Annotated in this window: 45 protein-coding genes and 1 rRNA gene (1 of these 46 cut by a window edge); 34 read left to right on the top strand and 12 right to left on the bottom strand. The window is 44.0% G+C overall.

All coding sequences use genetic code 11. From position 1 onward, the window contains the following. Positions 1 to 47: 47 nt before the first annotated feature. The 3 genes from AB1S55_RS15845 to AB1S55_RS15835 all read left to right on the top strand — a co-directional run bounded on the left by AB1S55_RS15845 (position 48) and on the right by AB1S55_RS15835 (position 2,579). Positions 48 to 773 (top strand): glutathione S-transferase family protein, encoded by a 726-nt coding sequence (locus tag AB1S55_RS15845; RefSeq protein WP_370979152.1) that lies wholly within the window; start codon positions 48 to 50, stop codon positions 771 to 773. Between the two features lie 137 nt (positions 774 to 910). After that, positions 911 to 1,912, top strand: coding sequence for an aspartate carbamoyltransferase (locus AB1S55_RS15840; RefSeq protein WP_370979151.1), 1,002 nt, complete (start codon positions 911 to 913; stop codon positions 1,910 to 1,912). A gap of 199 nt (positions 1,913 to 2,111) precedes the next feature. Beyond that, complete coding sequence (locus AB1S55_RS15835; protein WP_370979150.1) at positions 2,112 to 2,579, top strand: EF-hand domain-containing protein; 468 nt, start codon at positions 2,112 to 2,114, stop codon at positions 2,577 to 2,579. Between the two features lie 13 nt (positions 2,580 to 2,592). Here AB1S55_RS15835 and AB1S55_RS15830 read toward each other — a convergent pair whose 3' ends face one another. Beyond that, entirely contained in the window at positions 2,593 to 3,885 is a 1,293-nt protein-coding gene (locus AB1S55_RS15830) for a diguanylate cyclase (RefSeq protein WP_370979149.1), read from the bottom strand. 203 nt (positions 3,886 to 4,088) lie between these two features. On the opposite strand from AB1S55_RS15830, the gene AB1S55_RS15825 reads away from it, so the two are divergent. Together AB1S55_RS15825 and dinG are read left to right on the top strand one after the other, a co-directional pair. Further along, positions 4,089 to 5,240, top strand: coding sequence for a 1-acyl-sn-glycerol-3-phosphate acyltransferase (locus AB1S55_RS15825; RefSeq protein ID WP_370979148.1), 1,152 nt, complete (start codon positions 4,089 to 4,091; stop codon positions 5,238 to 5,240). A gap of 2 nt (positions 5,241 to 5,242) precedes the next feature. Continuing rightward, positions 5,243 to 7,354 (top strand): ATP-dependent DNA helicase DinG, encoded by a 2,112-nt coding sequence (gene dinG, locus AB1S55_RS15820; protein ID WP_370979147.1) that lies wholly within the window; start codon positions 5,243 to 5,245, stop codon positions 7,352 to 7,354. Between the two features lie 114 nt (positions 7,355 to 7,468). Here dinG and argS read toward each other — a convergent pair whose 3' ends face one another. Then, positions 7,469 to 9,205, bottom strand: a complete 1,737-nt coding sequence (gene argS, locus AB1S55_RS15815) for an arginine--tRNA ligase (protein WP_370979146.1) — start codon at positions 9,203 to 9,205, stop codon at positions 7,469 to 7,471. Between the two features lie 346 nt (positions 9,206 to 9,551). Here argS and AB1S55_RS15810 point away from each other — a divergent pair, with 346 nt between their 5' ends. The 8 genes from AB1S55_RS15810 to AB1S55_RS15775 all read left to right on the top strand — a co-directional run bounded on the left by AB1S55_RS15810 (position 9,552) and on the right by AB1S55_RS15775 (position 16,701). Further along, positions 9,552 to 10,346: an enoyl-CoA hydratase-related protein gene (locus tag AB1S55_RS15810; protein ID WP_370979145.1), complete on the top strand. Its 795-nt coding sequence runs from the start codon at positions 9,552 to 9,554 to the stop codon at positions 10,344 to 10,346. A 38-nt stretch (positions 10,347 to 10,384) separates the two neighbouring features. Further along, positions 10,385 to 11,182 (top strand): SDR family oxidoreductase, encoded by a 798-nt coding sequence (locus AB1S55_RS15805; RefSeq protein WP_370979144.1) that lies wholly within the window; start codon positions 10,385 to 10,387, stop codon positions 11,180 to 11,182. Positions 11,183 to 11,343: 161 nt separating this feature from the next. Then, the gene (purU, locus tag AB1S55_RS15800) at positions 11,344 to 12,216 is read left to right on the top strand and encodes a formyltetrahydrofolate deformylase (RefSeq protein ID WP_370979143.1); all 873 of its coding nucleotides are present in this window, start codon (positions 11,344 to 11,346) and stop codon (positions 12,214 to 12,216) included. A 279-nt stretch (positions 12,217 to 12,495) separates the two neighbouring features. Further along, positions 12,496 to 13,701 carry a PleD family two-component system response regulator gene (locus AB1S55_RS15795; RefSeq protein WP_370979142.1) on the top strand — a complete coding sequence of 402 codons (1,206 nt, stop codon included), beginning with the start codon at positions 12,496 to 12,498 and terminating at the stop codon, positions 13,699 to 13,701. Between the two features lie 120 nt (positions 13,702 to 13,821). Next, positions 13,822 to 14,772 carry a class I SAM-dependent methyltransferase gene (locus tag AB1S55_RS15790; protein WP_370979141.1) on the top strand — a complete coding sequence of 317 codons (951 nt, stop codon included), beginning with the start codon at positions 13,822 to 13,824 and terminating at the stop codon, positions 14,770 to 14,772. Positions 14,773 to 14,912: 140 nt separating this feature from the next. After that, positions 14,913 to 15,917 carry a LacI family DNA-binding transcriptional regulator gene (locus tag AB1S55_RS15785; RefSeq protein ID WP_370979140.1) on the top strand — a complete coding sequence of 335 codons (1,005 nt, stop codon included), beginning with the start codon at positions 14,913 to 14,915 and terminating at the stop codon, positions 15,915 to 15,917. Positions 15,918 to 15,985: 68 nt separating this feature from the next. Continuing rightward, positions 15,986 to 16,258: a hypothetical protein gene (locus tag AB1S55_RS15780; RefSeq protein ID WP_370979139.1), complete on the top strand. Its 273-nt coding sequence runs from the start codon at positions 15,986 to 15,988 to the stop codon at positions 16,256 to 16,258. 128 nt (positions 16,259 to 16,386) lie between these two features. Beyond that, complete coding sequence (locus tag AB1S55_RS15775) at positions 16,387 to 16,701, top strand: hypothetical protein (protein WP_370979138.1); 315 nt, start codon at positions 16,387 to 16,389, stop codon at positions 16,699 to 16,701. 77 nt (positions 16,702 to 16,778) lie between these two features. On the opposite strand, the gene AB1S55_RS15770 is transcribed toward AB1S55_RS15775, so the two are convergent. Further along, positions 16,779 to 17,159, bottom strand: a complete 381-nt coding sequence (locus AB1S55_RS15770; protein WP_370979137.1) for a glutaredoxin family protein — start codon at positions 17,157 to 17,159, stop codon at positions 16,779 to 16,781. A gap of 355 nt (positions 17,160 to 17,514) precedes the next feature. On the opposite strand from AB1S55_RS15770, the gene AB1S55_RS15765 reads away from it, so the two are divergent. Further along, the gene (locus tag AB1S55_RS15765; RefSeq protein WP_370979136.1) at positions 17,515 to 18,183 is read left to right on the top strand and encodes a hypothetical protein; all 669 of its coding nucleotides are present in this window, start codon (positions 17,515 to 17,517) and stop codon (positions 18,181 to 18,183) included. Here the strand turns inward: AB1S55_RS15765 and AB1S55_RS15760 are convergent. Next, positions 18,180 to 19,334, bottom strand: coding sequence for a helix-turn-helix domain-containing protein (locus AB1S55_RS15760; RefSeq protein ID WP_370979135.1), 1,155 nt, complete (start codon positions 19,332 to 19,334; stop codon positions 18,180 to 18,182). The two genes, AB1S55_RS15765 and AB1S55_RS15760, sit on opposite strands and share 4 nt — an antisense overlap. 545 nt (positions 19,335 to 19,879) lie before the next feature. Between AB1S55_RS15760 and AB1S55_RS15755 the strand changes: the two genes are divergently transcribed. From AB1S55_RS15755 to AB1S55_RS15745, 3 genes are all read left to right on the top strand, one after another. Then, positions 19,880 to 20,551, top strand: a complete 672-nt coding sequence (locus tag AB1S55_RS15755; protein WP_370979134.1) for a hypothetical protein — start codon at positions 19,880 to 19,882, stop codon at positions 20,549 to 20,551. Positions 20,552 to 20,806: 255 nt separating this feature from the next. Beyond that, complete coding sequence (locus AB1S55_RS15750; RefSeq protein ID WP_370979133.1) at positions 20,807 to 22,861, top strand: carbohydrate-binding protein; 2,055 nt, start codon at positions 20,807 to 20,809, stop codon at positions 22,859 to 22,861. 192 nt (positions 22,862 to 23,053) lie between these two features. Beyond that, positions 23,054 to 25,909 carry a sugar-binding domain-containing protein gene (locus AB1S55_RS15745; RefSeq protein WP_370979132.1) on the top strand — a complete coding sequence of 952 codons (2,856 nt, stop codon included), beginning with the start codon at positions 23,054 to 23,056 and terminating at the stop codon, positions 25,907 to 25,909. A gap of 585 nt (positions 25,910 to 26,494) precedes the next feature. Here the strand turns inward: AB1S55_RS15745 and AB1S55_RS15740 are convergent. After that, positions 26,495 to 26,800, bottom strand: coding sequence for a hypothetical protein (locus tag AB1S55_RS15740; protein WP_370979131.1), 306 nt, complete (start codon positions 26,798 to 26,800; stop codon positions 26,495 to 26,497). A 331-nt stretch (positions 26,801 to 27,131) separates the two neighbouring features. On the opposite strand from AB1S55_RS15740, the gene AB1S55_RS15735 reads away from it, so the two are divergent. The 7 genes from AB1S55_RS15735 to AB1S55_RS15705 all read left to right on the top strand — a co-directional run bounded on the left by AB1S55_RS15735 (position 27,132) and on the right by AB1S55_RS15705 (position 31,446). Beyond that, positions 27,132 to 27,257, top strand: coding sequence for a hypothetical protein (locus AB1S55_RS15735; RefSeq protein WP_370979130.1), 126 nt, complete (start codon positions 27,132 to 27,134; stop codon positions 27,255 to 27,257). Positions 27,258 to 27,739: 482 nt separating this feature from the next. Then, complete coding sequence (locus AB1S55_RS15730) at positions 27,740 to 27,937, top strand: hypothetical protein (RefSeq protein WP_370979129.1); 198 nt, start codon at positions 27,740 to 27,742, stop codon at positions 27,935 to 27,937. Between the two features lie 148 nt (positions 27,938 to 28,085). Next, positions 28,086 to 28,199, top strand: coding sequence for a helix-turn-helix domain-containing protein (locus AB1S55_RS15725; RefSeq protein WP_370979128.1), 114 nt, complete (start codon positions 28,086 to 28,088; stop codon positions 28,197 to 28,199). A gap of 677 nt (positions 28,200 to 28,876) precedes the next feature. After that, positions 28,877 to 29,632: a helix-turn-helix domain-containing protein gene (locus tag AB1S55_RS15720; protein WP_370979127.1), complete on the top strand. Its 756-nt coding sequence runs from the start codon at positions 28,877 to 28,879 to the stop codon at positions 29,630 to 29,632. Between the two features lie 26 nt (positions 29,633 to 29,658). Beyond that, positions 29,659 to 30,054 (top strand): helix-turn-helix domain-containing protein, encoded by a 396-nt coding sequence (locus AB1S55_RS15715; RefSeq protein ID WP_370979126.1) that lies wholly within the window; start codon positions 29,659 to 29,661, stop codon positions 30,052 to 30,054. Between the two features lie 114 nt (positions 30,055 to 30,168). Continuing rightward, positions 30,169 to 30,822: a hypothetical protein gene (locus AB1S55_RS15710; RefSeq protein ID WP_370979125.1), complete on the top strand. Its 654-nt coding sequence runs from the start codon at positions 30,169 to 30,171 to the stop codon at positions 30,820 to 30,822. 87 nt (positions 30,823 to 30,909) lie between these two features. Continuing rightward, positions 30,910 to 31,446 (top strand): hypothetical protein, encoded by a 537-nt coding sequence (locus AB1S55_RS15705; RefSeq protein ID WP_370979124.1) that lies wholly within the window; start codon positions 30,910 to 30,912, stop codon positions 31,444 to 31,446. Between the two features lie 144 nt (positions 31,447 to 31,590). On the opposite strand, the gene AB1S55_RS15700 is transcribed toward AB1S55_RS15705, so the two are convergent. The 6 genes from AB1S55_RS15700 to AB1S55_RS15675 all read right to left on the bottom strand — a co-directional run bounded on the left by AB1S55_RS15700 (position 31,591) and on the right by AB1S55_RS15675 (position 38,564). Beyond that, positions 31,591 to 32,397: a hypothetical protein gene (locus tag AB1S55_RS15700; RefSeq protein WP_370979123.1), complete on the bottom strand. Its 807-nt coding sequence runs from the start codon at positions 32,395 to 32,397 to the stop codon at positions 31,591 to 31,593. 588 nt (positions 32,398 to 32,985) lie between these two features. Further along, positions 32,986 to 33,987 (bottom strand): ABC transporter permease, encoded by a 1,002-nt coding sequence (locus AB1S55_RS15695; RefSeq protein WP_370979122.1) that lies wholly within the window; start codon positions 33,985 to 33,987, stop codon positions 32,986 to 32,988. A gap of 5 nt (positions 33,988 to 33,992) precedes the next feature. Continuing rightward, a complete protein-coding gene (locus AB1S55_RS15690; RefSeq protein WP_370979121.1) occupies positions 33,993 to 35,000 on the bottom strand; it encodes an ABC transporter permease in 1,008 nt (335 codons plus the stop codon). 10 nt (positions 35,001 to 35,010) lie between these two features. Beyond that, positions 35,011 to 36,543, bottom strand: a complete 1,533-nt coding sequence (locus AB1S55_RS15685) for a sugar ABC transporter ATP-binding protein (protein ID WP_370979120.1) — start codon at positions 36,541 to 36,543, stop codon at positions 35,011 to 35,013. Positions 36,544 to 36,605: 62 nt separating this feature from the next. Beyond that, entirely contained in the window at positions 36,606 to 37,559 is a 954-nt protein-coding gene (locus AB1S55_RS15680) for an ABC transporter substrate-binding protein (protein WP_370979119.1), read from the bottom strand. A 273-nt stretch (positions 37,560 to 37,832) separates the two neighbouring features. After that, the gene (locus tag AB1S55_RS15675; RefSeq protein ID WP_370979118.1) at positions 37,833 to 38,564 is read right to left on the bottom strand and encodes a DUF1287 domain-containing protein; all 732 of its coding nucleotides are present in this window, start codon (positions 38,562 to 38,564) and stop codon (positions 37,833 to 37,835) included. A 1,224-nt stretch (positions 38,565 to 39,788) separates the two neighbouring features. On the opposite strand from AB1S55_RS15675, the gene AB1S55_RS15670 reads away from it, so the two are divergent. The 7 genes from AB1S55_RS15670 to AB1S55_RS15640 all read left to right on the top strand — a co-directional run bounded on the left by AB1S55_RS15670 (position 39,789) and on the right by AB1S55_RS15640 (position 51,072). Further along, complete coding sequence (locus AB1S55_RS15670; RefSeq protein WP_370979117.1) at positions 39,789 to 43,280, top strand: DEAD/DEAH box helicase; 3,492 nt, start codon at positions 39,789 to 39,791, stop codon at positions 43,278 to 43,280. Positions 43,281 to 43,555: 275 nt separating this feature from the next. Next, positions 43,556 to 45,418 carry a P-loop NTPase fold protein gene (locus tag AB1S55_RS15665; protein ID WP_370979116.1) on the top strand — a complete coding sequence of 621 codons (1,863 nt, stop codon included), beginning with the start codon at positions 43,556 to 43,558 and terminating at the stop codon, positions 45,416 to 45,418. Positions 45,419 to 45,669: 251 nt separating this feature from the next. After that, positions 45,670 to 46,269: a Qat anti-phage system associated protein QatB gene (qatB, locus tag AB1S55_RS15660; RefSeq protein WP_370979115.1), complete on the top strand. Its 600-nt coding sequence runs from the start codon at positions 45,670 to 45,672 to the stop codon at positions 46,267 to 46,269. Next, positions 46,266 to 47,540, top strand: coding sequence for a Qat anti-phage system QueC-like protein QatC (gene qatC, locus AB1S55_RS15655; RefSeq protein ID WP_370979114.1), 1,275 nt, complete (start codon positions 46,266 to 46,268; stop codon positions 47,538 to 47,540). Before qatB ends, qatC begins: the two co-directional genes overlap by 4 nt. After that, positions 47,540 to 48,286 (top strand): Qat anti-phage system TatD family nuclease QatD, encoded by a 747-nt coding sequence (qatD, locus tag AB1S55_RS15650; protein ID WP_370979113.1) that lies wholly within the window; start codon positions 47,540 to 47,542, stop codon positions 48,284 to 48,286. Before qatC ends, qatD begins: the two co-directional genes overlap by 1 nt. A gap of 229 nt (positions 48,287 to 48,515) precedes the next feature. Next, positions 48,516 to 49,718: a hypothetical protein gene (locus tag AB1S55_RS15645; RefSeq protein ID WP_370979112.1), complete on the top strand. Its 1,203-nt coding sequence runs from the start codon at positions 48,516 to 48,518 to the stop codon at positions 49,716 to 49,718. A gap of 133 nt (positions 49,719 to 49,851) precedes the next feature. Then, a complete protein-coding gene (locus AB1S55_RS15640) occupies positions 49,852 to 51,072 on the top strand; it encodes a hypothetical protein (RefSeq protein WP_370979111.1) in 1,221 nt (406 codons plus the stop codon). Between the two features lie 110 nt (positions 51,073 to 51,182). On the opposite strand, the gene gcvP is transcribed toward AB1S55_RS15640, so the two are convergent. Then, positions 51,183 to 54,083: an aminomethyl-transferring glycine dehydrogenase gene (gene gcvP, locus AB1S55_RS15635; protein ID WP_370979110.1), complete on the bottom strand. Its 2,901-nt coding sequence runs from the start codon at positions 54,081 to 54,083 to the stop codon at positions 51,183 to 51,185. Between the two features lie 286 nt (positions 54,084 to 54,369). Here gcvP and AB1S55_RS15630 point away from each other — a divergent pair, with 286 nt between their 5' ends. From AB1S55_RS15630 to AB1S55_RS15620, 3 genes are all read left to right on the top strand, one after another. Further along, positions 54,370 to 55,542 (top strand): CvpA family protein, encoded by a 1,173-nt coding sequence (locus AB1S55_RS15630; RefSeq protein WP_370979109.1) that lies wholly within the window; start codon positions 54,370 to 54,372, stop codon positions 55,540 to 55,542. Between the two features lie 21 nt (positions 55,543 to 55,563). Then, positions 55,564 to 56,151 carry an NUDIX domain-containing protein gene (locus AB1S55_RS15625; RefSeq protein ID WP_370979108.1) on the top strand — a complete coding sequence of 196 codons (588 nt, stop codon included), beginning with the start codon at positions 55,564 to 55,566 and terminating at the stop codon, positions 56,149 to 56,151. A gap of 498 nt (positions 56,152 to 56,649) precedes the next feature. After that, positions 56,650 to 57,671, top strand: a 23S ribosomal RNA gene (locus tag AB1S55_RS15620); it runs 1,851 nt beyond the window's last position.

Here is a 57,671-nt window from a genome sequence, read left to right as displayed (position 1 = left end):
TATGTATAAAAATTTTGCGTGAACCTAGTAAATAGGAATACAAGTTTATGATCACTTTATACCAAATGCCGGTGTCACATTACTGTGAGAAAGTACGCTGGGCGCTGGCTTATAAGCGGCTACCCTATCGCACTAAAAATCTATTGCCGGGCTTACATGCGCGCCCGGTTAAGAAGATGACGGGGCAAACAGCGGTGCCTGTGTTAAAAGATGGCTGCCAAATCTTGGCCAACTCATCAGATATTATTAGCTTTCTTGATGATGAATACCCTCGCTTTTCATTAACCCCAGATGATTCAGACCTCGCCTTACAGGCAAAAGAGTGGGAAGCATGGGCGGATGCAGAGATAGCCGTTAATGTCCGTATTTTGGCTTATTATCATTTGTTAGATAGGCCTGATTTACTCAAGCCTATGTTTTGCGATAGAGGGCCGTGGTATGGCCGTTTTTATATCGATTTGACCTATGAGAAAGTAGCTGCCGCTTTACGTCAGGGCTTACAACTCAATGAGCAGCGAGTAGAAAAAGCAAAAGAGGCGCTTAAGCTGGCGATAATAAAGCTTAAGCCTTATGTCGAATCGAATAGCCGATTGCTTGGTTCTGACTTTAGTCGAGCGGATTTGGCTGTGGCCGCGTTGTTGGCCCCTTTGTTTCAGCCAAACAAATATGACCTTATGTGGCCTGAATCTATGCCGGTCGACTTTCAACGCGACGTGGCAGAGTTTGAGTCCGTTAAGGCTTGGGTGCTCGATACCTATCAGCGCTATCGTTAGGTATTTAGTTATGCCTTAATCATTGCAGGTTTTGGCTTGCCTGTTGAGAAATTGAGCTGTAAATAGTGCAGCGGATGAAGGCGCGCAAGGCTACAATAGCCGCCTAGTTAAGTAGAGTTAAATTGAGGAGAGTTAAGGTGAATTTTGCCGGTGCAAGTATTTTATCTGTGGATCAGTTTGAGCGCGCAGATATTGAAAAGATTTTTGCGGTTGCTGACAAAATGGAGCCTTATGCCAAGCGGCAGCTGGTTACACGCGTTCTTGAGGGCGCCATTCTTGGAAATATGTTCTTTGAACCCAGCACTCGAACGCGCGTGAGTTTTGGTTGTGCGTTTAACTTACTTGGTGGTGAAGTGCGCGAGACGACGGGCTTTAAGAGCTCAGCTATTGCCAAAGGTGAAAGCCTTTATGATACGGCTCGGGTTTTGAGTGGTTATAGTGATGTGATATGCATGCGCCACCCCGAGTCAGGCTCTGTTGGTGAATTTGCTGCGGCAAGCCGTGTTCCTGTGGTAAACGGTGGTGATGGTGCTAATGAGCATCCAAGCCAAGCGCTGCTCGATCTTTACACCATTCAAAAAGAAGTTGGCCGCAGTCTTGATGGCTTGCGAATTGCCATGATTGGCGATCTTAAATTTGGTCGCACTGTACACAGCCTCATTCGACTACTCAAACTTTATCGTAACATTCATGTTGTGTTGGTATCGCCGGCTGAGCTGAGCATGCCTGAATCCTACATTGAAGAGATGCGTTTGGCGGGCCATAGTGTGGAGGTGAGCAATGAGCTTACCGATGGTATTGGCAGCGTTGATATTGTCTATTCAACCCGTATTCAAGAAGAGCGCTTTGAGAGCCAAGAAGAGGCCGATTTGTATCGAGGGCGTTTTCGCTTAAACCAGCAGATTTATACAAAGTACTGCCAGCCTAATACCGTTATCATGCACCCACTTCCTAGAGACTCACGCTCTGGTGCTAATGAGCTAGACAACGATTTAAACCAAAACCCCAACTTAGCCATTTTCCGTCAAGCGGATAATGGTGTACTTGTCCGTATGGCCTTATTTGCTTTAATTTTAGATGTTGCAGATCAGGTTGATAAGAGTGCACGTGAGGTGAATTGGTATCATCGAAGAACCTAGTTTGAGACCAAAATTGTTGCTATCTGCCGCTAATTGTAACTATATAGCTGCTTTATTGCCTGCTTAGCGATTCTAGAGGTTTTTAGTCTAAATTAGAGTGGTTAATTGTGATTTAGCTATGTCACTTGAGTTGCTCTAGGGGGTATGATTGGAGGATACAATCTGACAATAATTAAAATGTGCTCTCAGGAGGCGCTTTATGAAGATAGCGTGTTCTATGCTCCTTGGCTGTTTTGCTCTAAGCAGTCAGATATGGGCAGAGGGATTAAGTGCTGAGGATCAGCGGTTGTTGGCTCGTTATGATGCCAATGGTGATAGAGCAATTAGTACAAGTGAAGTAGAGATGAAGCGCAAGCAAGTCTTTACTCGTCTCGATAGTAATCTCGATGGGCAAGTGAGTTTTGATGAATATGAGCTGGTAGACCAGCAAAAACGTCTGCCTTTGCTTAAAGCGCGTTTTGATACCCTAGACTCTAATCAGGATGGCCAAGTAACAGCGGAAGAATATGCCAGTTATCTTGGTAGCTTCTCTCGCTTAGATCAAAATAAAGATGGTCAAATAAGCGGCTCAGAAATTGGTGGTGTTGATGACAAAGCCGATAAGTCATCTAAAAATCAGGCCGATTTATGTTTGCTTTGGTTGTGTGTACGTAAAAGCATCAACTAGTCGTTGTTAGCTCCTATGTGTAAGCAGGCTTAAGTAGAATCTCGTCTATACGCGCGATTAATTGGTGTTGATCTAAGGGCGTACTTAAGTAGCTTTTTGCTCCGAGTGAAAGGCTAAGGCGCTTGAGTCTATCGGCTCCCAGTGGTGATAGAACTAATAGTGGAGCCTCTGCTACCATCGTACTTTCTTTAAGCTTCTTGTAGAGCACGATGCTGACATCCAGCTCGTTCTCGATAGTCAAAATAACCAGTTCCGGTTTATTATTAATTGCCTCAGCGTCTGGGCTATTGGCATGTTTTTGCTCTGTGATTTCACAGTGCCCTTGTAGCAATGGAATAATCTCATCCTTCATATCCATATCATGCTCAATCATGAGCGCGCTATGCAGGTTGTTATAATCTGTTACATGTGCGCAATTACGGCCGTTGTATTTACTCTCGCGCAGCGACTTCTGTGCCGAGTTGATCAATGTCGATACCTGACAGCCCGTGGTGTAGTGCAAGCTAGCGCCGCCAATACTGACTGTGAGGGCTCGAGTGCTTGAGATGCCGTGGCGAATATCTAAGCGTTCTACCGACTCCCTCAATGTTTCAGCAAGGTGCTCAGCGCCATCAAAGTCGGTTTCTGGTAATAAGATAATAAATTGCTCGCTACTGTAGCGTGCGCTAATGTCGTCACTGCGATTGGTGAGTTCAGACACACATTTGGCTACAGCCTTGAGGCATTCATCGCCAGCAAGGTGGCCATAGCGTTGGTTGTATTGCTTAAAGTGATCAATATCGATAAGAAGAATACTCGCCGCTTTTTTGTGTCTAGCTGCGTGACGCCACGCTTCAGCAGCTTTTTGATCGAAGCTTCGGCGGTTAAACAGGCCCGTTAAACCGTCTCTATCACCCAGTTCACGTAGCTTTTTGTTCATTTTATGCATTTGGTCGCGCATATTGACCAAACGCTGCATCGCTTTAATTTTGGCTTGTAGAATAACCGGGCTTATGGGTTTAATCAGATAATCATCACCGCCCACTTCGATGCCTTTCTTAAAGCTTTGCTCGTCGCTGTCTCCGGTAACAAAAATTATCGGAATCCAGAGTTCTGCGAATTGCTCACGAATTAAACGTGTGGTTTCAAAGCCATCTAAGCCAGGCATCTGCACATCAATAATGATCATGTCGATAAGATCGGGATCAAGTATTTGCATCGCTTGCTCACCACTTTCGACAGTTACGCATTGGTGCCCTGCAACAGTGATGTGGCTTTGCATGGCCCTACGTACCGTGGCGCTGTCTTCTACTAGTAAGATATTCATATATCTCTATATAGCTTCTCGTGATGTGCTTTCTTAGAACTTATTACGATTTCGCTTTTATTTCTTGCTGCGAACATCGCAATGTGTCGTTTTTACTGAGCCTTAGCCTTATAATGCGCGGCTTTGCTTAACTTAGGTTGATGGGTGGCTTAGCTCATTGTTTACCTTTATTGCTGTATTTTTGTGCTGAGGTCACACCGTTCATGTCCAATTTTGATGAAATTCGTCCTTACAACGATGATGAAGTTGCTGAAGTCATTGCTCGGCTATTACAGGATCGCGAATTTCTAGATGCTATTCTACGCGTCAAATTAGGCCCTGTGGCACTTAAATTTGCATCAATATTGCGCCCTTTAGTTCGTTATAAGCTAAAGCAGGCGGCAAGTAAGATTCACAGTGTGAGTGATTTACAAGCCGAAATTGAAGGTTATTTAGTTAAAGCACTCGATGAAAGCAGCAGCAGTTTGACTGTTTCAGGCTTAGAGCTACTCGATAATAAACAAAGCTATTTGTTTATTAGTAACCATCGCGATATCGCGATGGACCCAGCCGTTGTAAATCTTGCCCTATATCGCGCAGGCTTTGGCACTTTGCGTATTGCGATTGGCGATAACCTGCTAACTAAACCGTTTGCTAGTGATTTAATGCGACTTAATAAAAGTTTTATCGTTAATCGTTCAGCGACTAAGCCTCGTGAAAAACTAAAAGCGGCTAAGTTGCTCTCTGCCTATATTCAACATTCCGTTGCCAATGATGGTGAGAATGTATGGATCGCTCAACGTGAAGGTCGAGCAAAGGATGGTAAAGACAGAACCAACTCAGCCATTATTAGCATGTTGTCTTTAAGCAAAAGTAAAGGCCAAGCCTTAGCTGAGTTTATTGAGCAAAGCCGTATCGTACCGGTTACCATCAGTTATGAATACGACCCTTGTGATGCGGATAAGGCGCGTGAGCTGTATTTAAAAGATGCCCAAGGAGCTTATGAAAAAGGTGAGCAAGAAGACGTACAAAGTATTGCCCGCGGTATTACTGGTTTTAAAGGGCATATTCACGTTGCTTTTGGTCAGCCTTTAGCTGGTGATTATGAAGACTCTGAAGCGGTGACCGCCGAGCTCGATAAACAAATCCTAAGCAACTATCGTTTGCAGGCAAGCAATGCAATTGCTTACGAATTACTTGAATCTGAAGCGCCAAAGGTCAAGGTGGGTGCAGGCTCCAAGACCTTTTCGGAGCAAGACTTAAGCCGTGAAAGACAAGTATTTAATGCTCGTTTAGCAACCATTCCCACTGAACAGCAAGCTACTTTTTTGGCCAGTTATGCTAACCCTGTTCGCGATAGACTCGCGGCGGAATAGCTATGCTCGGTGATGACGTAAAGCGCACGATACAAAAAGCCTATACCCAGTTTTTAGAAGCTAAAGAACTTAAGCCCCGCTATGGGCAAAAGCTTATGGTGGCCGAGATTGCTCGCACGCTTGGCAATATCGACCTAGATGACGAAGGTCATAACATCACCGAAAAAAACATCTCGGTTGTTGAAGCTGGTACTGGTACTGGTAAAACCGTTGCGTATTTATTAGCGTCTATCCCTCTTGCTGCGCACTACGATAAAACCCTGGTACTTTCTACGGCAACGATTGCTCTGCAAGAGCAAGTTTTGCACAAAGATCTTCCCGATTTATTAAGACAAAGCGGCTTAAAGTTTAGTTTTTGCTTAGCGAAAGGCCGTGGCCGTTATTTATGTTTAAATAAATTAGAGCGAGTTGTTAGCGATATTGAAGACAGCGCAGCAGCGATGTACGAAGATGAAATCATCGCCGTCAGTTCGAGTGACAAAGTACTTTATCAAAAAATGATGGATAAATGTGCCGATGGTCACTGGGATGGTGATAGGGACAGTTGGGAAACTGAACTTGATGCCACAACATGGTCTCGTGTCACCACCGATCATCGTCAATGTCTAGGTCGTAAATGCCCCAATATCCGCGATTGTGCTTTTTATAATGCTCGGGCTGCCATGGATGAGGCCGATGTTATTGTGGCTAATCACGATCTTGTATTAGCTGATTTGGCCCTAGGCGGTGGTGCAATTTTACCAGCACCGGAAAACAGTATTTATGTGTTTGATGAAGGCCACCATTTACCCGATAAAGCCCTGAGCCATTTTGCGAGCCACAGCCGTTATCGCGGTACGATACGTTGGTTGGGGCAAAGTGAGGGGCAATGGCCAAAACAAATAAAAGCGGTAGAAGAGTTAAGCCATTTTGTTCAACTTGCTCAGCCTTTAGAATCACGTTTTAAAGAATGCCGAACTATTTTTGAAGAAGCTTTACCTTTAGTGCGTGATATTTGTGAAGATATTGATGTTGACCAATACAGCCCACGCCTGCGTTTTGAAAAAGGCGAGGTAAGAGAAGAGCTACAAGAGTTCGCTCGTAAAGCTAGCCGAGCATTAGCGGCTTTACATGAGTTGCTTGAGAAGCTGCATAAAGAAATCGATACGCTTATTAATGAAGAAAGTCGTGCGGTTCCTGCTCAAGCAATGGAGACGATGTTAAATATACTTGGCAGCTCCGTATCTAGAGCCGAAGCGAGTTTATCTTTGTGGCAAAGTTACAAAGAAACAAGCTTTGATGAAAAAGCCCCTTGGGCGCGTTGGGTAACCTTGCATACAGACAGTGAACCGCTTGATTATGAATTTGTTTCAAGCCCAGTATTGGCATCGGGCTTGTTAAATAAAGGCTTGTGGTCACGTTGCTGTGGTGCTGTAGTGACCTCGGCGACAATACGTGCACTTAATAAATTTGATCGCTTTAAACTGCGTGCGGGCTTGTTTGATAATGCCTCTTTTGAGGCCGTTCCTAGCCCGTTTGATTTTTCTCGTGGCGAATTAATTATTCCTAATGAGGCTGTTGAGGCCAATCGCAGTTTTGAACATACACAGAGTTTAGTTGAGCTATTACCCGAGATTATTGATAAGAAAGAGGGCACCTTAGTCCTGTTTTCATCACATGCTCAAATGTCACAAGTTTATGATTCTATGCCGGCTGATATAAACGAGCTTATCCATTGTCAGGGCCATGAAAGCAAGCAGCGTATGATCGAAAGCCATAAAAAGCGTATCGATCGTGGTCTGGGCAGTATTATTTGGGGGCTTTCGTCGTTTGCAGAGGGTGTTGATTTACCGGGAGATTATTGCAAGCACGTTATTATTGCCAAACTGCCTTTTTCAGTTCCGGATGAGCCTTTAGATGCTGCTTATTCTGAATGGATTGAAGCGCGTGGTGGCAATGCGTTTATGGAAGTGACGGTGCCGGATGCCTCTATACGCTTGGTGCAAGCTTGCGGTCGTTTATTGCGAACGGAAGCCGATAGCGGCCGTATTTCTATTTTAGATAAGCGCTTAATTAGTAAGCGTTATGGCTCGGCGATTACAAATTCCCTGCCGCCTTTTAGTCGCCACTTTTAATCTGGTTATTACTGGTAAGTCTTTTGAGCAACACAACATAGTGGCATGCTTGGCCCTATGTTGTGTGTTGTTTATCGCTCATCTTTTCTTGAGCTGTTAAATTAAAGCAGATTGTTACATCTGCTCCATCACTTCAATACCCAATAAATCCAAACCTTGGCTTAGGGTGCGAGCTGTGGCTTTACTTAGCATCAGGCGCGAGTTGCGCTCAGTGTCGCTGACCTCATCTTTTAGAATAGGGCAGGCTTCGTAAAAGCTTGAAAACAAGCTAGCTAATTCATATAAGTAGGTACATAAGACATGGGGGTAGGCGTCTTCTACGATCTGTTCAAGTACTTCAGAAAAGCGCATGAGTTTTAAGGCTAAGGCCTTTTCTTGCTCGGCGCCCAATACAATTTCAGATGAGAAACTATTAATGTCTAATTCTGCTTTGCGAAAAACACTGGCGATACGTGTATAAGCGTATTGTAAATAAGGCCCAGTATTGCCTTCAAAACTCAGCATACTGTCCCAGTCAAATACATAGTCATTCGTGCGTGTTTTACTTAAGTCTGCGTATTTAACCGCACCAATACCGACCTTACGACTCACCTCTGCCATTTGCTCTGCACTGAGCTTAGGGTTTTTGCTCTTTACTACTTCAGCTGCTTTTTCGATGGCCTCGTCTAGTAACTCAGCAAGTTTAACGGTGCCGCCGGTGCGTGTTTTAAAAGGCTTGCCATCTTTGCCTAGCATTTTACCAAAAGCGCGGTGCTCTAACTTGCAAGGCTCTTGGATAAACTTAGCTTTGCGAGCCAGAGTGAAAACCTGTTTTAAATGCAGGCTTTGGCGGTCGTCAGTAAAAATTTGAATACGCTCTGCTTTAAGCTTATGAGTGCGATAGCGAAGGGCGGCTAAGTCCGTGGTGGCATATAAAAAACCACCGTCTTTTTTCTGGACAATAACAGGGCTAGGGTTGCCTTCTTTATCAGCTAACTCCTCTAAGAAACACACTTGTGCGCCTTGGTCTTCAACAGCTAAACCAAGTTCTTGTAACTCTTTAACTAAGACCGCTAAATCCTCGTTAAAAGCACTTTCACCGTGAATGTCTTTATCATTTAAGGTGACGTTTAATTTTTTATAAATAGCGGCGCTGTGAGAGAGGGATACGTCGCGAAATAGTTGCCATAGCTTTAAGACACGCTCGTTGCCACTTTGTAATTGCACAACATAGTCGCGTGCACGATCGGCAAACTCGGCTTCGGCATCAAAGCGCTTTTTGGCCGCTTGGTAGAATAGTTCTAAGTCTTGTAGCGCCAAGCTCGCTTCAGCGCCTTCTTCAAGTTTGTCTTCTAATTCAGCGATAAGCATGCCGAACTGAGTGCCCCAGTCACCAACGTGATTCTGCCTAACGACATCCGCGCCTACAAACTCTAAGGTGCGGGCAATGGCATCACCAATAATGGTTGAGCGAAGGTGGCCTACGTGCATCTCTTTCGCTAGATTTGGTGAGCTGTAGTCGAGAACAACACGCTCGTTAGCAGCGATAGCGACATCAAGCTTGTTATCGTCGCCCGCTTTTTGTAAAGAATTGGCAAGCCAGCTTGCTTTTAAATGAATATTGATAAAACCTGGACCTGCGATCTCGATATGCTCGGCAATGTCATCAAGATCGAGTTGTTCACAGATCTTCTCGGCGAGCTCACGAGGCTTGCTTTTCATCGCCTTGGCAGCAGCCATGGCACCATTGGCTTGGTAGTCACCAAACTTAGCGTTCTTGCTGGGTGCTATAGGTGCACTGCATTCTTCGGGAACGCCTGCGGCGGTCATGGCGGCGCGAACACGTTGTTGCAGTAGAGTGCGAATATTCATGGCTAATCCTGTCGGTCTATCGAGCCGAGGATTGTAGCGGCACAGGCCGTCGATGCAAGGTTTGAGCGGCGAATACGCCTATTCTTTGTGATTAGCTTAGGCTTACTTCGTTATATCACATTGACGGGTGCTGTTTGAGCACGCTTTGCTCTTAACCTTGGCGCCTTCATACGGATCTCTAGGTATCTAGGTCGAGGTATCAAGGTATCAAGGTGTCGAGGGTTGTATTTTGCTTGGTGGCGTTTTTAAAACAGCTTTCGTCTAAGCTATGAACAAGGTTTTGGCTTATTTAATAGAAGGCCTGCTGAACGGGCTTGAGCCTGTGTTAAAGGGTAAAGGAACTGAAATGAAAGACAGCGCCGTCATTGAAACTAAGAGCAAACCCTTACTCATCACCCGGCAGCAAGGTGCATGTCTTGTTGTGTCTTTAAATCGTCCTGATAAGAAAAATGCCTTAAATCAAGCCATGTATGAGCAATTGATTCAGGCAATGGACAGGGCTGAAGCCGAAGTCTCTATTTGTTGCATGTTATTAACGACAAGCAGTGAACACTTTTGTTCTGGCAATGACCTTAGTGATTTTCTCGCTGTTGAATTTAAAACCGCAGATGTGCTCTTAGGGCCAAAGTCTAGTAATGCCTTAATTCGCTTCCTTTACCGCTATCGAGACTTCCCTAAAACAAAACTTGTAGCCGTGCAGGGGCTTGTTATTGGGATAGGGGCAACGTTGTTATTACACAGCGATCTTATTTTTGCTGATTATTCAGCGACCTTTTCTATGCCTTTTGTAAAGCTTGGGCTCTGCCCTGAATACGCATCCTCTTATTTATTGCCCAAATTAGTTGGCCAGCAAAGAGCCTACGCACTGTTAATACTTGGGCAGTGTTTTAGTGCCGAGCAAGCCTTAAGGTGGGGGCTGGTTAATGATCTATCCGGCAGCGCTCAGACAGCTGCTTTGAACGCAGCTAAACAGATAGAAAACCTAAGCTTCACGGCGTTATATGGCTCAAATAAATTGTTGAGAGCGGCCAATGCAAGTGCCATTGATCAAGCCATGGGCTTGGAAATAAATCAGTTTGTTGAGCTGCTAGCAAGTAAGGGCTTTAAGGATAAAGCCGCCGAGTTTTTAGCTAAACACTAAAAGTGGAACAGCAAGAGTTAATGAAATAAGAGTGGGCTATGTTTGATTTTACAGAGCAAGTGGTGGTGATTGCGGGTGGAAGGAGTGGTATCAATCGTGGTATTGCAGAGGCTTTTGCAACGGCGGGGGCAAGGGTGGCGGTTTTCAGTCGGGATCAAAGCAAGGTTGACGCTACCGTAAAAGCTTTACAAGAGCTAGGTGCAAAGGCCTGTGGTTTTAGTGCGGATGTTAGAGATAGTGAAGCGGTTCAGAGTGGCCTACAGAACATTGCCGCGCAGTGGGGCGCTTTTGATGTGCTGGTTAGTGGGGCTGCGGGTAATTTTCCAGCACTGGCTGGAGACATGTCGAGCAATGCCTTTAAGTCGGTGGTCGATATTGACTTAAACGGCAGTTTTAATGTGCTTCATCATGCCTACCCATTGCTTAACAAACCCGGTGCCAGTGTTATTAATATCAGTGCACCACAAGCGTTTGTGGCCATGCTGGGCCAAAGCCATGTGTGCGCAGCTAAAGCTGGAGTTGATATGTTAACGCGCAGCTTGGCTTTGGAGTGGGGTGGCGAAGGCATTCGCGTAAACAGCATAGTGCCTGGCCCTATTGAAAATACAGAGGGCATGAAACGCTTGGCCACCAATGAAAAAATGAAGGAGCTCACTCGACAAAGTGTGCCGCTAAAGCGTTTAGGTCGCGCCCAAGATATTGCCAATGCCTGTCTGTTTTTAAGCTCTGAATGGGCGACTTATATTAGCGGCGTTGTTTTGCCTGTTGATGGAGCTTGGTCGTTAGCTGGGGCCTCTGGTTTGAATGCTGTGATGGAGACCACCTTACGCTCGTAACAGTTTTATCCAAAGAGTGAGGCACTTTGGCAGAAAACATGTGAACAATAACACGATTCCTCTATGTGGCTTTATGTGCACCAAGCTTGATGCATCAGGTACAATGCTTGGCTTTGAGATTTTCAATCTCTATTTACTTTGAATTAAGTGTAGGAATAGTTGTGAGCGAACGCGTTGAAGAGCTGGTACTCAAGTTCAGCTGTAAGGACCAACCAGGCATTGTGGCCTCAGTAGCCAATTTGTTTACCCTGCAAGGGTTTAACATTCGCGAGGCATCTCAGTTTGAAGATGTCACCAACAAATGCTTTTTTATGCGTACCGTACTGGAATCGGTAGAGGGCCCTAAAGACCTCGCTTCTGTTGAGTCCGCCTTTCGCTCTCTTGCTGAGCGTTATGATATGTGTTGGGAGATGCATAACGGTCAAAAACGTATGAAGGTCTTATTGGCGGTCAGCCAGTGGGGGCATTGCCTAAATCATCTGCTTAATAATTGGAAAAATGGCACTTTACCGGTTGATATCGTTGGTGTGGTGAGTAATCACGATAGCCTAAGAGATATTACCGAGTGGTATGGTTTGCCTTTTCACTACTTACCTATAACAGCGGATACCAAAGCTGATCAAGAAGCTCAAATACTGGAGCTTATGCAAAATACCGATGCTGAGTTACTTGTGCTTGCGCGTTATATGCAAATTCTATCTGATGACTTATGTCGTAAATTAGAAGGTCGTGCAATTAATATTCACCACAGTTTCTTACCCGGCTTTAAAGGCGCTAAACCTTATCACCAAGCGTATGAACGCGGTGTCAAACTTATTGGCGCCACAGCTCACTATGTCACTGCCGAGCTTGATGAAGGCCCGATTATTGAGCAGAGTGTTGAGCGTGTTAATCATGCGCAAACCCCAGAAGAGCTGGTGGAAATTGGCCGTGATATTGAGGCTGTCACCTTATTGCGAGCCGTGCGCTGGCATGCCGAACAGCGTATTTTGCTTAACGGCAGTAAAACCGTGGTCTTTAATCGCGGTCAATAAATAGCCAAGATATAGGGCGAATGCTTAGCCCTATATTTTGTTCTCAGCAAATCTGTTCTTATCCAGCCCACTTTTATTTTGTGCCTTAAGGCTCTGTTCATCCTTACTGGGTCTATCTCTTGAGCGCGAGCTAATCGAGTTGCCTTGCCGACGATTTGTTGATTTTAAACATCTAAAAATGGATGCGCATCGCGCTAACAAGCAAGCCTAAATGCCTTGGTCTAGACTCAAAGAGCCCGTTGTACTTGGCTTTTTGGTGTTAGAGAGTGTGAGAGACTGATGGAATCTGTCCTTGTTATTGATGATGACCGCCTCATTCAGCGTTTGTTGGGGCGCTTGTTGGGTGAGCATTACGACTTAAGCTTTGCCAGTAGTGGTGAAGAGGGCGTTAAGATAGCCGCCTCTCTTGAGCCGAGTGTTATCTTGCTTGATATTGAAATGCCTGGTTTAAATGGTTATCAAACTTGTGCTCGCTTGCGAGATCTAGAGCACTGTATGGATACCCCCGTGGTTTTTCTCTCATCGCACTCGTCCATTAAAGAGCGTCTGCATGGATATGAAGTCGGAGGGGATGATTACATTGTTAAACCCTTTGATGCGAAAGAGCTCTTTGCCAAAATTTCTTTATTGGTTACTCAGAGTGTGCAGCGCAGACAGCTTGTTGATTCTGCCGATAGCGCGCAGGCCACTGCTGTTGAAGCAATGGCGACTAGTTTTGAGCTTGGCAAGGCGGTTCGTTTTGTCGAGTTAAGTTACTTAGCTAAAGATTACGATGAGCTGGCTTTGCAGTTATTGCGCTTTTGCAATGAACTCGATTTACACGTGGCCTTGATGTTTATCACCCGTCGGGGTTCGTTATTTTATTCATCAAGCCAAGAAACGGTGCCTCCTTTAGAGGCCGATGTGCTTACTTTATTGCATAGCCAGCAACGTTTTTCCGATTTTGGCCAGCGTACACAAGTTAACTACAAACATTCGGCTCTATTAGTAAAAAACATGCCGGCCGTAGGCAGTGCAAAATATGGCCGTGTTAAAGATGTTATTCCTTTTGTACTGGGGGCGGCAGATACAAAGGTACGAATATTAGATGCTGAGCGAGGTTTAAGTGTACAAAGGGCTGAGCTATCGGCCTCGATTGCGACGGTGAACATGAGTTTAGATACCCTCAATGAGTCGTTTAGCCGTAATTTAAATACTGTTACTTCAACCATGAGTGATTTGGTTTCAACCTTAAGCCTAGAGCTAAGAAATATGGGCATGGAACAAGATCAAGAAGATTGGGTGCTTGATAAAGTTGAAAATGCATCAGAAAAAATCGCCGCTTGTATAGAGAATAACGTTAACACTAAAAAAGTCTTAGTAGATGTTTTAGATTTATTACAAAAGATTACCAGCGAACAAGATAAGATCCTGCAAGAGAGCCTTAATGTCGAGCAGCCTTGCAGTAAATCTCAGCTTAGTGGTGATGATATTGAGCTGTTTTAACTTATGTAGCCTAGTTAAGTAGCCTTTATTTAAGTCCTCAAGGGATCCTTATCGGCTTGTTGAGCCCAGTGACTTATGCGCGTATGCTCCATGCTTGTCTTCACTAGCATGGACGTGTACATGAATACGCCAATTTCTCTTTTTTGCTCTTTTTTTAAACTCAAGTCTCTAACATTTGGCTTGTCTCTCATAAGTGTGCTTGTTGTATCTGCCTGCTCCAAAGAGCCAGAAGAAAAAACGCGCACGCATAATGAACCAATTGAGAAAGCGCAAATAATAGAAAGCCAAGAACAGCGCTTAGATCGTATTTTAAGCGAACAGAGCGATGAGCTAAAAGCACGTTATTCATGGCGCCATCCCAAAGAAACCATTGATTTTTTTGGCTTGCAGCCAGGTATGAGTGTGGTGGAAGTTTTACCCGGTGGGGGCTGGTACAGCCAAATACTTGCTCCTTATTTAGGCCAAGAAGGTCGCTTAATTGGTGCTGATTATTCGGCCGCTATTTGGCCTTTTTTTGATTGGGCCAGCGAGGAGTTTATCGCTAAGCGTAAAGAGTGGCCCCAGAAATGGTCATCTGATGTAAGCACTTGGGCTGTATCCGATGCTCCCCAAGCTATTGGCACTAACCTAGGTGCAATGGGCCCTTATTACGACGGCCAAATAGACGCTGTACTGTTTATCCGTGCTTTGCACAATATGCACAAATTAAAGCCAGAGCAGAGCTTTTATGATGATGCCTTGGCGTTGAGTTTTCGCCTGTTAAAACCAGGTGGTGTAGTGGGGGTGGTACAACACCAAGCACCGGCGGATAAAAGCTTAGCGTGGGCAAATGGTTCTCGTGGTTATATGAATAAAGAGCAGCTTATTCAAGACTTCGAAAAAGCGGGGTTTGTGAAGCTGGCTGAGAGTAAGATCAATGAAAACCCTGCAGATCAGCCTGAAGATGATGACAATGTTTGGCGCTTGCCGCCTTCCTTTTATAGCTCAGCTAACGATGAGGCCTTAAAGCAAGCTTACAGCGATATTGGCGAAAGTAATCGCATGACCTTACTTTTTAAAAAGCCTAAATAGCAACGATAGATTGTTGGCTGTATTCTTGTTCGATTTCGTTTGATGAGTTTGATTTAGGTCGCTTAGCGTTAAGCCTGCTATTGTGCCTAGATGTGAGCCTGCCTAAGCTAGGCTCTTTATTAATTTGGTAAACCTGCCCAATGGTAACGATTAAAGATGTTGCACGTGTTGCTGGTGTTTCAACAGCAACGGTTTCAAGAGTGGTTCACGACGCAGGCAAAGTGGGAGATGCTTGCCGAGCTAAAGTAAAAACAGTGATCGATGAGCTTGGTTACAGACCCAATACCAATGCTCGTGCGCTCGTCAGTAAAAAAAGCAATACCGTAGGCGTGGTTATGCCACATATGAGCCCTGCGTTCTTTGGTCGTTTAACAAGTGGTGCCGAAAAAGCAGCTCGGGCCCAAAAATTTCGTTTGTTGGTCAGTAACTCCATGGGTTTGAGTCAAGAAGAGGGTGAAGCCATTGCCTCTTTTGAAGAGCATGCCTGTACAGCGATGGTTTTGCACAGTAAAGAAAGTGATGAAAAATCCTTGTGTGAATTGGTTGCTAAACACCCCGCCTTGATTCTTATTAACCGTTTTGTGGCTGATATTGCCGAGCGTTGTGTTTGGCTAGATAGCTTGGCGGGGGCTCGCCAGATTACCGAGTTTTTACTTGAAAAAGGCCATAGAAAGTTTGCAATAGCCAGTTCTGATGCTCCAGAAGAGGATGCCGTGGCTCGCGTAACAGGTGCTAGGCAGATTCTTGCCGAAGCTGGAATTGAGCTTGATGAGAGCGATGTTGTGCGTACTGCCACCGATTTAGATGGCGGCGCAGACGCAGGGCGAGCCTTATTAAAGCGAGGCATTGATTTTACCGCGCTTATCTGTCACAACGACATGCAGGCAGTAGGGGCTATGAATGTCTTGCAAGATGCAGGAATCCGAGTACCTGAAGATGTCAGCGTTGTAGGTTTTGATAATCTCTATGTGAGTCGCGCCTGTCGGCCCAGGCTGACAACCATGACTTACCCGATTGAAGAGATGGCGGCCTATGCTATTGAATTGGCTATCAAGTTAGCCGATGGTAGTGAAGCACCACCTAGTCGCACCCATCTCTTTTTACCTAGAATTGAAGAACGTGATTCCGTTGCTGACTTAAACTAGTTCACACGTTAAGCTCGGCATCCGTATCGGTACTTTATTATCGATACCACCAATTTAACGGAGCGACTATGAACTTAATTGAGCTAGGTGAGAACACCGACAGCGAGTACGATCACGAACATCGTTGCTCTGCCAACAAGCACCCTAAGGCCGATCGCCTCGTGCACTGTGTGACAGCCCATGATGAGCCTTTTGATAGCTGGCAGTTGCATAACATCCATTATGCTGATGAAACAGAGGTCAACTTGGGAGAGGCCGACTATGTGGGTGAGATTACTTATCACAGTATGATTCTTGTAAATTATTGTCCTTTTTGTGGCGCGCAACTTAAGCAGTCTTAAAGACTGTAATCCTAATTATTGCGGTCCTGATTTTAGTTTACATGTATTGATGCATCTGCGGCGCTTACAGCAGGTGCTATTCACCCAAGTCTCGATAAAACATTAACAGAGTAAGATGGTTCATCATTATGAAATGTCTGATTATTCAAGTGCAGCCAGAGCGTCATACACTGTGTGATGTTGAGTGCATTATACGCTTGTGCAAAGGCGCTGGGCGTTATCCAGAGGTTGATAAGGAAGAGGGCAGCAGCGCTTTATACCTAAACTTCTTTACCGAAGATCTTAGCCTTTTATGGTCTGAGTTACGCAAAGCGTTATTTGAAGACGATGCTAACAGTGCTTGGATTAAAGCATCAACGGTGATTGTTTGTGATGGCGAAGAGCTAGGTAGCGAACTGTTGCTGCATCATTTCGACGCCAATGAGGCCTTAGATTCACTTTGATATAAACCGACAAGAACCGTGTGGGGCGTTTAGCTTCGGCCTTGAATCAGTGGCCGAAGCTAAGGTGTTGCATTGCGCTATAGAACAAATTCTTGACTCAAATACGCTTTAATGGCTTTGGAGTCATAGAGCCAGCGAGTGTCGCCGTGCTCATCACTAATACGCAAGCAAGGTACTTTGCGCTTGCCACCTTCTTCTTCTAACTCTTTGTGCCAAGCTTGGTTTTTTAAGACATTGCGTGTCTCAAGTTTTAAGCCTAGACGCTTGGCGTGGCGGCGAACTTTGATACAAAAAGGGCACGAGGCAAATTGGTAAAGAGTCAAAGAACCCGCTTTTTGTTCTAACGCTGTTTGATTCAGGCTATTACTAGCTAACTTCTTTGGGGGAAGAAGCTTGTCTGCCAAGAGTAATAGGGGGCCAAGAATGGCGCGAAGCGCTTTAAAAAAGAGTTTAACCATCGTATTCGCGTATTGTTGATTGAGGCTGCGCATCCTAACAGGAGCGACTCGGCTTTTCACCACCCTTTATCTGAATTCGCTACGTGGTCATCTAAAGGCTATCTAAGGCTTTAGATGGTGTCCGTCTCCCTAGGCCTGTCTAACTCTATAGGGAGGGGCTAACGTAGGACAGTGTTGGCGTAAGTACTAGCGTAAGTGGCGTATATATAGGGGATATAGCTGAAGCATAAAGCTCGCTTGTCCGGGCCTATCAGAACAGGCGCTTTGGCTGGGTTGGTCAGACTATGATGCAGGCTCATTAAGTGTATTAGAAACACAAACCTGTACTCGAAGAATCAATAGGAAGTCTGTAATCATGAATAGTCGAATATTCCAAAGTATCGCCGCTAAAGCATGTATCGCCTTAGGGCTTATTTATATCGTCGCCTTTATGTATTACGGCCTTTTTTGGTCTTTCCCTCATGAGCACAGTGCTGAGTTGGTGATGGTTTTTTATCAAGAGCAAGCCCTTAGCTTTACTTTGATTAGTTTACTTATGTATACCTTTTTTGCCTGTGTTTTGGTGCTGACGGCTTTAGGTCTATACCAGCGTTTGTATCAGGGTGCTGAAGCTTTGACCTGTGTTGCGACCGTTTTTGCATTGATATGGGCTGCGCTGTTGATAGCGACAGGTTTTATTGCTCAGATAGGATTAAGAACCGTTTTAGATATCAGTCATACCGATGCCGAGCAAGCCTTAGACCTATGGCGAATACTAAGTACCTTGATTGAAAGCCTAGGTGGTGGCAACGAATTAGTTGGTGGGCTATGGGGCGTTTTGATAAGCCTTGCGGCTCTGCGAGCTAAGCTATTCACAAAAGCCTTAAACTATTTAGGCCTGTTTGTCGGTGTAGCCGGAATAGCAACGCTTTACCCCGCCCAAGTGCTAACAGAAATTTTTGGCATATCTCAGATTATTTGGTTTATCTGGCTGGGCTTGGCGATGCATAAGCCGATGCCGACCATAGTACAAGGCGAGCGTTAGGCGGCATTGCCAATATCTTCTGTATTTGCTTGCTTACGAAACTGGCTTGGGGTCAAGCCGGTTTCTTTTTTAAATGCTGTATAAAAGGAGGATCGCGCGTTAAAGCCCACTTCCATAGCGACATCCAGTACGGATAGTTCGGCTTGAGCAATAAGAGGTTTGGCGGCACGGATACGCCACTTATTGATGTAATCAAAAAAACTTAAGCCGATTGTTTCATTCAGTGTTTGGCTGACATAGTTACTGGAACTGTTGAGGTGCTGGCAAAGCTTCTGCAAAGAAATAGAATTGTCTAAATAGAGTTTGTGCTCACTCATAGCTAGCTCAATTTTTTGAGCCAAGCGTTGAGAGTGTTCATGCCCCAGTGCTGAGCGTTCATACTTGTTTTTATGGGCCTCTTTTGGGGAGTTTGCTTTGTTTGTGTTTGGGTTTTTCTTGCTTAGCCCTTCCTGATTTGAGGCCTGAGGGCTGGAAGGCTTATCTGCCACATTGCCCCCTGACCTTCGTGCTTGTTTGCTTGTTAGCTTGCGACTATCGGCTTCTTCCTGATTGATATCCGGCGTCTGAGTTAGTTCTATTGAATCATGTTGAGTGAGCTCGTCTTCATGCAAATAGCGGCCTTCAAATCCTGGCTGTTGTCGTGATCCCCATAGTGCCAATACCCAGACCATCAGCCAAATGATGCCGTAGCTTGCGCTGTTACTTAAAGGCTTAAAGCCAAAAAAGTTACCCGCAATAATAGTGCTGATACTTAACAACCACGTCAGCGCCAATGCCAGTATCAGCACACTAAGCCAACCAAGCTCGCGTTGTTCATTACTGGAAAATAGATCTTTTAAGCGTTGTTGGTAACGTTTCAAACTTAAAAACGAGTAAGCAAGGTAGCAAGCACTTTGTAGTATCCAAAATAGAATCAGACCAAAAGCCAAAATCAATGCGGCCACTGCACTTATATGTTGAATACCAGAGCTTGTATCTAATACGTCATCTTGGCCCTTAAGAAGTAAAGGGTCTCTCAGTTCTGCTGGTAAGCTCAATAGGCTTATGGAGCATGCTAGGCCAATGAAACTCGGTACAAAATGCCAAAGATGTTTCTTTTGAAAAGACCAGCGTTGTTCACACGTTAAGCCCAATACGTATAACCAGAGCAAAGGGCCAAGTCCGATAAATAATGGTAGGGATAAACTAAGATGTGTGGATAACAAAGTAGGTAGAAACTCAGCCACGAGTGGCCCACTACACAGCCAAGCAATCGAAATTAGGAATAAAATCAGCGGTAAGTGAGCCAAGCTTTGTTGTAGCCTCAGGCTTAAGATACTGCTGGCGAGTAAAATTTTCCCCAGGCTTAAGGTGCATAAGAGGGGGATAAGGCTTTGGCTCATTTCTAGGTGTATTCCTTTTTAAAACAGTGCTTATTGTTGTTTTTTTAATATATCGCTAGTTTGTTTTAAGACTCTGGCTTGTCCTAGCCGATAGGCTCATTCTCATTACTGTCCGTACATAAGTGCACAGACGAGCTTATTTTGTAAATCCATATTATGGGGGTTTAGCCAGATAATATGGAATATTAATGTATGTACAAGTCATATGCACAAGCTCCTAAGAAAAATCAGAAGTCAAAGTCTCACTATACAAGCCATCGCTTACCCGCACGTTTTAAGGTTTTGTTAAGCATATATGTATATGGAGTCGAGCTATGAGTGAGTGGCCTTTTATTGCACAGCTTCATCTTTTTGTTGGTACTGCTTGTTTATTTGCCGGTAGCTTGGCCATGCTGAGTAAAAAAGGGCGGGCGTTGCACAGGTGTTCAGGTTTCGTGTTTGTATGTTTAATGAGCTTGTTGTGCTTAAGCTCCTTCTATTTGAGCGTCACTAGACACCTTCAGCTTACTTTTGTATTGGGGGCGTTGTCTTGGTACTTGGTATTAACTGGCTGGTTTGCTATCAAACGAAAAGATAGTCAGCAAGGTTGGTTTGAATATACGGCATTTGCTTTTATTTTTATTTTGAGTTCTTTAGTGATTATTCTGGCCGTATTGGCGATCATCTTTTCTTGGCCTCATCCAGAAACCGAGCCACCGTATTCGGTGTATTTAGGTTTTGGCTTGTTTGGACTCTTTTTTGCGTATTTAGACTTTAGGCTTTTGCGCCAAGGCGGTGCATTAAAGCATCAGCGTATTAAGCGTCATATTTGGCGTATGACATTCTCGATGTTTATTGCAACGTTTATCTTTTTTACTGGTAATACGCATGTTTTACCTGAGTTCTTACGTCTTCCATTATTGTTGGCGTTGCCCCCGCTGTTAGTGATTGCTAGTTTGTGCTGGTTCTTGTGGCGGGCGCGTAGAGTTAAAACTCATAAAGCCTAGTTTTCTTTGGATAAAAGAGTGCGTGGGCTCTGCTAATGCCGAGTTCATCACTTAGCGGCAAGGTCTGACAGGTTTATTATTGAATATATGTCACCCCTCATGCCTTTGTGTCATTTACTGTTGCCCATGTGCAATATCTCTGATTGTCAGTTTCTATTTGGCGTGCATAATTACCTTTGCTGTGGGAGTAGAAGGACAGTTACAGCAGCAAATAATTAAATTGTAAGTACATGGAATAACCAGTGAAGGTGAAGTATGAGAAAGAAGCTTTTAGGCGCATTTGTGTCTTTTTCTGTAGCGACTATTTCCACTGCTGCTTTAGCAGCTGATTGGGATAGTTTTCATGAAGTTCCTGCTGACCCCGGCGAAGGTTATAGCTGGCAGTTGCATTCAATGTCGGATGACTTTAATTATGAGGCTCCCGCTGTTGGAAAGAGTGATCTTTTCTATCAGCGCTGGGATGAAGGTTTTATTAATGGCTGGTTAGGCCCAGGCCCTACGGAATACTACGCACCAAATTCCAGTGTGACCGATGGCAAGCTTGTGATCAAAGCAACCCGTAAGCCAGGCACAACAGATAAATATAATGCGGGCATTGTCCATTCTCAGCAAAGTTTTCAGTTCCCGGTATATTTAGAAGCGCGTATCAAAGGCATGAACCTTAATTTAACCAATGGTTTTTGGTTGTTAAGTGCCGACTCCACTCAAGAAATTGATATTGCTGAACTCTATGGCAGCGATGACCCTAACGAGGTTTGGTTTGATGAGCGTGCTCATATTAGCCATCACGTTTTTATTCGTGAGCCTTTTCAAGACTATCAGCCCTTGGATCTGGGCAGTTGGTATGCTGATGAAGAAGGCACCCGCTGGCGTGAGGATTACCATACATTTGGTATTTATTGGCGCGACCCGTGGACGCTTGAATACTATATCGATGGTGAATTAGTACGCACAGTTCAAGGTGTCGATATTATTGATCCTGTTGGTTATACCGGTGGCCAAGGTTTAAATAAACCAATGGAATTGATGATCAATGTTGAGTATCAAGAGTGGCGTGAAGAGCAGGGCACTGTGCCTCCTAGCGATGAGCAGTTGCAAGATCCAAATCGCAACCTTTACCATGTTGATTGGTTCCGTGCTTATAAGCCGGTTGATGCGGATGGCTTTGGTCCTTATTACGCTGTTACAACCGAGTTTGCTGATTTTCAGCAAACGGGTAAAAACGGCGAAGCGATAGAGGGTGATAGTGTTGTCGGCTTTAATCCAGCCTATGGCAATATTAATTACAATACCTTGGGTGATTACGCTGATTATGAGCTTGTTATTGAGCGCGATGGTTTATATCGCGTTGATTTAACAACAGCAACAACCGTGACCGAGCCTATTGGAGCCGATATTAGTATTAATGGTGCTTTTGTTGGTCATGTTGAAATGGCTGAAACTGGCGGTTGGGAAACGTACAAAGTCTTTAGTTTAGATGAGACGCTAGAGTTAGCAGCAGGTACTTATACGGTTCGTATTGAAAGTGCCGGTACGGCCGCTTGGCAGTGGAACGGTAATAACTTTACCTTTGTGAAAGTGACTGGTGAAGCTTCTCCAAGCCCATCTCCGAGCCCAAGCCCGTCTCCGAGTCCAAGTCCATCACCGGTCCCAAGCCCATCTCCGAGCCCAAGCCCGTCTCCGGTCCCAAGCCCGTCTCCGGTCCCAAGCCCGTCTCCGGTCCCAAGCCCGTCTCCGAGCCCAAGCCCGTCTCCGAGCCCAAGCCCATCTCCGAGCCCAAGCCCGTCTCCGAGCCCAAGCCCATCTCCGAGCCCAAGCCCGTCTCCGAGCCCAAGCCCATCTCCGAGCCCAAGCCCATCTCCGAGCCCAAGTCCGACTCCGAGCCCATCGGCAAGCCCTGCACCTAGTGAGCCTGTGCTTATTGAGGGGGAAGACTTTATCAATACCGGCGGGACCCAAAATGGGTTTACTACTCGTTCATGGTGGGGCAATAGCATCACCTTTGCCGACCATATCCTTACTGGTGGTTGGGCAGATTACAGTGTGAGTATTCCTGCTAATGGAACCTATAGCTTAAAGTTCACTGCCTCGACTAAAGAGCAAAGTGATTCGAATGCTAAGGTGTATATCGATGGTGTTGCTGTGGCAGAAGTGCCCATCTATGCCAATAACCTAAACAACTTCATTGATTTTCCTATAGCTTCCGGTTTAAACCTGAATGCGGGCGAGCATACCGTTCGTATCGAGGCTACTGGTTCTAATTTGAAGTGGCACTTCTTTTTAGATAGCTTTACCTTCACCGCGCAATAAGCGCTGCAAGCTAGCGCCTTTAGGCGCTAGCTTGTTATTTTAAGCCTGTATTTGGGCCTTTCCTTAAGATCTATAAACGCATTTTTATTAGTATCTGTGCAAAGCCAAGCTTCACTTGGCGATAGCTAAGTGTCATTTAGGCGTGTTGCCACACTCTTATTAATAAGATCATAATTTTTATAGGGAATAAGCATGCTTAAGTTGATGTGTAGAACACCTTTTAGGGTTTTACTATCCATTGTATTTCTTCATATTTGTAGTTTAAGTTATGGGGCTGCAAAATATCAGAGCACGGAGTCAGAACTGGCTTCCACACAAGTTTCTTTAGCAGGGGACTGGCAGTTTCAAATAGACCCATATAAGCGAGCCGACACTGAAAAATGGTGGAAGCTTAAAACCGATACCAGTAATTGGGATCGTATTGCTGTGCCAGGTGTTTGGGATACTTACGATCGTTACAGTACTTATATGGGCGATGCTTGGTATCGAACAGAGTTCAAAAGTGATTCAGATTGGCGTTCGCAGCAAGTACGTTTGGTCTTTGATAGCGTCTACCACGATTCGCAAGTTTGGTTAAATGGCCAATACCTTGGAGAAAACAAACTGGGCTTTATGGCTTTTGATTTTGATGTCTCTAAGGTGCTCAAGAAAAGAGGCCTGAATACCTTAGTGGTTAAAGTAAACAACCGCTTTAGACGGGGTGCGGTATGGAACTGGGGGGGTATTCGTCGGCCCGTTTATCTTGATATACGACCTAAAACACATATTGAAAAAGTATATGTGACAGCCGAGCCGAATCTGGAAAATGGCAGTGCCAATATTAAAATGCAGGCCTTTTTATCCAACCTAGCTAAAAAAGACATCACAGTGAGTGCTGATTTTAGCTTGTTGCGTGAAGGAGAGTTGGTGGCTCAGTACCCCAGCGAACAAACGCATCAACTTAAAGCCGGTGAAAGTCTAACCCTTGTTCAATCACAAGTGCTTGCTGCCAAAGATGTTGCGCTTTGGCATTTCAACGATCCTAATCTCTACCATATTAAAACCACACTGCGTGTTAACGGTAAGCCTGTTCATACACATCAAGACCGTTTTGGTATTCGCAAAGTAGAGGTAAGAGGTCGTGAGTTTTATCTTAACGGCGAGCAAGTTCGTTTAGTCGGCTTGAATATGGTGCCCGAAGATCGCTTTGATGGAAATTCACTGCCGCTGTCTCGCATTAAAGAAGATGTCGATTTACTGAAATCACTCAATGCTAACTTTGCACGTTTGTCGGGCCCTGCATTACCCAAAGAATATTTAGATTATCTTGATGAAGCCGGTTTCTTAGTTGTTGAAGAAGTCGCCCTTTGGGGTAAGGATGCATTAGTTGACCCTGATCACCCTCTACCTAAGCAATGGTTAGAGCGCCTTGTCTCTGATAACTACAATCACCCCTCGGTGGTTGCACGCAGCGTCGGTAACGAAATTGGCGATTTAAATAAAAACCCTAAGGTGATGGAATATGTTAAGGGCGCTATCGAACATGCTAAAGCCTTAGATCCTACTCGTCTTGCTGTTTATATATCTTATTCAGCAGATTACCAAGAGAATGACCCCTCTCGTTTTTCAGACATTATTATGTTTAATAAATACGGTGATCATGAAGAACGCTTAAAAGTGGTTGATTCATACCACCCAAATAAACCTATTTTCTTTTCGGAAATAGGTACAGCGCTGGATGGCGTAGATCCTAATGAATCTGTGCTTGATGTGGAAAAATTAATGGGGCCTTTACGAAAATACCCTTATTTAATGGGCACATCTCACTTTGCCTTTAGTGACTATCGCAGTACTTGGTACGATGAAAAACCGAGTTGGACAACCGACTTCTCACAAAATCGTGCTTGGGGGGTATTAACGTCTTACCGCAATCCTAAGCGCTCTTTTAACAAGCTTCAAAATTTCTATTCGCCACTTGAAACCTTTGATTTAAATACCAAAGGCGATAAGCCTGAAATTAAGCTTAGCTCTCGCTCTTTAGATAGCTTCCCAGCTTATACAATGAAAGGTTACCGCTTGTTGTGGCAGGTGCTTGATAGCGCGGGTGAAACTAAGGCCGTTGGCCAGTTTGCATTGCCGACATTAAAACCGGGTGATAGTGCGCCTGTCTATACCGTGCCTTACGAAGGTGAGTACGCAAGTTTAAAAGCCACACTGTTGGCACCTGATGGCTATGTTGCTCAAGTTGTTAGCCATGATGCTAAAACACCGCCAGTGCCAGAAATAAGCGCTACTCATATATCACTGGATACCATTCGAGTGCACTTTAAACGTTCACCTTTGGCGACGGAGTACCAATTAATTGCTGTTGATGAACAAGGCAAGGTCTTTGAAGGAAAGCCGACTATTAACGACTTTGCAGAAGTTACAGGTTTGCAGCCTCAACAAGAATATAGCCTTCGTTTAATTGCACTGAATCAGGCGGGAAAAAGTAAAGCGGGTGACTCCCCCAAGGTGAGTACCGCCCCCAATGAACTACCTCCCATTATTTGGGCGACAGAAGGCAAGCGTGATGCTTTTCATATAGGCTTTTCTGTTGGTCGTAACGACTTTGCTTTTGAGCTTCGTTATGGCTTAGAGCCGGGTGTTTATAGCCATAGCCATATTGTGCAAACTAAGGGTGCAACACGGGCGCCAGCTATTAGCCCTGGTAAAACACATTACTTTCAATTTAGGCGCCTTATTACAGGCACCATTGATAGTGATTGGAGCCAAGAGTACAAGGTTGTATTACAGGGGCTAGAGGGGCTTGAGCCTCCTCATGATGCACAAGCGATACAGACCGAATCTGGCATGATTATTCAGCTCACACCAGTGCGCGGCTCTGTAGCTTATCGCATAGTTGCTCACGCCGCTGATGGCATTAAGCTAAGCATGGATACTCATCAGTCTTATTCTGAGTTTATTACAATCAATGATCGTGCTTGGTTAAACGCCAAAAACCTTCGTATTGCGACCTTAAACGATAAAGGTGAAGTAGGCGGCTTTGCTCCTGTAAATTTTAAATAAGCAAATATAGATGTGGCCGGTAAGTTAGTTTGTACCGGCCGCATTTACTCGCTCTCTTTAGTCGCTTTCTGCTGTTTAAGCAACGATGTAAGGAAGCCAAGCAAACAGGCTTATACCAATAACCCCACTGCCATGATGGTTGTCATTAAAAATACAATACACGCAACTGTATAGTTAAAAGAGCTAGAGTGACTTTTTTACGCCCTTAGGTAAAGCTCTAGTATGGCAAGTGGTAGAAGGTATTGTACAAAGAGCGCGATGTTAAGAAGGGGGGCAGAAAAGGTTTGCATATTCATACCCATGCTGCCGGTTACGATCATACAGCTAAAGACGATTAGCCGTAAAAACCAAACAGCACTATTGTCATAAATAACGTAATACCCTGCGTTTATGTCGGGAAAAGTCTCATCTTAGTGCGTAATATAAAGCAAGGGGCATAAATGCGAGTACCAATAGCTCTCCCACAGTAATGCCAATACCCTATACAGAAGAGCCAATTGCCCGCTCACGAGACCAAACTAGGTGGATGCCTGCAATACTCACCGCAATTGACGAGAGCATATAAAACCAATGTAGACGGGGTTATTACTGCCGAATGATAGGGGTGAGCTGAATTTGGCCGACAGCGATAATCATACTGGCTACGAGAATATGAATGGCTAGTGCTATATTGCCTAGTGCGTCACCCTCAATAAACCCGTTTGCGAGATGGGTTCCTTTAAAGCCCGCTATACTTAAAGAGCCAAATCGTAAACCGTAATAGGCAAGGATGTACAGTACAAATAACCACTGGCCAATGGCGGTTACAACAAACCAAGTGATAGGGATCGGTTTAACCAGTTTTTCTTGTTGAGTAGTGCTTGAGGAAAGCGGTGTGGATGTTCTAGTCATGTTTTTTTCCTAGTATTAACACTTGTAACGAAACTAGGTGTTATTTCTGCGTTAAAAAGTGTCTTGTTTGAGACTTAAACCGTTGTACTACTTAAGGTTTACTAAGGGCTTACTTAAGGTTTTTAGCTTTCGTTTGCTTTGCTTATTTCTATACCCCCTCAAACATGGGCGAGCTCTATCTTTAGTTTTTTAGCACTAGGGGTCGCATCGATTTCAGAATTATTGGCTATTTATCTTTAAGCTTCTGCCAAGAACCCATCACTGACGAATGAGCTGATTCATTGATTGATATACTCAATTCTCTATTATTGTTGTGAGCCTAAGTGCGTTATTGGCTCAGCTTGTCGTTAAAGAAAAGTGGACTATTCATATCCTCTTTGCTTTATTTAGTGGCTCTATAGCTATGGGGGCTGCTAAGCAGCTTACCGGTGCGAGTCTTGGCCCATTCCGCATCTAATTGGGATGGGGGCCTGTATGACCTGTAATGGCTATTGGTTACTTTCACGATCTTTGTTTCGTGGAGAGGGCCCTATAGCTTGGCCGCATGTGTTGGTCACGATTGTTGCCGCTATATCAATGGTGGGTATGGAAGGGCTCAGTTTCTATAGTCAATGGGCGCAAACTAATCCTTCCAGCCTCCAAGCCAGCAGCTACCTGTTTTTTTTATTGAAACCATTGGTTTGTTATCGCCCTGTTTTCTCTTGTTAGCATTGAGGGAAGGTTGTCGTAACTTCTCTGCAAAGCAACACAAAGATGAACGTTTACAGCGTTTCATGTTTTTAGGGGTTTTTGATTGGACTGTCTTTAGTTGCGCTAAGCTTGTGCAGGCGATAACAGGGCTCTTCATTCAGCTTTTCTTTGCTGCTCTTGCGGGTATTGAGGTATTAATCGTTACATCAGCTGCTGATGTATTGGCAGCAACGATCGTATGTTTCAAAAATGAAGCTAAAAGCGAAGTTAAAAGTACAGCTAGATGAATGTGTTGGTGGTGATAAAAGCCTAGTAGCTTGCGCTTTGGAATCTAGAGGCCTAGATGAGGTGGAGCCAAAAGAGCGCAGTATTAAGTCTCAAACTGAATACTATGTCCTAGTGCAAGTCATTCAGGCGACGAACAAGTGTTTTTACAGCCAAGCCTGAAAGTGGATAATGTTGCGCAAAAACTTAATGTACCGAATACCGCGTAAGTAGGGCAGTGTGAAAGCACATAGAATCGCCAAACTTCAACCTAAGAGTAAAGCATGCTAAGCAGATGATGGATGACCCTTCTCACTAGTACCTACCTGTTTTGACAATAGACCTGGAGTGTGGCTTTTCTTCTCCATCACCCTTCACCCGCGCATTCAAACTGTTTTATAACGTAACACCAGACGAGTATCGTCAGCGCCTAGTGAATACTTAGCTTATTTATGATTCTTTAAGAAACACAGGCTGTTAACAATGAAACCCTATGCAGGGTCTACCTAAGGCTATTGGGGGCTTGATCTGTTTGGAAAGCTTCTTGTGTGATATATATTGTTGTCTTTAAATGATTTTGTTACCTCATATATTGTAAAAAATATATTTTTATACGCTTAGGATAGGATGGCTTTCTACCATAAAACTGGGGTTGTTACCTTAATTCTAAATCCTAGTTTAATTAGCAAATTGCACTGTGTTGGGGCGAATTTAGTGCATGCATTCACATTTTTCACTTCCGATATTTGTGTTGACTATACTCATTGTTTTGTTTGTTTTTAGGTTGGGTATTTAGTCTCCTATCGCTTTGTTGCTATGTGTTTTAGTTGGCACCTTCTGTACGATTACTTATTAAAAACACGTAAAAACTTTGAGTTTTATAATTCCCTATCTTGTATTTGGGGGCGTCTAGGTGATAGGTAGGTGATTGATTAGTTTCATTAAGGCTAGATTGAGGGTTAATCATTTTTTCATCAGTTTCTGCTTTGTTGGTTTTTATTACGCAATCATAATAATCTATGACGATTGAATAATATCTAAAATGACTTTGATTATAGAATTATTGAACATTTATGGCCCTGCCTTAACGATTTATATGGGCCGTTTTTGTGGTGTCGAACTATGACAGATCAACAAGGATTGTATTTGATGGTAAATGCAGAAAGATCTATCCATATAGTAAGCAATTCTAATAAATACACTTCAGAATTGGAGTGTTTGCTTAGATCAGAAAATTATAATGTTGTATCTCATCAGTCAGCTTTCATAAATTTTAATAAGCAAAAAAAAATCATAATTGTTGATTGTATAAATGATTTTTCTAAGTTGTTTCAAGTGTGTTCAAAAGGTAGAAGTAACTTATTGGTTGTATCACTTATTGGTAGTGATGCGTCTTCAAGAAATAGGGCTTATGAGCTGGGCAGCTATGATTGCCTTACATATCCATTTATTTATCGCGAGGTGGTGAATCGCGTCAGTTTGATCTCAAATGCACTTGGTTATCAGTGTTTTCAAGAGATGGAGTCTCCTAGCTCATTATTGGTGTCAAGGGCAATGATTCACCTTATGAATAATATTGGCTCTATCCATACCTTAAATAGCCTTGCGTGTGAGTTAAGTACAAATCGAAATACTCTAGCAAAAGCATTTAAGGAAGTAACAGGCAGGGGGGTATTCTCTTGGTTGAGAGAACAAAGAATGGATAAGGCAAAGTTCTTACTTCATTACTCTAATTTATCTATACAACAGATTTCTATTGAAGTTGGTTATGAAGAAACATCTAACTTTTCTTCATTGTTTAAGAAGACATTTGGTGCTAGTCCATCAACTCATAGAAAATTGATGGTTAATACTAGTCTGTCGTCCACATCTTTGTGACATATTTTTGTCAAGGAGCGGGGTTTATGGGTGGTTATGATTTAATAAAGGAGGGTGGGGGGATTTTAAATGACAGGAAAAGATACGGGTTGGCGCTGAAAGTGGCTTTGTATGTTGAGGGAAATTTTTCAAAAAAAATAACACTAAAATCCTTGTCGATTCAGTTCTGTACTAATAGAACGACTCTATCATCTAGTTTTCGTGAAAGATATAAGGTTAGTGTATATAAATATTTAACTAAAGTTAGGATGGATTATGCTAGAGCTAAGCTGGTGTCTAATGATTTTATTGGTATGGATGAGTTGGCTGAAAGTTCTGGATACTCAGATAGGAATAATTTCTCAACGGCTTTTAAGCGGGAAAATGGGGTTTGTCCTATTTCCTATATGAAGCTTTGTAATAATATTGTTGATATTAAATAATTGATTGTTTAATTGAAATAGATGTGTTTTTTGTGTGTTGATATATTTTTTAAAGGCTTGATTCATGGGGAATCTTAATGCCTTTTTTGGGAATTTAAATAAAGGATATATCTAATGTCAGTAACTACTACATTTACAGTAAAAAATAATCTTTCTATACCAACTACAAATCATGTTTTAGTTTTTTTGAAGCCTGTAAAGGCATCTAGTAATTTTCAGTATATTGCGTGGCAGGATCTTAATCCAGCGATAGGGGGGAGTCAGGATTTTGATTATGTAATTGATTTAGGTGTTCAGGTTGGTGATGCCTCTAGTGGTAACCCACCAGGGCCGCAATCTCCTGTTTATTCTATTAATCCTGGTGAGCTTTTCTCTGCAACAAACCCAAATGGTCAGGGCCCTATTTTATCTACTAAAAACGTAAATCAAGGAAATCTTACGAGTGCTCAGGCTGGTGTGATTAATAACTGTAATTCTCCTGTTACTAGTTTATCTATGACTTGGACTAACAAAGGGCTTCCTGTTGTAAATGTTGGTGTGAACTCTAATGATGTTATTAATCAAGGAAAAACTGTTTCATTAGAGCTTGAGCCAAAAATATATTTTATGGCGGCTGATCCAACATTGGTTGGTAAGAATTTCACGTTGCAAGATTTTTCATCAATGACGGAGTTCGATTTGGTGGCGGGTACTACAGGTGTTTCTGTGGAGTGGACTCGAGGTAATAATGGTTTAGGTATTGATGAATTTAGCTTTAAGCAAAGTTGATTCTGTCGGGTGGGGTATGAAAATACTCCATCCTTTTATTATGTTTTGTTATTTAATAATATCTTTCAATTATTAATAGGTTCTGTTATGGCTAACGTTGTTGTTGTCGGTAAGATATCTAACTCTAATCCATCATTGTGGCTAGATTTGTCTACGATTGGTTCAAGACGTGTTGAGTATTTGGTGGAAACCCTTAGCCCTGGTGTCGGTTGGATTTATATAAATCAATTTTGTTCTTTGTTATCTACCGAATGGTTAAATACCAATGAGCACCCAGGTGTTTATGGTATTCAAGATTTTTCTTCTAATGAAATTATTTCAATGGGAGAGGAGTTGATTGCTCTTGAAAGTTTGGATGCCCAAGTCAATGCCGCTGTAGCTTCTCTGCCGGGTGTTCAAACTAAATTAGATACCGCAGTGGAAGGGGTTTTAACTAAATATAATGTAGGAACAAAGGTTTGGTTAGGTAATGATGTGCATGTTTATGGCTTGCTTATTTTAGATGGCGGAAAGTACAGCTTATATGACAGTAATACTGGTTTGGTTTCAACTGAATTACGTAGTGATTTTAAATCATTAGTAGTGCGTTTAAGTTTAAACACATTTGTCGTTTCTGAGGTTTAGCGACGTGGGTAGCTTCTAAAGTGGGGCCAGGTTAAAGAGTTTTTATTATAAACCTGGCCGCTTTTTTACTTGAGTCGTTCAGCAGTAATTTTTTAGTAAATATCGTTAGCACCTAATGAATACATAGTAGTGCATAGTATCTAATTAGCTTGTACAACTGATCTGACTTTCTGAACTATCAGCAGAAATGTGTGAAGTGTCTTCTGGCTCGCTATCTATTTCAAGCCCAGTATCATTGATCACAATAGGAGGCGTTTCAGCAGTCGTATTTTCTAGGTCCGATTCTAAGCTTAAGTTTCCTGAATTTAAGCTTGTTACTGTCGTTGGGTCTTCATTACTTATGGTAATACCGTCATTAACCGTCAAATCCCCGCCTATAAAACTGACAGATGCTGTTGTGAATTCAGCTGCTGATAAATCGATAGAACTTGAAGAGATAGTTGCTTCGCTAATATTGTTTGAGTTTTCGCTGCTTTCAAGTGAGTCTTCGGGAGTTAAAAGTTGAGTACTACCATCAGGATGATTGTAAGAGCCCGTCATCGTGATTCTAGTTCCGCATTTAAGTGTAAGCCCCCCTTCGAAACCGGTAAGATCGATATCTCCAAGTAGCTCGCAGCCTCCTTGAGAGTTGATTATAATTTGCTCGGTGCTTGCAAGTAAGTCGCCAGAAAGAGTTAAATGAGAGCCGGAATTTAAGATGACTCGGGTGAAATTGTAGGTAACTCTATCTAATTCATGGCTCTCATCTGCAGCTAGTAAAAACTCACCATCAGAGCCGTCGCCATAACTCACGTCTTCAGATAAAGCAAGGGTTTTAGTGCTGACACACTCAGCACTTAGCTTTACTTCTTTAGTTTCTTGTTCTGGGGCTTCTTGCGATTCACCGCCACAGGCGATGAGTGAACCACTAACAACAGCAAGTGTCAGTAGTTTTAATTCCCTAGCTAACATCTACAACGTCCTTTTTCTGAATTTTAAATACGCTTGAAATTTGATCTATTAAAAGCTGCCATAAAGGGAGCGATACACAAAATGCTCCAGGTCCTATTAGCAAGTGGGTATCTTAACACACATTGGATAATGGCAGTTTCACAATTAGATAGGATAGCCCTATACAAGCTGTGATACTCAAGCAAGAGTTAAGCAGAAATGTAAGTTTAAGACTTTGATCCCAAGCATACAGAGAGTGACTTATATAAGCCGCGATTGATGGAGATGTTGTGTATATACAATAAAACAGGAGGGCTTATTACCCCAAGAGTAGGGTTTAAGGTAGTTGATCTTGTATTAAAATATAACGTATAGGCTCAAGATGGTTTTTCAAACCACGAGAGGCTGCCACAGCGGGTAGAAAACGTATTAAATTAGTACGGTTTCAAATGGCCCTGCCGTTGTTATGGAGGAGCTTAAGCTAAAAGCTATCGAAGCGTATCTTGTTTTCTGTTGATAGGGCTTTCTTGTTTCAAGTGTTAAAAAAGATGCGTGGATTTCTCCACGCGGAATTCATAAGTTGTCCGCCGTTATTTAAATCTCACACCATTAAACCGTTTGCTCAGAACGTCGTTTTTTTAGCCGTTTAAGTAATTCAGCCTGTACGACAAGTACCAGTAATAAAAAAGCACCACGTATAACAGACTGCCAATACGTGCTGATTTCAAAGCTGCCTTTACCGTTTTCAAAGTTAAGAATATTAAAGATTAAGCCCATGAGTATCACCCCTGCGATAGACGCGGTAATGGAGCCTAAACCACCGGTTAATAAGGTGCCACCAACAACCACAGCTGCAATTGCCAGCAGCTCCCAGCCTATGCCTTCGAGTGGCTGGCCTGCACCAAAACTAGCGGCAAGGGTGACACCGGCAATACCGGCTAAAGTACCAGACATTAAGTAAACGGTTATCAAGGTGCGGTTGACTTTTAGGCCCATTAGTTTTGCCGCTTCTTCATCTTCGCCCACGGCTAACACGGAGCGGCCAAAGGGGAGTTTCTCTAGCAAAAACCAGGCACCGACGGCGATTACACAACATACCACCACGGTCCAAGGGATGAGGTCAAACATGTGTCCCATGCCATAAACGGTAAAGTTACTTTCCCATGAAATAGGTACTGAGTGGCGGTCGGAAGCGATTAAAGCGACGCCTCGTGAAGCCAGCATCATCGCTAGAGTTGCAATAAATGGGGCAATTCGTAGTTTTACCACCACAAAACCATTGATCGCTCCACAGGCAAGGCCGGTAAAGGCGCCGGCGAGCATGGCCGGTAGAATGCCATGAGGGCTAACAAAAGCTGCGGTGACACTTGCAAGGGCTGCGACCCCACCCACAGATAAATCAATACCGCCGGTCATGATCACAAAACACATGCCGATAGCGATTAAAATAAACATGGAGTTGTAAATTAAAAAGCTTTCAATGTTGTAGGCCGATAAAAAGTTGTCGTAGCGAAAACTTGCAAAAACAATCATTAATGTAAGGGCGACCCAAACGGCTTCTGTTCGCAGTAGCGGGTGTTGGCTTCGGCCAAACAGTTTATTGAGTTTCATAAAACCTAGCCTTTATTTTTAGAGTGCATTTGAAGGTAAATAGCCGCGATAATAATGACGGCCTTGGCGACCATTGCCACGGAGTCGGAAATACCATTGGCTAATAAGGTGTAAGACATCATCTGTATAACCAGAGCGCCAATAACGGCACCAATAACGGGGGCTCGCCCTCCGGCCATAATAGTGCCACCAACAACAGCGGCGGCAATGGCATCCAGCTCCATTAATAAGCCGGCGGTATTAGCATCCGATGCCGAGTTAATGGCGGTGGTAAATAAACCAGCTAAACCTGCACAAAATCCGCAAAAAGCATAAACAGCTAATTTAACTTTGTAGCTTGGTAAGCCGCATAAAGAAGCGGCTTTTTCGTTACCGCCAACGGCTAACAGGTAGCGGCCAAACATCGACTTTTTAATAAAGATGGATACCGCAAGCGCCATTAAAATGAGAATCAAGGCCTGAACGGGCAGGCCAAGTATTTTCCCTGTGCCAATATATTGAAAGGCCTTGTTATTAAAAGTTTGAATATCGCCACCGGTCAGTACTTGAGCGATGCCTCGGCCAGATATAAATAACACGAGGGTTGCGATCATCGGTTGTATTTTGTAGTGGCCAACTAAAAAGCCATTAAATAAGCCACAAAAACTCGCCACTAATAGCGGTAATGTGATCGCCAAAGCAATGCCAAGTGCGGGGTTGTTTATGCCAAAATCGGACATAAACACCAGTGGCGCCAGTGCTCCGGCTAATGCCAGTACCGAGCCAACCGAGATATCAATACCGCCACCACCTGATGCGATCACCAAGCACATACCGATCGCAACAATGGCGATGGGGGTAACTTGAGTTAGGTTGATATATAAAGTCTGCATCGCAAAGAAGTTGGGGGTAATCAGCGCGTTGGCAAGCAGAAGTAAAATAAGGGCCGTGAGTGCGCCGTTGCTTTTAATCCACGTTTTCAACTGAGTAGCAAAGCGGCTGTTGTTTTGCTCTTGGTAAGGTATCGATTCCACTATGTGCCTCCTAATTGACTGCCATGGTTTGATCTTTGCCTAAGGCATCCAAAATGGCGGCCTCGGAGACATGTTCGTAATCCAGTTGCCCGTAGGAACAACCTTCTTGCATCATTAATACACGGTGGCAGGTTGACGAAATTTCTTCGTACTCAGATGAAATAAATAACACTGCCATGCCTTGAGCAGAGAGTGATAAAATCAGATCGCGAATTTCTGATTTAGCGCCAATGTCGATACCGCGTGTAGGTTCGTCGAGAATGAGCACTTGAGGGTTGTTCGCCATCCAGCGTGCCAGCAGCACTTTTTGTTGGTTGCCTCCAGACAGTTGTGAGATGGGCTGTTCCATATCGGATACTTTGATCTTGAGTAATTTGATAAACCTATCAACCAACTCGACTTCTTTTTCTTTATCAATAAAGCCATGTTTTGACAGACTATCGAGCACAACTAAGGATAAGTTTTCTCGCACTGACATATGTGGAATAATGCCTTCATTTTTTCGATCTTCGGAACAAAAGGCGAGGCCGTTTTTTATAGCAGTTTTGGGGCCTTCGACACCAATGACCGTTTCCCCAATGCGAATCACGCCTTTAAATGACGCGTCGATATCGGCACCAAAGACTCGGCGGGCAACTTCACTGCGTCCGGCGCCTAAAAGCCCAGCTAGACCAAGAATTTCCCCTGGTTTTAGCTCAAAACTTACCTTGCGTAAAACACCGCTTCCGGAAATATCTTGCACATCTAAGATGCTTTGTTCGCTATTGGGACATGCTTCAGGGCGAGCATGTAGATCATGGCTAACCTCATCCACTGCTTTACCCAGCATTTTGGCAACCATATCCATTTTACTCAGTGCATGGATATCATGAGTCTCAAGCAGGCAGCCATCACGCATGACCGACACCGAATCACAGATTTCAAACAGCTCTTCAAGGTGATGGCTGACGTATAGAATCGCTACGCCTTTGGCTTTTAATTCGTTGACGGCTTTAAATAGAGTGAGTTTTTCGGCATCGTCGAGAGACGCTGTGGGCTCATCCATAATCAACAACTTGGCATCAAACGCGATGGAGCGGGCAATGGCAATAAGCTGCTGTATTGCCACATTGTAAGAGTCTAAGGGCTTGTTAACGTCAATATCCAAACCCAGCACCTCGAGTGCGGCTTTGGCAAAGCGGCTGCACGCTGCCCAGTCGATCATGCCAAATTTTTTAATTTCTCGGCCAATAACGATATTTTCAGTAACCGTTCTATAACCGAGTAAATTCACCTCTTGGAAAATGGTGCTCATACCATCCAACTGCGCTTGATGAGGGGAGGCGTAGTTAACCGTTTTGCCATTAAAGGAAATATGGCCGCTGTCTAGTTTATAAGCGCCGTTTAGAATTTTGATTAACGTCGATTTACCAGCACCGTTTTGGCCAATTAATGCGCGTACTTCACCGGCATGAATGCTCAGGTTTACTTTGCTTAATGCAGGGATAGCATTAAAGGCTTTATTGACGCCTTTAACCTCTAGAATAGGGGTGTCGCTACTCATGGTTGCTTCCTTGGGTAGAGAAAACACGGGCCGAAAAGAGCACGGCCCAGAGATGATATTAACTAGAATGCGTCTGCGATATGCTCTGCGGCATTAGAGGCATCAAACAAGCGATCTTCGGTTTTAATCCACGTTGGAATCTTTTCACCGTTTGCATAACGCTGCATGGTTTTACATGCGAGCGGGCCGAACTTAGGGGTCGATTCGACAATAAAGGCGAGCTTGCCATCTAAAATAGCTTGCAAGCCATCACGCGTACCGTCTTTACCGCCAATGATGATATCTTTACCAGGTACTAAACCTGCAGCTTCAATAGCCCTGATGGCACCGAGCGCCATTTCGTCATTGTGTGCCCAGACCAAACTTACATCTGGGTGGGCTTGAAGTAAGGTTTCCATCACTTTTCGACCGCGATCACGAGCGTAGTCACCAGATTGTGAAGCGACAATAGTCATCTCTGGGTAGGTATCAATAACGCGGTTAAAACCAATAATATGATCGCGAGAAGAGGTGGCTCCGGTGGTGCCTTCCAGTTGAATGACTTTACCTTTACCGCCAGAGAGCTTGGCCAGTTGCTCGGCAGCACGTTCGCCTTGTTTTACAAAATCCGAACCTAGAAAGGTAACGTAATCAACCCCAGGTTTGACAATACGTTCATCCACTTTACGGTCGACAAGAAAGACGGGGATACCGCGCATTTTTGCCTTTTTAACAGCCGGTACCAGCGGTTTTTCTTCTCGTGGAGGCAAGAAAATAACATCCACCCCTTGGGCTATCATCGAGTCGACATCTGAAACTTGCTTAGAGGCAGAGCTAGCGGCATCGGATACGATCAGCTGCCAACCACATTCTTTGGCGACATCTTTAAAGCTGTTTGTTTCGGCGATACGCCAAGGGTTGTTGTTTTCAGATTGGGCAAAACCGACTTTATAGAGCTCTTTTTTCTCTAAAGGTGGGGCTGAAAAAGCCACGCTTGAGAGTAAGCAAAGTAGGGGCAGGGCTGCTAATTTTTTCATTATTCTTATCGTCCATTCGCAAGTTATTTTAGTTATTTAGATAGTAGCGATTGTAAGTATGGGAGCCATGCAAGTGGCACCCATAGAGCTCATACATTCTAACCACATTAGGAGGATATATTTAAGTGTTTTTGAGCTAATGTTGATCAAGTTGGACTTAGAGTAACGACACAGCGCACGATTATCTGTTATGCCTCTAAAACAGTGTTCTGGCTGCTCAGGAATATCAGCGTATAGCTAGAAGTACTCGTTTCATGATCAAGGGCTGGTTTTTTAGCGCAGCGCCTCGGGCTCAGGGCTTGCCCTGTTATATTTCTCTGGTACGTATTGATAATGGCCAGTAATTTTATAGTTGAACAACATGTCTTGCAGCTCTGGGCCACGGCCAATGTTATGCACGATCATTGGGTTGCCAGTAGCTGGGTTCATTCTTTCACTAACGATACCAATGTGGGGTAGGTTGCCAGGCAGCATCCACGTTACGAGGTGACCGGGCCTATAATCTTTGGCATTAAGCGTGACGGGTAACTTTTGACCGTGACGTTCAAAAAAAGCTTGAAGATTTGGTATCCGTCGGTGATCAATGTTCTTATCGGGGCGTTTAAGACCCCATATTCGTGTTGAAGGGTACAAACTAAAATTCGCCTTCATATCTTCGTGAACTAACTGCTGAAGATCGACCCCCAAGCTGCGATAAGAACGTATAACGACATCCGTACACACTCCTATTTCTTTGGGCACGTCACCCCATGGATAGTCGATAGCCATGTACGCGCCATCATAACGCACAGCATGATTCGTTCTTTCATGTGCTGCGCTCACAATATCTTGTTCGAAACTTAACGCAGATGCGTTCGTCGAAGCACAACAAACTATAACAAAAATAATTCTACGCACACAGCCTCCACGAAATACGGCCTTGTTATCACCGAAGCCGAGCATCTTGCTTGGCTGGATAACTTTATCACTTACTTTGTAGCAGCGCTTAAAAGTAGGCTTAGACATACTTATCTTGCCGAAAATAATACGCTATTTGTTTTTATCACAGACCAAAAAACAAAGTTACTCCCTGTATTCCCTCGTGTAAAAATATGATTGCTAACGATACTAGGGCGGCTACAGAGCACTTCGGTGATTCTTATGAGTAAGCTCCCGATGTAGAAACCAAAGGTCTTTGAGGCATTACTCACTCTCTCATTCGGCGGTGCCGAAGGTATTACTTAATGTGTGGTATTTAAGCAAGCTTTTAAGATGTCCGTTAAAGTGGTGCAAGCCTATTGTTCTGTAGCACATGACGGCTAAATAAAGTAGGTTAGTGCTTTTTCACCTGAGTTTTAAGCGATTAAAATGACTTTTTGATGCTATCGAATGCGACCCCGTACTTATCTAATAACTGCTTAATTCGATGTGAATCATTGCTCGAAGTTTTCGCTTTTTCGGCTTACATTAAATAGCTTTCTACCTGCATCAGCCATTGAAGCTGATTTTTTGCAGGTTTTAACGATAATGGATAATACCTGAAGCTCGTAGAGGTCCATCGCCGCAATTTGTTCCGGCGTTAATAGCAGTTTGATGTAGTCAAAACTGTCGTGGGTATTTACGTTCCATTTTTGATATTGCTGAGCTTGCCGAGAGTTAGCCCCTTAGTTCTTCTGGACACATATAATGATCGGAGTGTCAGAATTGCGACGCTTGGCTTTCTGTTGCCTAGAAGTGATGCAGGTTCTATAGCGGCGTAGAAGCATAGTCCCGCAATATGTGTACGTGTAGTTAATCTACTTGTATCGTAACGTGCGACTTACCCGTTTCTCCGCTAGTCCAGGGGGGGCGAGCCCCTTGATTCCTTAATGACTAAGAAAAAGTATGCCCTCCCGCCAGGAGCGTGCCTTTTATCAAAGGCTCCTCAAAGTCTTTTAAAGCCGATGTTGACTTAATCTAGGTCAACTCTGCTGGATATGAAAACCATCAGTGTGTCATTGTTTAAGGTTGGCCACTGTTTTACCTGTGTGTGACGGCCGAGGCTAAGCCTTAGATGTTATTTTCAGGGAGTAAGAAAATTGTGGCGCCTAATACTTTGTAGGGCAGGGCTTTACCGGTGACGGCTAATGTCAGGAAAGGTATCCTAAATGGATTTTTTTATTCTCTAGGTTATGCAATCTGTAATATTGGTCGCAGCTGGTTTTTATATTTAGGGGTGAGCACAAAAGTAAGGGGCGAGTACAAAAGTACATGGAGCAGCGTAAGTATTTTAAGTATAAGGTTGTTGAGCTAGAGGGCGTTTTCGAGAGTTCAAAAGACGATGTTGCGGTTCTTGAAGAGTTAGAAGAAGAGCTGGATTTACACCGTAATACGCATCGTGCTAAGACCCTATTGGGGACTGTGCGCACCCACCTTGGTGCAGAAGAAAAAGATAGTGCCAATTATGTCCCCCCACCTGTGGTGCCAATAGATGAGCCTGTGCGGGATACTCGTCAAAATGAGGAAGTTGAGCTTGATTGGGAAACCGTTATTTCGGGCGCAGCTCAGCATGCCTTTGAGGGTGCTGATGGCCATATTCCCGCTGAGCTAGCAAACAGACCCGAAGATATTCTTGATGCTTGGACTGCGCTTGAGGCGCTATCACCGCAAAGCTATAAAAAGCCAAAAGACCTTGTTATTCCCGGTGGCTCTGTTGCTTACCTTCGGCACAATCAAGAACCATGGTTCAAGGGTGAAAAAGCGCGACCCAAAACCCAGCTTTTCTATGTTGTTCACCTTGGTTGCGTTGATCTTGAAAAAGCTACAGAAAAGCTCTTAGCAGTTTATAGGGATGAGCGCGTTGAGCGTCAATCGGTCACAGGTCTTGCTTCACTCGGATTGATCATTCTTGATCGACATGGTGTTCCTATTCCTGATACTGGTTTAGCGATATCGAGTTTTGGTTGGGCGTATGCCAGAGCACTTCAAGGGAGGCTACACGAGCTTAAATCGTGGGAGGCCGCCGAAGAAGCTCTAAAAGAGGGCTTAGAGAAGATCATCTATAAGCAAGATGTTAACGGAACAGTTCTTCCGTTTTCACTCGATAAGGCCGAGCAAGCATTTAAATGGCTAACCCATAATTGTGATATACCAAGTGAGGATTGCTCCGCTCCAAGCTTTGCTATTCGTCAGTACCAATCCTTTAAAAAGGGCGCACCAGACCCCGATATCCTGAACAGCTTCTTTTTGGGGGATTTACAGCGCGCAAAACATAGTGTTGAGAGCGGCGAGCCCAACAAAGCACTGAGCGAATATCTGGGGATCACCAAACCTCAGAATCAATATGACCTCCTAAAGGATAAAGTTCACATAGAGCGAGCGTTACAGCCAAAGAATATGCCGCTCGGACGTTGGCCGAGTAAAGGTCGCCATTCTCTTGTATTGCTCCAACAAACATCCGTAAATCTTGCAATGAAAGAGCTCAAAGACGGTGGGTTGTTTTCAGTTAATGGGCCACCGGGTACAGGTAAAACAACGTTGTTACGAGATGTTGTCGCCTCTGTGCTTGTGGAGCGGGCTACTGCGCTATATTCATTTAAAAATACTGATGACGCATTTGAGCATGCGGGACAAATGAAGCTCGGCAATGCTTTTGTTCACCTCTATCGTTTGGATGAAACGCTAAGGGGGCATGAAATCGTTGTGGCCTCAACCAATAACAAAGCTGTTGAGAATGTCAGTAAAGAGTTGCCTCTACGTGAACAGGTCGCGGAAGATATTGGGGACTTGAATTACTTTAAGACAATAAGCGATGCGCTTAGCGATGGTGAAGAAGAAACATGGGGCTCAATTGCTGCGGTACTCGGTAATTCAACAAATCGTAATAACTTCGCGCAGAAAGCATGGTGGGATAAAAATTGTGGTTTATGGACCTATTTTTATTCCATATCTGGCCAGCTTGATATAGAGGTCGATGAAAACGGTGAGGATATTATTCCGAAAATCGTCCAAGAGTGTGATCCACCATCCAGCCCAGAAGAAGCAAATCGTCGTTGGGAAAAAGCGCGTCAACGTTTTGCTGAGGCCCTTGCTAAATCGAAAAACATCAGAGATAGGGCGCAACGTGCATATGAGGCGAGCGGTCAAGTTGGCGCGCTAAGAACACAAATTCGTGAACTAACTGTAAAAGCTGAAGAGCAGGGGGGCTTGGTTAGCTCTGCTCAAGAGGTGAAAGAAGCGCTTGTATCTGAGATAAAGGAAATTGAATTAAGAAAGAGCAATGCATTTCATCAAAAAGAGCGTCATGAAAAAGAAAAACCGAGTTTTATCAAACGCCTTTTTGCACGCGGTACTTGGCGTGAATGGAAAGGTAAACAAAATTTATTGCTCGATGATTTGAAGTCTATTCAATCTGAACTAACGGAAGCTCAAGGTCAACTAGGAAGCGCTTATAAAGACTATGATAAAAAGTTTAAGCAGTTAAAAACCTTCAATGAAAAACTTGCGAGCGTAAAGAAATCCTATCAAAAAACACTCGATGTAATTGAAAAAGAAGGGGCGATTTGCGGAGGCAAACTGGTTACGCCGGAGCTATGGGAGCGTAGTCACGATGACCAGCAAAAGTTTACGCCCAATTATAGCGATGCGGCGCAAAGAATTCGAGATGATGTCTTTATTGCGGCAATAGAGCTTCATAAAGCGTTTATCGACGCTTCTGCCAAGCAAGTTCGTCAGAATCTAGGTGCTTATTTTTATTGTTTGGGTAATGGAAGTTTGCCCGAAGATAAGCAAGCGTTACTCCCTCATCTGTGGTCAACGGCGTTTTTATTTACACCTGTATTTTCTACAGCGTTCGCTTCCGTTGGGCGCATGCTTAAGAAGCTCCCGAAGGATAGTATTGGATGGTTGCTTATCGATGAGGCTGGGCAAGCGACGCCTCAAGCGGCTGTTGGGGCCATATGCCGTGCAAAGCGCGTAATGTCGGTTGGAGACCCTTTGCAAATTGAGCCTGTTTTTACCTTGCCGCCAACACTGGTTGAGGGTATATCAAAATATATGGGTGTTGAACCCTATCATTGGATGGCACCAAGTGCCTCCGTGCAAACTTTATCCGATCATGCCAATTCCTATGGTACAACTATTCCGCGTGATTTAAGTGAAATCAGAATTGGTAGTCCGCTTCTCGTTCATCGACGCTGTGAAGATCCGATGTTTAAGATTTCTAATCGAATGGCATATAACGGGCTAATGGTACACGCAACGCAGCCCAAACCCTCTGAAGTGACACGGTTCATCGGTGAACAAACGGCGTGGTTTGATATAGAAGGTAGTGCACAAGAGAAATGGTGTCCCGAAGAGGGAGAGCATGTTGCCAATATGCTAATACATACCATCAATGAGTTTAGAGGGGATACAGATATATTTGTGATATCCCCTTTCAGAATGGTTGCAGATCAAATGGGCGCACGTATGCGCCAAGAAAGCGAACGTTTAGCGGATTATGGTATAGATGATCCAAGTCAATGGATCCGTGACAACATTGGAACCGTACACACCTTTCAGGGTAAAGAGGCACAAACGGTAATCCTATTGTTAGGTGCTCCAAGTCCAATGCAAAATGGTGCACGGCAGTGGGCGACATCTAATGTAAATCTTCTGAATGTCGCGGTTTCTAGGGCTAAGCAGAATTTTTATGTGGTTGGTAATCGTAAACTTTGGGGTGACCTTGGGCATATGAAGATTATTTCGAGGTATGTAAAGTGACCTTTGTGGTAGATTTTTTGACTTTACTGAAGGCCTACAGCATATGTTGAACTCACAACCCATAGCGGTCATTAGAGGTTTGCAAATACTAATATGCTGGTGTGTACAAATAGATCTGGTAGCCACTAGCGTTGGAGCAACGCGCGCTCTGTAGTGCATGTTCACTCTCCTATTTGGTGGGGCCATGATGTGCATTGGCTGATTTAGAGGCTATGAAAAGGCTTTTAGACTAAAAAGTAAGTTTCTTGCGAAATAAATAATCAAGGTGGTAATTGATGTGGACAGATAATGAAACTGATCGTGATTTTCTTAATTTTTCTACCGTAGCAGCTACGGTTTCAGAGATTATCGCAAGGGCAAATGGACAGCCTGTCTCTATAGGGGTTTCTGGAAGCTGGGGCGTCGGGAAATCGTCTATGATCAAACTTGTCCAAGCCAATCTGAAAAACACCTGTGACAATCCAAACGAAAAGAAATACATATTTGTTGAGTTCAATGCTTGGCTGTATCAAGGATACGATGATGCTAAAGCTGCGTTGATGGAAGTCATTGCTAGGAAACTTTCAGAAGAAGCAGAACAACAACAAACGGCGGTTGGTAAGACTAAAGATTTACTATGCCGCATTGACTGGCTACGAGCGGCAAAAACAACCGGTGGTGTCGCAGCTTCTCTCATAACTGGCGTACCCATAGGTGGCCTTGTCGGTAAGGTTTGGGACTCGGGGGAAGCGCTACTAGACGGAGAAGTTACAGAAGAAGACCTACAGTCTGCTAGAGATTCCGGTAATGAAGCTCTTCAAGAAGGGAAAAGATTAGTAAAGCCGAAGAAAAGAAAATCTCCCCCTCAAGAAATAGAAGCGATTAGAAGAGGGTTCGAGAGTTCGCTTGAAGAGCTTGACGTTACACTGGTCGTACTGATTGACGATTTAGATCGCTGCTTACCAGAAACTGCAATATCGACATTAGAAGCACTGCGACTATTTCTATTCCTGAAAAATACCGCATTTGTTATTGCTGCCGACACGAAAATGATTCATCACTCTGTCAGAAAGCACTTCCATGATATGCCTGACGATCAGCTAGTAACCAACTATTTCGATAAGCTTATACAAATACCTATTCAAGTACCCAAACTCGGTGTACAGGATATTAAAGCTTACCTCTGCATGTTGTATATCGACCTTAGCGATATCGAACAACCCGAAAAAGACAAGCTGAGAGAGAGGATATGCAGGCAGTTGTCTGAAACCTGGAAAGGTGCTCGTGTTGATAGACAGTTTCTGGAAGGCTTGTCCCAAGAACTCAATATCGAAATACCCGTAAAACTATCCACACAAATCGACCTTGCTGACCGATTAGCACCTCTAATGTCTTCGGAAACAGCCATTGATGCAAATCCCAGGTTAATTAAGCGTTTTCTAAACGCCATATCAATTCGCCTAGCAATTGGCAGCGCCCAAGATATTGCGATTGATGAAGCCGTCCTGACAAAAATACTTTTGCTGGAGCGTTGCGGTTCAGATGATGCCTACAAAAAAATTGCGACATCTTGTGCACGTAATGATGAGGGACTCCCGTCAGTTTTGAAGGACATTGAAGCCAGCTTAGAAGAAGGTAAAGAGATTGATTGGCCACCAGAATTCGATACTGCGTTCTTTAAACAATGGGCTGCCTCAAAGCCCCAATTAGCTGATATTGATATTCGTGGTGCGTTATATGTCAGTCGAGAACATTCGCCATTACTCCTCAGTCATGAACAACTATCATCGAGTGGCCTGGAGATTTTACGTGCATTAAAAGAAACACCTGACATGGCAAATGCGCTTAAAGATTCAATTAATGAGTTGGCGACTGAAGATTTGAATCTGATAATGGATAAATTGCTGGAAATTGCCGCGCGCGAGCAATCATGGGGTGCACCGGATATATTAACTGCCTGTGTAGTTGTTGGACAGGCTCATAAATCTGTTGGTAAACGCTTTGGGGCTTTTTTGAGTGAGCGCCCCACAAATCAAATCGAGCCGAGCATTGTTCCAAAGATCGCAGAGGAAGACTGGGTCGATATTCCGTTTGATGTTTGGACAAAGTCAGACGTATCAGGACCAGTAAAAAAAGCAATTCAGAAGAGTAAGGAATAATGGGAACATCAAGTTCAAGCAATGGCCCCGGTTCAGGGATACCGATGGTACCGCCTTGGGCTGACAACCCCACGGAAGCTCCCGATGCTGGTCAGAGTAGTCAAGACGACAATCAGTCAAACCCTGAAGATAGCAACGCAGGGGACAATACAAAAGAACCTAATCCCCCCCCGCTAAACGCTCCACCAGGTAGATTTGGAGGCGCGCGCAGTAGTCTAGGTGCTTTCGCTGGTGATGGGAGCTCAAGCAGTATGCGTAATGGAATTCGTCAATACGTCTCCAGGGGTTATGGCGGGGCCAAAAGTGCGGCGCGAAGAATGGGTAGCACCGCGTCTACTGCAGGTGGTTTAGCAGGAATATTATCCCCCGACACACGCACAACCACTCAATCTAACCATTTCAATGCGTTGTCTTTTCAATCGAAAAACTCCGACGATGTAGTAAATGCAATCATTGAAGCTGTCAGACCTATTGACGGAACCCAGGATTCAGAAGCTTCAAGAGAATCTATCAAGGATGCATTAAGCGAGCTATTAGATAAGAATCCCGATGCTGATTTACTGGAGCTAAATGATAACGACAAATATTTAGTCATAGAGACTTTTCTTGCCTCCGACATTTATCAGAGAATTGCGTTAGATGTCGGGAAGCACATACAAGACAAGGCACCCAATGCAGCAGCAGGCGTAAGTCGATTAAAACAGATAAAAGAGTATGTACGCGAAACAGTTAAGTCGTCATTCAAAAAAATAGGAAACAACCTATCCTCGTTGTCACAGAACCAAGTTACTCGACTAGCCCGTAGTGTATTAGAAGACACATACGAAGTTTTTGAGGACTATACGCGATGAAAATAATATGCGGACCAAAGGGATTTAACTTCGATGATCATAAATCGAATCTTGACGTTCAGCTTTACTCCATTCCTGACAACAGGAGATTAGCGTATGCAGGTCACGGAATTGCAGAAGTAGTCAGGAAAAGAAAAATTAACCCTTCCTCAAGGTCATGGGACTTTTTATCAATCGCGCTTTCAGTGGTATGCGCTGATACTGCTGGACACAGAAAGCAGAGCCCCGACGGGTGGACTAGAGAGTTCCAACTTACAGTTGCAGTAATTGATCCAGATTTCTGGAAGTCACAAGTAGAGATCATTCAGAAAACTTTGAATTTTCTGACCACAGACCGATGGCTTATCAATTTTTGTGAAGGAGGTTTTTATCCAAAACCACCAAAGCCAGAGAAAAAATTCGACGCTGACTGCTTGACACTTTTCTCTGGAGGCATGGATAGTCTTATTGGTGCAATTAATCTTGTTAAAAATGGACGAAAGCCAGTCACTATCAGCCAAGTTGTACAAGGCGATCAAGCCAAACAAAAGTTATTTCCACAAAAAATTCATTGTGACATCGAGTCTCTCGTAATGAGTCATAAAGCCAAAGTACCAGATGGCGAAACTCCTGCGTCTCAGCGTTCACGATCTATAGCTTTCTTAGCCTATGCTGCTCTCGCAGCAGCATCCTTAAAAAATCAAGACGGTTCCAATACTGAATTAGTAGTCTCAGAAAATGGTTTTATTTCGCTGAATACACCTCTAACCCCGATGAGAGTGGGCAGTTTAAGTACAAGAACAACACATCCAACCTATCTTTCTGGTATTCAGGAAATTTTTGATTCAGCGGGTATTGGACTAAAAATCGATACTCCCTACGCATTGAAAACTAAGGGGGAAATGCTATCAGATTGCAAAAATCAATCCCTCATCAAGGAGTTGGCCCACCAATCAACGAGCTGCGGTAGATTCTTGCTTTTTAAGAAAACTCATTGTGGTCGATGCGTTCCCTGCTTAGTTAGACGAGCTGCATTTAATAAGTGGGGAGAGGTGGATAGAACCACTTATGTCTACAAAAATTTGGGTAAAAAGGACTCCGAGAATTCTGGCTTTGACGATGTTCGTGCAGTCGCAATGGCAATTATACAAGAAAAAGAAGTAGGTATTCGTCGCTGGATGGGTGCGGGGCTTTCCTCTGCGCCAATTTCAAACATCCAACCCTACTACGATATCGCCCAGCGTGGTTTAAAGGAGCTTGATGACTTTCTGAAAGCCCAGGGGGTAACTTAGTGGATTTTCATTGCCATTTAGACCTGTATCCGGATCCCTTTGATGTAGTGTCTAAGGCGAAGCGAGAAGGCACTTTTGTCTTATCTGTTACAACTACTCCGTCTGCTTATGAAAAAACTGCACATCTAGCCAAGGATTGTCCGAATATCGAAACGGGGCTTGGCCTACACCCAGAGCTAGTCCATCAAAGATTCGGTGAAATATCGTTGTTTGACAAATGGATACATTCAACGGACTTTGTTGGTGAAGTCGGCCTTGACGGTTCATCGAGATATAGAAGCTCTTGGGAGAACCAGATAAAAGTATTTACCCACGCACTGAAAATATCAGATATTCATGGGGGAAGGATTTTATCGATACACAGTCGTCAGGCAGCTACTGAGGTCATGGATTGTTTAGAGCCCTTCAAAAACAACAACACCTTTATCCTGCACTGGTTTTCCGGCTCTATTAAAGAGCTTAACCGGGCAATTGAACTTGGTTGCTGGTTTAGTGTTGGCCCAATGATGCTGAGGGGAAAGAAAGGTAAGAGCTTGGTGTCTCGAATTCCAAAAGATCGAATCTTGTTAGAGACCGACGGCCCATTCACTTCGATCAATAAACAATCACTATACCCCTGGGATGCAAATCGTATGTGTATACCCGAGCTTTCGGAGTTATGGAGTGTCGATCCCAATAAAGTCTCTTCAATACTGGGTGAGAATAAGCAAATGCTGTTGTCAAAACGCTACTCCCTAAAAAATTAAGCGCGATGAGCTTAGTCATGTCACTAATAATTTTGAGAGGTCATAGAGCATCTCTAATCTTATTGAAAGATATAGTTCCCAAATGAACTAAACGTCTGCTTCTGGCCGAAGGTCGCAAGATTCAAGGTGAATTTACATGCGGGAAAACTTCAGGAAAGAAAAACCTATGAACATCTGCAAGCGCTTCCAGTGTAATACCTGCGATACTCTAATTGATTGTCGGATAGGGATGTCAAATAGAGACCTTCAACCTTTTCAGTTTTCCTGCCCCAATTGTGAAGAAATAATTAGCTTTACAATTGGCTCCAGCAGCGGGAATCTAGAAGGTGCTATTGATGTGGTTAAATTTGATGGCCCATTTACAGGTGAAACCCCATTTGTAGACCTCCATCTAGATTTTCCCGTTTCTTTCGGTGCATATAAAAATGGAAGTTCGGCTTATATGAAAGCGGTAAGCGAGCTAGGTAGCGAGGCTTATGCACATCTCGCACAGCGACTCACCAATCTGAATATGCTACATACAAAAAACAAAGACTTAAAAAGGCTTATTACTCAGTATAAGCGTGGAGATACAAAATCTTTTGCAAAAATATGTAGTGCTATACCCGGAGTAGAACTTAAATCACAAAGGAGGCAGGATATCATTGCGGGTTTGTATGCGGCGACATCGATCATGTCCTCTCCCTTTACAATTCATGAGCTGAATAAGGAATTGTCACATGAGATGCCTCACATCCTCAGAGACGTGTTTGAAACTCACACAGAAAAAACGAATGAATATCTTGAGGCTATCGCCGACAATGGATTTCTAGAAAATTTGCACCATGACTGTATCAGTCTATATCCAAAAATTATTGAGCTGGATCTGCCGCTCAGGCCGACCTTTTATTACGATTACGTAAGTGCCGATAAATTGGGTAGTATTCCCACGCGTGTATCAGCATCCGACTTTGAGATGTGCAGCAATCTGTATAAAGACTTAGCCGAGGTCTACTCCCGCCAACTCGTATTGCTTGCAGGCTTAAATAACCTTATTAAACGTGGAGACGCTGATTTGTTTGAGAAGTCAGTTAGGCTAAATATAAAGGGGAGGCTCATTAAGGACTATTCTTCTCTCAATGATTATGCGAATGTTGATCTTGGTCGAAAGGTTGAGGCTATAGATGATTCATTTTATTTGATTTGTACGAAGGCTGTTGATAATAAGCTAAGGAATTCGATTGCACATTATAAATATGAATATAAGTCATCGTCTCAGCTTATTACTTTCTATCCGGCGAAAGAAGGTATGAGGCGGGAAAAATATTATTCACTATATTTTATTGAATTTATGCGAAAGGTACTTCTTTTGTTTAGAGAGGTGCATAGTATTAATCACATGATTAAAGCGCTCTTATTTTTTAGAATTCTAATTTTAAAGGAGGATGTTTAGTTGAAGTGTTTTGGTGGTATTTATACTGGGAGTCTGTCTTTGTTGGTGGTGTTGTTCAGGTTGTCAGTTAAGGTGTAATTGATAGCCGGGTGGGAGTTTTGAGTGGTTGATGAGTGTTGATTAGGCAGGCGGAATGTACAAAGATTACTTCACACTATCCAAAGATAAAGATACGCACTTTTTTGATCTTCAGAGCTCGAAGCTTAAAGCTGGTCTTTACAAAAGTTCTGCTGAATTTGGCGATCTTAAGCATAAAGTTTACGTTATAGATCCATTCGATGGGAAAAGACCGCTTCTTCTAAACTATGAGTTCATAGTTGAAGAGAAAGCGTTGGATATTGGCTTTTATCACACCCTCATAATGGACTCAAATGTTGTCTCGGGTCTTCATGAATATCTAGCTTATAGGCGAGGGCAAATTAGACTTAATGAAAGTATGGTTGATGCCTTGGAGTCATTTTTGGAGCACTTATGTGTTACCAATATTGACTATAGCAGCATATTCTACTTGGCGGAAAACTACTACAAGGAAGGTAAAGGCGCAGTTCTCGAACACTCATCCTTAAGAATATCATCGATACTTCAACTGTTTAGTATTAACCCTGAGATATTTGTTAATGATAAAGAGATAGTCATCGATCAAGAAAGGAAAGATTATTACTTTGATCTTCATAATGGCGGAAGTTTTGATCAATGTGGTCGGAATATCGCGAAGTGGTTTGTAGAGTCCCATGAGCCGTCTATGTATGATACTTGGAGTAATCTTACTTACGCGTGTTTACTAAAGATGGTGTTGATTAAATTTAAATACAAGAAAGAGGTTGATAGGAAAAACGAAGAAATGTACCAGTTTATGGTGACGGATATTGGTGCGGTGTTATCTTGGGAAAATGCGTTAGCATTGAGCTACTTTTCTGGTTTTGTAGATAAGTTTATTGGAGTTGATAAGAAAACGCCTCTGGAGAGAGCTAAGTACAATCTCAAAAGAACTTCTTGGGATGTGCTGCTGCTAAAAATGCCTTACTTTTTGCTTAATGTTAATCATCTGCCTGAAGTCACATTGGGGTATGTAGCCACATCTGAAAAAAAACTTTATGAATTTGGCAGGAATATCAGCTTGTCTTTACAAATGTGTAGAGTGGGCGACTCAGTACCTAAACCAGTTGTTAGTTTTGATTTGGGAGAGCATGCTGAGAAGCTTGGTGATGTTAAGGCAAGAGAGCTAGGCCTATCATCATTGGAGATCGCGCTTGATCGACTGGTGGGAGCATCAGAGAAAGCAATATCTCCGGTTGATTTAAAGTATTTGGTTAGAGACCTTGAGCATCAACTTAGCTTTCTCTGCAGAAGTTAGCGAAAGGCTATTTTGAAGTATAGCCACAAATCGAGAGTGGATTAACCCACTTTATTAAGTTAACCCACTCTTTGAAATCCTTAACCCACTTTATTCCATAACCTCAAGGCTTATTCTTCATCCACATAGTTATCAATACTAGGGCAGCTACAAACCAAATTCCTATCCCCATAAACATTATCGATACGGTTAACATAAGGCCAGTATTTGTGCTCATGTAAATAAGGCAGTGGGCGTGCGGCTTGCTCGCGTGTATAGGGTCTATCCCAATTCTCTAGCATGTCGTCGAGCGAATGCGGTGCGCGTACAAGTGGGTTGTTATCCAGTGGGAATTCGCCTTTTTCGACAGCTTCAATTTCTTTACGGATGCTTATCATGGCATCGCAGAAACGATCTAGCTCGGCTTTGCTTTCGCTTTCCGTAGGTTCGATCATTAATGTACCGGCAACAGGGAAGCTCATTGTTGGTGCGTGGAAACCAAAATCCATTAAGCGTTTGGCAATGTCTTCTTCGCTAATACCGCTGGCCGCTTTTAATGGGCGCAAGTCGAGCAAGCACTCATGAGCAACGCGGCCTTCTTTGCCTGTATAAAGAATAGGGAAGTCTTCTTTAAGTTTTTCCGCTACGTAGTTCGCATTTAAAATGGCGTAACGGGTAGCGTCGGTTAGGCCTTCTTTGCCCATCATGCGGATATACATCCAGCTAATAGGTAGTATGCTTGCCGATCCCCAAGGCGCAGCACTAATGACGCCATTTTCAATCTTGGTGCCTTTAATGTCTTGCAGTGGGTGGCTCGGTAAATAAGGTGCTAAGTGGTTTTTTACACCAATGGGGCCCATGCCTGGGCCACCACCGCCATGAGGGATGCAGAAAGTCTTATGCAGGTTAAGGTGGCTTACGTCGCCACCAAATTCACCTAGGGCAGCAAGGCCAACCATGGCGTTGAGGTTTGCGCCATCGACATAAACCTGTGCACCGATGCTATGCATTAGGGCACAAATATCACGTATATCCGCTTCAAATACGCCGTGGGTAGAAGGGTAGGTCACCATAATCGCAGCGATTTGTTCACCGTACTGTTCTACTTTGGCTTGTAGGTCGTTGATGTCGACGTTGCCTTCGGCGTTACAGGGGCTAACAACTACTTTCATGCCCGCCATATGAGCCGTAGCTGGGTTTGTACCGTGAGCAGAGCTTGGGATAATGCAAATCTTACGCTCGGTTTCGCCCTTCGCTTTAAAGTATTTGGCGATAGCAACAAGGCCTGCGTATTCACCTTGCGAGCCGGCATTGGGCTGAAGACTAATGGCGTCGTAGCCTGTGCAGGTCGCCAACATGCGTTCTAGTTGATCAAATAACTCGAGATAACCTTCGGCTTGTTCTAGTGGGGCAAAGGGGTGGATTTTGCCAAACTCGGGCCAAGTAACGGGTAGCATTTCTGCGGTGGCATTGAGCTTCATGGTGCACGAACCTAAAGGGATCATGCTTAGGTTTAGTGCTACATCTCGGCTCTCTAAACGCTTTAAGTAGCGCAGCATTTCGGTTTCGCTGTGGTAAAGCTCAAACACCTCATGCTGAAGTGCGTTGCCTTGGCGAACTAAGCCCGAAGGTATGGCTTGTTTGTTTACGGCTAGGTCTTCGAGTTTTTCAAAAACCTCAGCAAAAGCGCCACCGGAAAAAATGCTTAATAAATCTTCAATGTCGTGTTGCTGGGTGCATTCATTTAAGCTGATTGCTACCGCATTTTTTCCAACTGCGCGTAAGTTAATGCCACTATCAACAGCACGCTGCATAAGTGCTTGCTGTCTATCATCAACTTCTACGCACAGAGTATCGAAGTAGCTTCCGTTGCGAATCTTCCAGCCTTGTTTTTCTAATCCAGCAGCCAATATTTTTGTACTGAAGTGAATGCGAGTCGCAATTTTTTTAACGCCTTCGGCGCCGTGATACATAGCGTAAAAGGCACTTATGATTGCGAGTAATACCTGTGACGTACAAATGTTCGAGTTGGCTTTTTCTCGGCGAATATGTTGCTCACGTGTTTGCATGGCCATACGCAGAGCTTGTTTGCCACGTGAATCAATACTTACGCCAATGATGCGGCCTGGCGTTGTACGCTTGTGGTTCTCTTTAAATGCAAAGAAGCCTGCGTGAGGTCCACCAAAACCCATGGGTACCCCAAAGCGTTGGTTGCAGCCCACAACAATATCGGCGCCTTGTGCGCCTGGGCTTTCTAATAAAATCAAGCTCATAGGGTCTGCGCCAACAATAAGTTGCGCATCCTTATTGTGTAATTGCTCTGCGATGGGTTTTAGTTCAGGGATAGCGCCATCGGTACCAGGGTATTGAACGTAGGCTGCAAAACAATCACTGTCGGCGATCTTATTAATATTGCCAACACATAGTTCAAAGCCAAAGAACTCTGCGCGTGTACGCACAACTTCAATAGTTTGAGGGTGGGCTTGCTCGTCGATAAAAAAGACATTGCTCTTGTTTTTGCGGTTGCTGCGCTTGGCCATCGACATGGCTTCAGCGGCGGCAGTGGCTTCATCGAGTAATGAAGCGTTGGCCATGTCCATACCGGTCAGCTCAATGATAAGCTGTTGGAAATTAAGCAAGGCTTCTAGGCGACCTTGGCTTATTTCTGGTTGATAGGGGGTATATGCGGTATACCAGCCTGGGTTTTCAAGAACATTGCGCAATATAACAAGAGGTGTATGGCAGTCGTGGTAGCCTTGACCAATATAGCTTTTGAATATCTTGTTTCGGCTGGCAATGTCTTTTAATTCTGCCAGGGCATCTGTCTCGCTGACTGCATTATCTAAGTTGAGGCCTTGTTGCAGGCGAATGCTTTCGGGGACGGCTTGTTCCATTAAGCTATTGAGATCGCTTACGCCAAGCAGTTTAAGCATGGCGTCAGTATCGGACGCGTTGGGGCCAATATGCCTACTAATAAACTCCTCAGAGTTAGAAAGTGCTTGGAGCGAGGTGGAGTTAGTCGCCTTTGTCATGGAAGGTTCCGCATTGGGGCTTGAGTCAAGCCGAGGTTGCTCTTAAGGTTGTTAGCGCTTGCTGAGGCCAAATCTAAGCCTAAGCCTGCGTGGTTACGGGCGCGCGATTCTATCAGAATGCTAGTTGATGAGATAGTAAACAGTTTTTACATCAGTTTGAGCTGTCACCGTAGGGCATTTGCTTTTGTGCTTTTATTATTTCTTGTGTATGGGCACTTAATATAGGTATTTGTAATTAGCCCTTATATTTCCCCTTGTGTTAACGCTTATGAAAAGTGAGGCCTGAGTGCTAGAGCATATTTTTTTGTTGGTATTTGTCGTTTGGGTTGTCGCTCAAAGTTTTTTTGGTTGGCGTAAAGGGCTGTGGTTGTGCCTTTTAGATATAGCAGCTTTGGTTTTAGCTTATCTTGTTTCTTTTTTCTTTGGTGAGCAGCTGACTAACTATTTAAGTCAGTTTCCGAGTATCGATACGCACGCGCGTTTTATTGCTTATCCCTCGCTGTTTATTGTGGTGAATAGTGTCCTGCCTTTTGTTCTTAAGCATGTGTTTCCTGCGCTAAAGCGCCGGTCTTTATTGTTATCGCTGGCTGGTGCTGGGGTGGGGGGAGCAACGGGAGCCGTCATGGCGCTTTTGGCTGTTTGGTTTGTGGGCATTGGCATGCAAACTATGGGGATCGAACAGCCAGGTCTAGAGTTGGGGCAGCAGGCGCAGCCACTTAAAAAAGCGGCGTCTAGTTTGGTGTCTGAAGCGACCGAGTTGGGGCTACGTGCAACAGGTGCTGATCCCGCTCAAGCGCAAGTGATGGCGAGCATAGTGGCCGAACCTGAGTCTGTTATTCAGTCAGTAAAAGAACTTAGCAAGAGTGAGCCTTTAAAGCACTTGGTTAGAAATAAACGCATCCAGCGCATGATGGCGACAAACGATGCCTCTAGTTTGGCCGCGAGTGATGAGTTTCAGCAGCTTGTGCAAGACCCTGCAATGTCGGGTTTTCTCAATAAACTTGAGCAAAGTGGTAAGCACGATCAGGCTGCTCAGACTTTTTTGGCTGAACAGTTTAGTTTTGTCTGGCGGCGCATGCTTTACACTCAAAACGATCCACGAGTACAGTCTTTGTTTGATGATCAGCAGTGGCGTGAGAGCTTGGCGCAAAAAAATCCTGCTCAACTAATGGCAGATTCTAAGTTTCAGCAGTTGGTCTCTGTGATTTTAGAGAGCAGGCCAGAGCTGAAGGATGCCGATTTAAGTTATTTGTTAGATAAAGAGCTTGCTGCTGACTTGCTTGATGGGCCGGAGGTTACGGGTTTGGGGCGAGATGATAAGGCAGCTAAGCGGGCAGTTAAGCCATATCGGTCTACAGAAGTTTATAAATGGGTCGATGATCAAGGTGTGGTGCAATACAGTCAATGGAGCAGTATCCCTGAAAGCAAGCGCGCTAGTGCGCAGCGCTTAATGAGATAGTGGTTCAGTTAGGGAGCGAACATGACAGGTAAAAAAACAGATAAACAGTTAGTAGAAAAAGTAGGTGGTTGGAAGCGCCTAAGTAAAGAGCTGGTATATGAAAATCCTTGGATTGAAGTCAGCCATGAAGAGGTGCTCAGGCCTAATGGTAGTGAGGGTATTTATGGCCTGGTTCATTTTAAAGGGCGCGCTCTAGGTATTGTTGCAATTGATGAGAATGGTTGTTGCTATTTGGTAAAGCAAAGTCGTTACGCGCTAAATGAAGCCAGCATAGAGCTACCTGAAGGTGGTGGTTCTATGGAGGAGTCTCTAGAGCAAGCAGCCGCAAGAGAGTTGGAAGAAGAGTGTGGCCTTATCGCAGCTCATTGGCAGCCTTTATTAAAACTGCACATGTCTAACAGTATTACAGATGAAAGTGCTTACGTATTTGTGGCAACTGGATTAAGCCCCGGTAAGCAAGCTTTAGAAGATACCGAAGATATTGAAGTACTACACCTGCCTTTAAAAGAGGCTGTGGCCATGGCAATGGATGGTCGGATTACGGACGCTATTTCAGTCGCTGCTTTATTTAGGGTGGCTTTAGATCCTCAATTTAAGGTTTTTATGTAGCTGTTTTCTTATCGCTCTTATTCTTTTTTATCATTCTTGCCTTAACGTATTACTTATTTGGGCTCTTTGGCACTGTTAGTTTTTACTCTTGCTTCATTTATATGTCTATTGCTTTTCTGAGCTCTTTTGGGGCTTAAATTAGAGCGCTTTTTGTACAATGCTCCATAAGTGTGAAAAAAATGAAATAAAGCGTTGACCATCCGAAATATCAGTGTAATATGCGCGTCCTCGCTAAGGGGAACAGCGGTTCAGCCGGTTCAACTTAGTAGATGCCGACCAAGCGGAAACGCAGTGGCGGCGGCGCTTTTAAGCGCGATGTTCTTTAAAAATGTGGATTCTAAAGTAATCATAATATTTACAAATATTTATGAATGAGTTTCTAACTCAAGCGTAAGATTTCTGTGAAGTGATTATTCTTGGCGTAGTGAATGTGTTTAATTCGTATGAATTGGATATGTTCAACTAAAGTCGTATCAGCAAAATTCATTTGTGTTATATGGTCAAGTGAATAAGCGCACACGGTGGATGCCTTGGCAGTTGAAGGCGATGAAAGACGTAGGAGCCTGCGATAAGGTTCGGGGAGTTGGCACACAAGCATTGATCCGAACATTTCTGAATGGGGGAACCCAGTCCTTTAGGACTATCGTGCACTGAATACATAGGTGTACGAAGCGAACCCGGGGAACTGAAACATCTAAGTACCCGGAGGAAAAGAAATCAACCGAGATTCCCTTAGTAGCGGCGAGCGAAAGGGGATCAGCCGATAATTATTGAAATAGTGGAACAGTCTGGAAAGTCTGGCGATACAGGGTGATAGCCCCGTACATGAAGTTTCAATAGTTACATATTAAGTAGGACGGGACACGTGATATCTTGTCTGAAGATGGGGGGACCATCCTCCAAGGCTAAATACTCTCAACTGACCGATAGTGAACCAGTACCGTGAGGGAAAGGCGAAAAGAACCCCTGTGAGGGGAGTGAAATAGATCCTGAAACCGTGTGCGTACAAGCAGTAGGAGCTCTTCGGAGTGACTGCGTACCTTTTGTATAATGGGTCAGCGACTTATTGTCTGTAGCAAGGTTAACCGTTTAGGGGAGCCGTAGGGAAACCGAGTCTTAATAGGGCGTTTAGTTGCAGGCATTAGACCCGAAACCCGGCGATCTACCCATGGGCAGGTTGAAGGTTGAGTAACATCAACTGGAGGACCGAACCCACTAACGTTGAAAAGTTAGGGGATGACCTGTGGGTCGGAGTGAAAGGCTAATCAAGCCGGGAGATAGCTGGTTCTCCCCGAAAACTATTTAGGTAGTGCGTCATATATTACCCACGGGGGTAGAGCACTGTTAAGGCTAGGGGGTCATCCCGACTTACCAACCCTTTGCAAACTCCGAATACCGTGGAGTATGAGTATGGCAGACAGACAGCGGGTGCTAACGTCCGTTGTCAAGAGGGCAACAACCCAGACCGCCAGCTAAGGTCCCTAAACACTATTAAGTGGGAAACGATGTGGGAAGGCTTA

The organism is Agaribacterium sp. ZY112, from assembly GCF_041346925.1.
Taxonomy (GTDB): Bacteria; Pseudomonadota; Gammaproteobacteria; order Pseudomonadales; family Cellvibrionaceae; genus Agaribacterium.
Note: the sequence above shows the minus strand (reverse complement) of the source record. Positions and strands in the feature narration are given on the sequence as shown.

Bases quoted from the DNA above. Each gene is read 5' to 3' on its own strand.
- AB1S55_RS15845 (WP_370979152.1), top strand. From the start codon at position 48: ATGATCACTTTATACCAAATGCCGGTGTCACATTACTGTGAGAAAGTA.
- AB1S55_RS15835 (WP_370979150.1), top strand. From the start codon at position 2,112: ATGAAGATAGCGTGTTCTATGCTCCTTGGCTGTTTTGCTCTAAGCAGT.
- AB1S55_RS15830 (WP_370979149.1), bottom strand. From the start codon at position 3,885: ATGAATATCTTACTAGTAGAAGACAGCGCCACGGTACGTAGGGCCATG.
- AB1S55_RS15825 (WP_370979148.1), top strand. From the start codon at position 4,089: ATGTCCAATTTTGATGAAATTCGTCCTTACAACGATGATGAAGTTGCT.
- dinG (WP_370979147.1), top strand. From the start codon at position 5,243: ATGCTCGGTGATGACGTAAAGCGCACGATACAAAAAGCCTATACCCAG.
- argS (WP_370979146.1), bottom strand. From the start codon at position 9,205: ATGAATATTCGCACTCTACTGCAACAACGTGTTCGCGCCGCCATGACC.
- AB1S55_RS15810 (WP_370979145.1), top strand. From the start codon at position 9,552: ATGAAAGACAGCGCCGTCATTGAAACTAAGAGCAAACCCTTACTCATC.
- AB1S55_RS15805 (WP_370979144.1), top strand. From the start codon at position 10,385: ATGTTTGATTTTACAGAGCAAGTGGTGGTGATTGCGGGTGGAAGGAGT.
- AB1S55_RS15795 (WP_370979142.1), top strand. From the start codon at position 12,496: ATGGAATCTGTCCTTGTTATTGATGATGACCGCCTCATTCAGCGTTTG.
- AB1S55_RS15790 (WP_370979141.1), top strand. From the start codon at position 13,822: ATGAATACGCCAATTTCTCTTTTTTGCTCTTTTTTTAAACTCAAGTCT.
- AB1S55_RS15785 (WP_370979140.1), top strand. From the start codon at position 14,913: ATGGTAACGATTAAAGATGTTGCACGTGTTGCTGGTGTTTCAACAGCA.
- AB1S55_RS15780 (WP_370979139.1), top strand. From the start codon at position 15,986: ATGAACTTAATTGAGCTAGGTGAGAACACCGACAGCGAGTACGATCAC.
- AB1S55_RS15775 (WP_370979138.1), top strand. From the start codon at position 16,387: ATGAAATGTCTGATTATTCAAGTGCAGCCAGAGCGTCATACACTGTGT.
- AB1S55_RS15770 (WP_370979137.1), bottom strand. From the start codon at position 17,159: ATGGTTAAACTCTTTTTTAAAGCGCTTCGCGCCATTCTTGGCCCCCTA.
- AB1S55_RS15765 (WP_370979136.1), top strand. From the start codon at position 17,515: ATGAATAGTCGAATATTCCAAAGTATCGCCGCTAAAGCATGTATCGCC.
- AB1S55_RS15755 (WP_370979134.1), top strand. From the start codon at position 19,880: ATGAGTGAGTGGCCTTTTATTGCACAGCTTCATCTTTTTGTTGGTACT.
- AB1S55_RS15750 (WP_370979133.1), top strand. From the start codon at position 20,807: ATGAGAAAGAAGCTTTTAGGCGCATTTGTGTCTTTTTCTGTAGCGACT.
- AB1S55_RS15745 (WP_370979132.1), top strand. From the start codon at position 23,054: ATGCTTAAGTTGATGTGTAGAACACCTTTTAGGGTTTTACTATCCATT.
- AB1S55_RS15740 (WP_370979131.1), bottom strand. From the start codon at position 26,800: ATGACTAGAACATCCACACCGCTTTCCTCAAGCACTACTCAACAAGAA.
- AB1S55_RS15730 (WP_370979129.1), top strand. From the start codon at position 27,740: ATGAAGCTAAAAGCGAAGTTAAAAGTACAGCTAGATGAATGTGTTGGT.
- AB1S55_RS15720 (WP_370979127.1), top strand. From the start codon at position 28,877: ATGACAGATCAACAAGGATTGTATTTGATGGTAAATGCAGAAAGATCT.
- AB1S55_RS15715 (WP_370979126.1), top strand. From the start codon at position 29,659: ATGGGTGGTTATGATTTAATAAAGGAGGGTGGGGGGATTTTAAATGAC.
- AB1S55_RS15710 (WP_370979125.1), top strand. From the start codon at position 30,169: ATGTCAGTAACTACTACATTTACAGTAAAAAATAATCTTTCTATACCA.
- AB1S55_RS15705 (WP_370979124.1), top strand. From the start codon at position 30,910: ATGGCTAACGTTGTTGTTGTCGGTAAGATATCTAACTCTAATCCATCA.
- AB1S55_RS15700 (WP_370979123.1), bottom strand. From the start codon at position 32,397: ATGTTAGCTAGGGAATTAAAACTACTGACACTTGCTGTTGTTAGTGGT.
- AB1S55_RS15695 (WP_370979122.1), bottom strand. From the start codon at position 33,987: ATGAAACTCAATAAACTGTTTGGCCGAAGCCAACACCCGCTACTGCGA.
- AB1S55_RS15685 (WP_370979120.1), bottom strand. From the start codon at position 36,543: ATGAGTAGCGACACCCCTATTCTAGAGGTTAAAGGCGTCAATAAAGCC.
- AB1S55_RS15680 (WP_370979119.1), bottom strand. From the start codon at position 37,559: ATGAAAAAATTAGCAGCCCTGCCCCTACTTTGCTTACTCTCAAGCGTG.
- AB1S55_RS15675 (WP_370979118.1), bottom strand. From the start codon at position 38,564: ATGTCTAAGCCTACTTTTAAGCGCTGCTACAAAGTAAGTGATAAAGTT.
- AB1S55_RS15670 (WP_370979117.1), top strand. From the start codon at position 39,789: ATGGAGCAGCGTAAGTATTTTAAGTATAAGGTTGTTGAGCTAGAGGGC.
- AB1S55_RS15665 (WP_370979116.1), top strand. From the start codon at position 43,556: ATGTGGACAGATAATGAAACTGATCGTGATTTTCTTAATTTTTCTACC.
- qatB (WP_370979115.1), top strand. From the start codon at position 45,670: ATGCGTAATGGAATTCGTCAATACGTCTCCAGGGGTTATGGCGGGGCC.
- qatC (WP_370979114.1), top strand. From the start codon at position 46,266: ATGAAAATAATATGCGGACCAAAGGGATTTAACTTCGATGATCATAAA.
- AB1S55_RS15645 (WP_370979112.1), top strand. From the start codon at position 48,516: ATGTCAAATAGAGACCTTCAACCTTTTCAGTTTTCCTGCCCCAATTGT.
- AB1S55_RS15640 (WP_370979111.1), top strand. From the start codon at position 49,852: ATGTACAAAGATTACTTCACACTATCCAAAGATAAAGATACGCACTTT.
- gcvP (WP_370979110.1), bottom strand. From the start codon at position 54,083: ATGACAAAGGCGACTAACTCCACCTCGCTCCAAGCACTTTCTAACTCT.
- AB1S55_RS15625 (WP_370979108.1), top strand. From the start codon at position 55,564: ATGACAGGTAAAAAAACAGATAAACAGTTAGTAGAAAAAGTAGGTGGT.